Source organism: Epilithonimonas arachidiradicis (assembly GCF_003610695.1).
GTDB classification, from domain to species: domain Bacteria; phylum Bacteroidota; class Bacteroidia; order Flavobacteriales; family Weeksellaceae; genus Epilithonimonas; species Epilithonimonas arachidiradicis.
In genome coordinates this window covers 173015-230685 of the sequence record NZ_RAQH01000001.1, presented here as the reverse complement: position 1 = coordinate 230685, position 57671 = coordinate 173015, and the positions used below count along the sequence as shown (strand labels likewise).

The 57671-nt window shown below is 36.5% G+C and carries 53 protein-coding genes and 1 pseudogene (2 of these 54 running past the window's edge); 34 read left to right on the top strand and 20 right to left on the bottom strand.

Going from position 1 to position 57671, the window contains the following annotated elements; all coding sequences use genetic code 11:
• Nucleotides 1–509: the 3' portion of a peptide chain release factor 1 gene (gene prfA, locus BXY58_RS01120; protein ID WP_120211964.1), read on the top strand. Its footprint begins 580 nt before the window's first position; only the last 509 of its 1089 coding nucleotides appear in the window; its start codon lies beyond the left edge, outside the window; the stop codon is at nucleotides 507–509.
• 49 nt (nucleotides 510–558) lie between these two features.
• On the opposite strand, the pseudogene BXY58_RS17050 reads toward prfA, so the two are convergent.
• The 3 genes and pseudogenes from BXY58_RS17050 to BXY58_RS01110 all read right to left on the bottom strand — a co-directional run.
• Nucleotides 559–837: pseudogene (locus BXY58_RS17050) on the bottom strand (DUF6146 family protein); the annotation flags it as partial.
• Nucleotides 838–852: 15 nt separating this feature from the next.
• Entirely contained in the window at nucleotides 853–984 is a 132-nt protein-coding gene (locus BXY58_RS17120; RefSeq protein ID WP_262891341.1) for a hypothetical protein, read from the bottom strand.
• A 154-nt stretch (nucleotides 985–1138) separates the two neighbouring features.
• Nucleotides 1139–2335 (bottom strand): endonuclease/exonuclease/phosphatase family protein, encoded by a 1197-nt coding sequence (locus BXY58_RS01110; RefSeq protein ID WP_120211963.1) that lies wholly within the window; start codon nucleotides 2333–2335, stop codon nucleotides 1139–1141.
• Nucleotides 2336–2559: 224 nt separating this feature from the next.
• Here BXY58_RS01110 and BXY58_RS01105 point away from each other — a divergent pair, with 224 nt between their 5' ends.
• Both BXY58_RS01105 and BXY58_RS01100 read left to right on the top strand, forming a co-directional pair.
• Complete coding sequence (locus BXY58_RS01105; protein WP_120211962.1) at nucleotides 2560–5400, top strand: carboxypeptidase-like regulatory domain-containing protein; 2841 nt, start codon at nucleotides 2560–2562, stop codon at nucleotides 5398–5400.
• 33 nt (nucleotides 5401–5433) lie between these two features.
• Nucleotides 5434–6828, top strand: coding sequence for a M949_1556 family lipoprotein (locus BXY58_RS01100; protein ID WP_120211961.1), 1395 nt, complete (start codon nucleotides 5434–5436; stop codon nucleotides 6826–6828).
• Nucleotides 6829–6878: 50 nt separating this feature from the next.
• Here BXY58_RS01100 and BXY58_RS01095 read toward each other — a convergent pair whose 3' ends face one another.
• From BXY58_RS01095 to BXY58_RS01080, 4 genes are read right to left on the bottom strand one after another with little or no spacing between them, the layout of a single operon-like run.
• Nucleotides 6879–7472 (bottom strand): DUF4126 domain-containing protein, encoded by a 594-nt coding sequence (locus tag BXY58_RS01095; protein WP_120211960.1) that lies wholly within the window; start codon nucleotides 7470–7472, stop codon nucleotides 6879–6881.
• A gap of 43 nt (nucleotides 7473–7515) precedes the next feature.
• Nucleotides 7516–7887, bottom strand: coding sequence for a ribonuclease P protein component (gene rnpA, locus BXY58_RS01090; RefSeq protein ID WP_120211959.1), 372 nt, complete (start codon nucleotides 7885–7887; stop codon nucleotides 7516–7518).
• 4 nt (nucleotides 7888–7891) lie between these two features.
• Entirely contained in the window at nucleotides 7892–8617 is a 726-nt protein-coding gene (locus tag BXY58_RS01085; protein ID WP_120211958.1) for a tRNA threonylcarbamoyladenosine dehydratase, read from the bottom strand.
• Nucleotides 8610–9233 (bottom strand): TatD family hydrolase, encoded by a 624-nt coding sequence (locus BXY58_RS01080; RefSeq protein WP_120211957.1) that lies wholly within the window; start codon nucleotides 9231–9233, stop codon nucleotides 8610–8612. Before BXY58_RS01080 ends, BXY58_RS01085 begins: the two co-directional genes overlap by 8 nt.
• Before the next feature lie 208 nt (nucleotides 9234–9441).
• On the opposite strand from BXY58_RS01080, the gene BXY58_RS01075 reads away from it, so the two are divergent.
• A complete protein-coding gene (locus BXY58_RS01075) occupies nucleotides 9442–10071 on the top strand; it encodes a TetR/AcrR family transcriptional regulator (RefSeq protein WP_120211956.1) in 630 nt (209 codons plus the stop codon).
• Here the strand turns inward: BXY58_RS01075 and BXY58_RS01070 are convergent.
• Nucleotides 10068–11210 (bottom strand): serine hydrolase domain-containing protein, encoded by a 1143-nt coding sequence (locus tag BXY58_RS01070; protein ID WP_120211955.1) that lies wholly within the window; start codon nucleotides 11208–11210, stop codon nucleotides 10068–10070. The two genes, BXY58_RS01075 and BXY58_RS01070, sit on opposite strands and share 4 nt — an antisense overlap.
• A gap of 83 nt (nucleotides 11211–11293) precedes the next feature.
• On the opposite strand from BXY58_RS01070, the gene BXY58_RS01065 reads away from it, so the two are divergent.
• Nucleotides 11294–12535: a DUF445 domain-containing protein gene (locus BXY58_RS01065; RefSeq protein WP_120211954.1), complete on the top strand. Its 1242-nt coding sequence runs from the start codon at nucleotides 11294–11296 to the stop codon at nucleotides 12533–12535.
• A 123-nt stretch (nucleotides 12536–12658) separates the two neighbouring features.
• Here the strand turns inward: BXY58_RS01065 and BXY58_RS01060 are convergent, their stop codons facing one another.
• Nucleotides 12659–14326 carry a DUF6909 family protein gene (locus BXY58_RS01060; RefSeq protein WP_120211953.1) on the bottom strand — a complete coding sequence of 556 codons (1668 nt, stop codon included), beginning with the start codon at nucleotides 14324–14326 and terminating at the stop codon, nucleotides 12659–12661.
• Between the two features lie 356 nt (nucleotides 14327–14682).
• Between BXY58_RS01060 and BXY58_RS01055 the strand changes: the two genes are divergently transcribed.
• Nucleotides 14683–16881 carry a glutamine synthetase III family protein gene (locus tag BXY58_RS01055; protein ID WP_120211952.1) on the top strand — a complete coding sequence of 733 codons (2199 nt, stop codon included), beginning with the start codon at nucleotides 14683–14685 and terminating at the stop codon, nucleotides 16879–16881.
• Between the two features lie 224 nt (nucleotides 16882–17105).
• Nucleotides 17106–17768 carry a C40 family peptidase gene (locus BXY58_RS01050; protein WP_120211951.1) on the top strand — a complete coding sequence of 221 codons (663 nt, stop codon included), beginning with the start codon at nucleotides 17106–17108 and terminating at the stop codon, nucleotides 17766–17768.
• A gap of 285 nt (nucleotides 17769–18053) precedes the next feature.
• On the opposite strand, the gene BXY58_RS01045 is transcribed toward BXY58_RS01050, so the two are convergent.
• Nucleotides 18054–19070 carry an aminoglycoside phosphotransferase family protein gene (locus tag BXY58_RS01045; protein ID WP_120211950.1) on the bottom strand — a complete coding sequence of 339 codons (1017 nt, stop codon included), beginning with the start codon at nucleotides 19068–19070 and terminating at the stop codon, nucleotides 18054–18056.
• Between the two features lie 140 nt (nucleotides 19071–19210).
• On the opposite strand from BXY58_RS01045, the gene xrtF reads away from it, so the two are divergent.
• Both xrtF and BXY58_RS01035 read left to right on the top strand, forming a co-directional pair.
• On the top strand, nucleotides 19211–19741 hold the full coding sequence (xrtF, locus tag BXY58_RS01040; protein ID WP_120211949.1) for an exosortase family protein XrtF: 531 nt from the start codon (nucleotides 19211–19213) through the stop codon (nucleotides 19739–19741).
• The gene (locus BXY58_RS01035) at nucleotides 19734–20159 is read left to right on the top strand and encodes an exosortase F system-associated membrane protein (RefSeq protein ID WP_120211948.1); all 426 of its coding nucleotides are present in this window, start codon (nucleotides 19734–19736) and stop codon (nucleotides 20157–20159) included. The genes xrtF and BXY58_RS01035 overlap by 8 nt, the downstream gene beginning before the upstream one ends.
• On the opposite strand, the gene BXY58_RS01030 is transcribed toward BXY58_RS01035, so the two are convergent.
• The 8 genes from BXY58_RS01030 to BXY58_RS00995 all read right to left on the bottom strand — a co-directional run bounded on the left by BXY58_RS01030 (nucleotide 20156) and on the right by BXY58_RS00995 (nucleotide 29245).
• Nucleotides 20156–21154 carry a cation diffusion facilitator family transporter gene (locus BXY58_RS01030; RefSeq protein WP_120211947.1) on the bottom strand — a complete coding sequence of 333 codons (999 nt, stop codon included), beginning with the start codon at nucleotides 21152–21154 and terminating at the stop codon, nucleotides 20156–20158. The two genes, BXY58_RS01035 and BXY58_RS01030, sit on opposite strands and share 4 nt — an antisense overlap.
• A gap of 51 nt (nucleotides 21155–21205) precedes the next feature.
• On the bottom strand, nucleotides 21206–22225 hold the full coding sequence (locus tag BXY58_RS01025) for an aspartate-semialdehyde dehydrogenase (protein ID WP_120211946.1): 1020 nt from the start codon (nucleotides 22223–22225) through the stop codon (nucleotides 21206–21208).
• A gap of 30 nt (nucleotides 22226–22255) precedes the next feature.
• Nucleotides 22256–22684 carry a hypothetical protein gene (locus BXY58_RS01020; RefSeq protein WP_120211945.1) on the bottom strand — a complete coding sequence of 143 codons (429 nt, stop codon included), beginning with the start codon at nucleotides 22682–22684 and terminating at the stop codon, nucleotides 22256–22258.
• Between the two features lie 79 nt (nucleotides 22685–22763).
• Nucleotides 22764–25457, bottom strand: a complete 2694-nt coding sequence (locus BXY58_RS01015) for a TonB-dependent receptor (protein WP_120211944.1) — start codon at nucleotides 25455–25457, stop codon at nucleotides 22764–22766.
• Nucleotides 25458–25518: 61 nt separating this feature from the next.
• Nucleotides 25519–26382 carry a carboxylating nicotinate-nucleotide diphosphorylase gene (nadC, locus tag BXY58_RS01010; protein ID WP_120211943.1) on the bottom strand — a complete coding sequence of 288 codons (864 nt, stop codon included), beginning with the start codon at nucleotides 26380–26382 and terminating at the stop codon, nucleotides 25519–25521.
• 6 nt (nucleotides 26383–26388) lie between these two features.
• Entirely contained in the window at nucleotides 26389–26973 is a 585-nt protein-coding gene (locus tag BXY58_RS01005; protein ID WP_120211942.1) for a hypothetical protein, read from the bottom strand.
• Nucleotides 26970–28568 carry an L-aspartate oxidase gene (nadB, locus tag BXY58_RS01000; RefSeq protein WP_120211941.1) on the bottom strand — a complete coding sequence of 533 codons (1599 nt, stop codon included), beginning with the start codon at nucleotides 28566–28568 and terminating at the stop codon, nucleotides 26970–26972. Before nadB ends, BXY58_RS01005 begins: the two co-directional genes overlap by 4 nt.
• Before the next feature lie 50 nt (nucleotides 28569–28618).
• Nucleotides 28619–29245, bottom strand: coding sequence for an NAD(P)H-dependent oxidoreductase (locus BXY58_RS00995; protein ID WP_120211940.1), 627 nt, complete (start codon nucleotides 29243–29245; stop codon nucleotides 28619–28621).
• A gap of 248 nt (nucleotides 29246–29493) precedes the next feature.
• Between BXY58_RS00995 and mraZ the strand changes: the two genes are divergently transcribed.
• From mraZ to BXY58_RS00870, 25 genes are all read left to right on the top strand, one after another.
• A complete protein-coding gene (mraZ, locus tag BXY58_RS00990; protein WP_120211939.1) occupies nucleotides 29494–29961 on the top strand; it encodes a division/cell wall cluster transcriptional repressor MraZ in 468 nt (155 codons plus the stop codon).
• A gap of 80 nt (nucleotides 29962–30041) precedes the next feature.
• Nucleotides 30042–30935, top strand: coding sequence for a 16S rRNA (cytosine(1402)-N(4))-methyltransferase RsmH (gene rsmH / locus BXY58_RS00985; RefSeq protein WP_120211938.1), 894 nt, complete (start codon nucleotides 30042–30044; stop codon nucleotides 30933–30935).
• Between the two features lie 60 nt (nucleotides 30936–30995).
• Nucleotides 30996–31367 carry an FtsL-like putative cell division protein gene (locus BXY58_RS00980; RefSeq protein WP_120211937.1) on the top strand — a complete coding sequence of 124 codons (372 nt, stop codon included), beginning with the start codon at nucleotides 30996–30998 and terminating at the stop codon, nucleotides 31365–31367.
• Nucleotides 31348–33345, top strand: a complete 1998-nt coding sequence (locus tag BXY58_RS00975) for a penicillin-binding transpeptidase domain-containing protein (RefSeq protein WP_120211936.1) — start codon at nucleotides 31348–31350, stop codon at nucleotides 33343–33345. The genes BXY58_RS00980 and BXY58_RS00975 overlap by 20 nt, the downstream gene beginning before the upstream one ends.
• Before the next feature lie 24 nt (nucleotides 33346–33369).
• Nucleotides 33370–34830 (top strand): UDP-N-acetylmuramoyl-L-alanyl-D-glutamate--2,6-diaminopimelate ligase, encoded by a 1461-nt coding sequence (locus tag BXY58_RS00970; protein ID WP_120211935.1) that lies wholly within the window; start codon nucleotides 33370–33372, stop codon nucleotides 34828–34830.
• A 6-nt stretch (nucleotides 34831–34836) separates the two neighbouring features.
• On the top strand, nucleotides 34837–36078 hold the full coding sequence (gene mraY / locus BXY58_RS00965) for a phospho-N-acetylmuramoyl-pentapeptide-transferase (RefSeq protein WP_120211934.1): 1242 nt from the start codon (nucleotides 34837–34839) through the stop codon (nucleotides 36076–36078).
• A gap of 16 nt (nucleotides 36079–36094) precedes the next feature.
• On the top strand, nucleotides 36095–37438 hold the full coding sequence (murD, locus tag BXY58_RS00960; protein WP_120211933.1) for a UDP-N-acetylmuramoyl-L-alanine--D-glutamate ligase: 1344 nt from the start codon (nucleotides 36095–36097) through the stop codon (nucleotides 37436–37438).
• A gap of 44 nt (nucleotides 37439–37482) precedes the next feature.
• Nucleotides 37483–38718 (top strand): FtsW/RodA/SpoVE family cell cycle protein, encoded by a 1236-nt coding sequence (locus tag BXY58_RS00955; RefSeq protein WP_120211932.1) that lies wholly within the window; start codon nucleotides 37483–37485, stop codon nucleotides 38716–38718.
• A gap of 59 nt (nucleotides 38719–38777) precedes the next feature.
• Nucleotides 38778–39872 (top strand): undecaprenyldiphospho-muramoylpentapeptide beta-N-acetylglucosaminyltransferase, encoded by a 1095-nt coding sequence (gene murG / locus BXY58_RS00950; RefSeq protein ID WP_120211931.1) that lies wholly within the window; start codon nucleotides 38778–38780, stop codon nucleotides 39870–39872.
• A 13-nt stretch (nucleotides 39873–39885) separates the two neighbouring features.
• Nucleotides 39886–40347: a hypothetical protein gene (locus BXY58_RS00945; RefSeq protein ID WP_147366782.1), complete on the top strand. Its 462-nt coding sequence runs from the start codon at nucleotides 39886–39888 to the stop codon at nucleotides 40345–40347.
• Nucleotides 40344–41717, top strand: coding sequence for a UDP-N-acetylmuramate--L-alanine ligase (gene murC, locus BXY58_RS00940; RefSeq protein ID WP_120211929.1), 1374 nt, complete (start codon nucleotides 40344–40346; stop codon nucleotides 41715–41717). Before BXY58_RS00945 ends, murC begins: the two co-directional genes overlap by 4 nt.
• Nucleotides 41714–42241, top strand: a complete 528-nt coding sequence (locus BXY58_RS00935; protein WP_120211928.1) for a hypothetical protein — start codon at nucleotides 41714–41716, stop codon at nucleotides 42239–42241. Before murC ends, BXY58_RS00935 begins: the two co-directional genes overlap by 4 nt.
• A 45-nt stretch (nucleotides 42242–42286) precedes the next feature.
• A complete protein-coding gene (locus BXY58_RS00930) occupies nucleotides 42287–43315 on the top strand; it encodes a cell division protein FtsQ/DivIB (protein WP_120211927.1) in 1029 nt (342 codons plus the stop codon).
• Nucleotides 43316–43437: 122 nt separating this feature from the next.
• On the top strand, nucleotides 43438–44823 hold the full coding sequence (gene ftsA, locus BXY58_RS00925) for a cell division protein FtsA (protein ID WP_120211926.1): 1386 nt from the start codon (nucleotides 43438–43440) through the stop codon (nucleotides 44821–44823).
• 38 nt (nucleotides 44824–44861) lie between these two features.
• Entirely contained in the window at nucleotides 44862–46766 is a 1905-nt protein-coding gene (ftsZ, locus tag BXY58_RS00920) for a cell division protein FtsZ (protein WP_120211925.1), read from the top strand.
• Between the two features lie 89 nt (nucleotides 46767–46855).
• Complete coding sequence (locus BXY58_RS00915) at nucleotides 46856–47302, top strand: GatB/YqeY domain-containing protein (protein ID WP_120211924.1); 447 nt, start codon at nucleotides 46856–46858, stop codon at nucleotides 47300–47302.
• 260 nt (nucleotides 47303–47562) lie between these two features.
• Complete coding sequence (locus BXY58_RS00910) at nucleotides 47563–47973, top strand: BrxA/BrxB family bacilliredoxin (protein ID WP_120211923.1); 411 nt, start codon at nucleotides 47563–47565, stop codon at nucleotides 47971–47973.
• 195 nt (nucleotides 47974–48168) lie between these two features.
• Entirely contained in the window at nucleotides 48169–49107 is a 939-nt protein-coding gene (locus tag BXY58_RS00905; RefSeq protein ID WP_120211922.1) for a ribose-phosphate pyrophosphokinase, read from the top strand.
• 45 nt (nucleotides 49108–49152) lie between these two features.
• Nucleotides 49153–49797, top strand: a complete 645-nt coding sequence (locus BXY58_RS00900; RefSeq protein WP_120211921.1) for a 50S ribosomal protein L25/general stress protein Ctc — start codon at nucleotides 49153–49155, stop codon at nucleotides 49795–49797.
• Nucleotides 49798–49880: 83 nt separating this feature from the next.
• Nucleotides 49881–50711 carry a T9SS-dependent choice-of-anchor J family protein gene (locus tag BXY58_RS00895; protein ID WP_120211920.1) on the top strand — a complete coding sequence of 277 codons (831 nt, stop codon included), beginning with the start codon at nucleotides 49881–49883 and terminating at the stop codon, nucleotides 50709–50711.
• A gap of 121 nt (nucleotides 50712–50832) precedes the next feature.
• Nucleotides 50833–51333 carry a M15 family metallopeptidase gene (locus BXY58_RS00890; RefSeq protein WP_120211919.1) on the top strand — a complete coding sequence of 167 codons (501 nt, stop codon included), beginning with the start codon at nucleotides 50833–50835 and terminating at the stop codon, nucleotides 51331–51333.
• Nucleotides 51334–51450: 117 nt separating this feature from the next.
• Complete coding sequence (locus BXY58_RS00885; RefSeq protein ID WP_120211918.1) at nucleotides 51451–52488, top strand: patatin-like phospholipase family protein; 1038 nt, start codon at nucleotides 51451–51453, stop codon at nucleotides 52486–52488.
• 351 nt (nucleotides 52489–52839) lie between these two features.
• Nucleotides 52840–53187 carry a helix-turn-helix domain-containing protein gene (locus tag BXY58_RS00880; RefSeq protein ID WP_120211917.1) on the top strand — a complete coding sequence of 116 codons (348 nt, stop codon included), beginning with the start codon at nucleotides 52840–52842 and terminating at the stop codon, nucleotides 53185–53187.
• A 102-nt stretch (nucleotides 53188–53289) separates the two neighbouring features.
• The gene (locus BXY58_RS00875) at nucleotides 53290–54219 is read left to right on the top strand and encodes a helix-turn-helix transcriptional regulator (RefSeq protein ID WP_120211916.1); all 930 of its coding nucleotides are present in this window, start codon (nucleotides 53290–53292) and stop codon (nucleotides 54217–54219) included.
• 60 nt (nucleotides 54220–54279) lie between these two features.
• Nucleotides 54280–55800: a GH3 auxin-responsive promoter family protein gene (locus tag BXY58_RS00870; RefSeq protein WP_120211915.1), complete on the top strand. Its 1521-nt coding sequence runs from the start codon at nucleotides 54280–54282 to the stop codon at nucleotides 55798–55800.
• A gap of 1 nt (nucleotide 55801) precedes the next feature.
• On the opposite strand, the gene BXY58_RS00865 is transcribed toward BXY58_RS00870, so the two are convergent.
• Nucleotides 55802–57451, bottom strand: coding sequence for a DNA repair protein RecN (locus BXY58_RS00865; RefSeq protein ID WP_120211914.1), 1650 nt, complete (start codon nucleotides 57449–57451; stop codon nucleotides 55802–55804).
• Between the two features lie 38 nt (nucleotides 57452–57489).
• Nucleotides 57490–57671, bottom strand: the 3' portion of a protein-coding gene (gene porD, locus BXY58_RS00860) for a type IX secretion system protein PorD (RefSeq protein WP_120212508.1). It continues 724 nt past the right edge of the window; only the last 182 of its 906 coding nucleotides appear in the window; its start codon lies off the right edge, out of view; its stop codon occupies nucleotides 57490–57492.

The window sequence follows — 57671 nt, the reverse complement described above, 5'->3', positions numbered from 1 at the left end:
CTCAAGGCCGTGTTCACACTTCAGCCATTACTATTGCCGTTTTGCCGGAAGCCGAGGAAGTGGATGTGGAAATCAATCCTGCGGATATCGAGATGCAGACATCGCGTTCCGGAGGTGCTGGTGGACAGAACGTTAACAAGGTTGAAACCAAAGTTCAGCTGACACACAAACCTTCGGGGATTGTTGTAGTTTGTCAGCAGGCACGTTCTCAGCTGGCTAACAGAGAATTAGCAATGGAAATGTTGAGAGCTAAATTGTATGACATCAAACTTCAGGAAGTGGTTGGTGATATTGCAGCACAAAGAAAAACAATGGTTTCTACCGGTGACCGTTCGGCGAAAATCAAAACTTATAATTATCCGCAAGGAAGAGTTACTGATCACAGAATCAACAAATCGATTTACAACCTGGATGCTTATATGAATGGTGATATCCAAGAAATGATGGATGCTGTAATTATGGCTGAAAATGCTGAAAAGCTAAAAGGAGAAGAAGAAGGAATTGCATAAATCCATAATCATTATAAAAAAGATAAAGACTGCAGTTTTGCATTCTTTTTTATTTTGTTTTATCGATTCCTCTTAGTCCATTAAACTTAATTCCGTATTTCCAATTACAATAAGCGAAGAACTGATATAATCTGTATTCGAAGTCGAAACCGTAATTTTCTTTTGGGTCATAATCTATGGCGACTTCATAAAAATTAGGATTGATTCCTGAATAGAATCGACTGTTCCATTCGGTAACAAGAATTTGATTTCGAGATTTTAAGCTACTTTCGGTAAACATTGATTTGGGTTGAGCTCGTGTTGCTACAAAGGTCTCATATTCCGTATCAAAAACTGTGACTTCTCATTCGTCTGCAGAATCAGTCTTTTTCTGGGTGGATAAATTTAGTTTAGAATCTTCTGTTAAGTATTTTGGATTTGATGAACAAGACCAAATGAATCCAGTAATGACAATGATAGCAAATAGATTTTTCATTTTAAATATTCATTTACTGTTAACAAGTAACAATTGTTGAAATCAAATTTAACATTAATCAAACGAAGAACAACCTTAAAACGACTCTTCAAACTTTGAGCATTATTTGAATAAAAAAACCGTTCCAAATCTGAAACGGTTGTTTTGTTATATCTTATGGTTCTTTTTGCAAGACGACGAACGCCGGGAAGTGATCGGAATAACCGCCGGTGAACTTATCTCCTGCCCAAGATCTGAAAGGGTAACCTTTATAATTTCCTTCCTTGGTAATCAAGTAATCAGGAGCGAAAATTTCCGCTTTGAAAACGGTGTAATCTTTTTTTAATTCTTTATTAGGTGAATAAAGATTAGACGAAACGATAATCTGATCGAATAAGTTTGGTGCATCCTGATAAGCCAGAGACGCAACACCTTTCTTATATAAAGGATACATCAAATTAAGGTAAGGAGACGTTTCCGATAAATCTTTTGGATTGCCTACCGCTTTGAAGCCATTTTTCAAACTTGAACTTACAGGATCATCATTAAAATCTCCCATTGCAAATAGTTTTGTAGAAGGGTCTAGAGCTCTGATGCTGTCCATCTGTTGTCTTAGAACCATTGCTGCTGCGTTACGCTTAGGAAGAGATGCTGCCTCACCACCTCTTCTGGATGGCCAGTGATTTAGGAAGAATGCTACTTTCTCATTGTCTAAGAAACCTGTTAACACCAAAATGTCTCTGGTGTATTCTCTTTTTCCACCATCTCCAAAGATTTTAACTTCTTTTTTCCAAGATTTAGATGGCGTGAATCTTCTTTTCTGGTAAATGAATGCTATATCTATACCTCTATAGTCATAAGAGTTATAATGTACAACACCATAGTCATACTTGGCAATAGCTGGTTCTTTTACAAGATCTTCCACTACTTGGCGGTTTTCTACTTCCAAAAGACCAACAACTACCGGAGCCGTACCTGTATAAGCTTTTCCCATTTCGGAAATGACTTTGGCTTCGTTTGCCAATTTTTGCTTATATACACTATAGGTGTAGTTTTTACCACTTTTAGGTGTGAATTCGTCTGAACCACCTTGGATCCTCACCACTTTTTTCCCGATAAGTGCTTCGTCATTCCAAGGGCCGGCGTAATCTTTATCAGTGACTTCAAGATATTTGATAGAGTCCAAAGGCACACTTCTGTGAAAAGCAGGATTGCTTCTGTCTTTGGTTCCGTCAATATAATCAGCGGAACGAATTGTGTCCCAAAGGTTTTCAACGTTTAAGAATCCTACAGTTGCTGCACGAACTTGTCTTTTTTGTGCAAATACTAAGGAAATACCAAGAATAGCGATAACGCTAAATAAATTTTTCATAATAAAAAATGTAAGGCTACAAAAGTAATTTTTTTTGGATAGTTGCAAAATAAAAATTTGATGTTTTTGAAAAAAGAAAATTATGTTTCTAAAAATTGATATTGCGTTAAAATAAAAATAAAATGTTAAAAAGTTTTAATTATCAAAAAATTATTTACATTTGCGTTCCCGTGTATAACGGACTGTATATTAGAAAAGAAGAGCAAACAAAACCTAATTGATTTATGATTAAAAAATTATCATTAATCTCCTTATTTACAATGCTTCCGGCATCATTTTACTTTGCACAGACCACGGTTTTTGCATACCTGAAAGATGCAGACGGGAAACCGGTCGAAAAAGCGCAAGTTAGTCTAAAAGGAGAAGGTAATGATGTTACGGCAGACAAAATTGGTTATTTCCAATTTGTAGATTTGAAGTCCGGACATTATCAAGTTGTGGTATCAAAGCCAAATTTCGAGACCAAAACCTTGGAGTTTGATGTGACCACAGAAAAGAGAAAAGATTTGGGGGTTATTACCCTTTATTCTACATTGACAGGAGCAGATCAAGGTCTTGCAATCCTTGATAATGCTGATGATGAGGGCAGCGGACAAACCTCTACAGTCGGACTTTTACAGTCTTCTCAAGACGTGTTCAACAGAATCGCAAGTTTTGATCTTGGTTTTTATTGGTTCAGACCAAGAGGAATTGATGGTAGAACTTCCGAAAATATGATGAACGGTGTTTCTATGGTCAAGTCAGACAATGGAAATGTAGACTTCTCCAATTGGGGTGGTCTTAATGAGATTGTGAGATATCCGGAAATCTCCGCAAATCATTCTCCTTCCGAATATGCTTTTGGTGGTGCAAGTGGTGTAATTTACAAGAACACTAAGGCTAGCGAGTATAGAAAAGGATTTCAGGCTGTTTACTCAATTACAAATAGAAATTATAGACAAAGAGTTTCCTTAAGATATACATCGGGTATGTCAAAAAGTGGTTGGGCTTTTACACTAATGGGTGCTAAAAGATGGGCAGAAGAAGGAATCCAAGAAGGGACTTTCTATGATGCTTATGGAACTTATCTAGGTGTTGAGAAGAAATTCAATGATAATCATACAATGACTTTCAATGCATTTGCTTCTCCATACAGAAGATCAACATCAAGTCCAAATACGCAAGAGGTTTATGATTATAGAGGTGTACATTATAACTCTTATTGGGGATGGCAAAATGGAGAAAAGAGGAATGAAAGAGTTAGAAAAGGTTTTCAGCCGATTTTCCAATTACAGGATTTCTTAAAAATCAATAAGAATTCAAACTTATGGACATCGGTTTCTTATCAGTTTGGAAAAGATAAAGGATCTCGATTGGATTGGCAGAATGTACCCAATCCTTCACCAACGTATTACAAAAATCTACCAAGTTATGCAGAAAACAGTATTCTGTATAGTATGACTAACATTGGTAACGGGACTACTCCGGTAGATTATGAAGCACTAAGAGCCGAGAGAGATTATCTGACTAATGCTTGGACAACTAATGACCAATCCATAACCCAGCTTAATTGGAATAGACTTTATCAAACTAATTATCAAAGCCCAAACGGGCAGGCACGTTATTTTTTAGTAAACGACGTGAGTGATGATAAAATTTGGAATGGCGCGACTCATTATACTTATAATTTTAATGATAAGACTAAGTTTATCTTTAATGTTTCCTATCAAAATTACAGATCGGAATATTATAGAGAAATTAATGATTTACTTGGGGCTAATTATGTTTTGCATAGAGATCCATTTGCTGAATCAAATAGACCTGGTTCTTCGGGTCTATATAATATGAATGACACGGATTTAGAAAAGACTGTTGGAGATAAAATAACTTACAATTATATTCTAAGAAGACAAGAGGTCAAAATTAATCCGGGACTTAAATTTTCTACGGGCAACTTTGATGTATTTGTAAGCGCTTTGGCTGGTTATTCTACATCTAACAGAGAAGGATTGTTTAAACATTATCTGTATCAGAATACATCATTTGGAAAAAGCAACGATTATAACTATTGGAACTTTGGTCTAAAAGGTCAGGTTGTTTACAGGGTAGATGGTAGAAACTTTTTGGTGTATAACGGAGCATATTTCTCTCAAGCGCCATTCTTGGACGACATATTTATTAATCCTCGTGCCAACAATTATGCTGCTCCAGGTCTTAGAAGTGCTGTTATCAATGCCAATGATATAAGCTATGTTATGTCCACACCATTTATGAAGCTTAGGGCTACGGCTTATTTGGTAGATACGCAGAATGACACTAACGTACAAAGATATTTTGTAGATGGTATCTCACTCGCTGTAAATAATGAAGAGGGCGTATCAGAAGAGAAGGAAGCTACAGCTTTTGTTACGCAAACGATGTCTAATGTAGATAAAAGAAACATGGGTGCGGAATTAGGGTTAGATATAAAAATATTACCTACTTTATCTTTCCAAGGTGTTGCTAACTGGGGAGATTACACTTATAGAAACAATCCAAATGTTTACATTGCATCCGACGTGGTTGCTGCACCATTTACAAATGTAGGAAGAGGTCTGATTAAAGGAATGAAAATAGGAGGGACTCCTCAAAAAGCTTTTTCCGCAGGTCTGAGATATAGTTCTCCAAAATATTGGTGGGTAGGTGCAAACTGGAATTATCTTGATGATAATAATTTAGATCCTAACGCATTGTTAAGAAGCGAACAGTTTATTCAAAATAATTATAGTAGTACACCTTTTATCAATTTAGATGATGAAAAAGTAGCTTATTATATGAGACAAAAGAAATTGCCTTCTGCGCATTTCTTCAATGCTAATATAGGAAAGTCTTGGATTCTCGGAAAATATTATGTCCTTATTTCAGCATCTGTTAATAATATCTTTGATAATACAAGATATATTACAGGTGGATTTGAACAGCTCAGAAATGCTGATGGAGATGTAAACTTTGAAAATGAATACAATAGCAGATATCCAAATTTTGCACCTAAATATTGGTACACACAGGGAAGATCTTATTTTGTGAATCTTCAAGTTAGATTTTAAAAATTAAAAATTTTATCAGAAAACAATCAAAAAATGAATATTAAATCATATTTCAAAATCAGTTTAGGGCTTGTTTCAGTTCTAACAACCCAGATTTCTTGTGTTCACGATGACAATTGGGACGCACCTGAAATTACTTGTACAAATAAGTTTGATGCTGCTACAAAAACAATGGCAGAAGTTGCAGCAATGGCTCCTACTGCAGGTGCTGTGAAAATTGCTCCAGATGGTGCACCAATTATTTTTGATGCATATGTTATTTCCTCGGATGAACAAGGGAATTTTTATAAAACAATTTCTATCCAAGATAAGCCGTCTAATCCAACTGTTGGATTACAAATTGAAATTAACAAGGCTCAAAACTATGCAGATTTTCCGGTGGGAGCTCATATCAGAGTAAAAATGAACGGCTTAGTAATTGGGACGGATGCCGGAGTAAAGAAAATTGGAGCACCAGATCCAAGTTATGCTATCGGTAGAATCCCACAGACAATCTTAGGTAGATATCTAGCGGGAGTTTGTGATGGAAACAAGATAGAAATAGCTAATTTGGTTCCAACAGAAGTAACTTTAAACGACATTAAAGCAGATAAATATGTTAATACCTTAGTAAAGGTAAAAGATGTACAATTTAATGGGGATGAAGTAGGTAAGCCATTAATGAATAAAGATGCATCCGGAGCCTTTATAGATACTAATAGAAACTTGGTTGATAAAATGGGAGGTTCTGCAATCTTGAGAACAGATGGATTCTTCAAACAATCTTCGTATTTGATTCCTGGTAAAAGTGGTGATATCACATTGGTAGCAAGTAAGTATGGAACTGGTTCCAATCCTTGGCAAACAGTTATCAGAAGTGTAAGTGATATAGACTTTACAAAAGACCGCTTCGCTACGGGTATTGTTGGTGGTACTAATATTACTTACTCTGGTTCATTCACAGAAAATTTTGAAAGTTATAATGTAGATTTTGCAGGTTTTGCCAAATATTTCAATTATTCTTATGTTGGTTCCCCAAGCAGATATTGGCAAATAAAAACTTTTAGCAATAACAAGTATATCCAAATGTCTGCTAATGCAGGAAGCGGAAGCTATCAAACTTTCTTTATGGTACCGGTAGACTTTACGGCTGCTAATACCTTAGCTTTTAGAGTGAATGTTGGTTTCTATAATGGTGATGCTTTGAAAGTTTATACGACAACGAATTACACTCCAGGTTCTGATATTTCAACAGCAACATTGACGGATATTACTTCCAACTTCACAATTCCAAAAACGCCAACTAGTGGGTATGGAACTTTAGCACCAGCAGGAACATATAATATTCCAGCATCTGTAACAGGAAACGGATTCATTGTCTTCAAATATGAAGGTGCAAATCCAGGTGTGACGACTACAATTCAAATTGATGATATTGTTGTTAACTAATTAAGAACTTAAGACTAAATAAAAAATCCCGCGACAGCGGGATTTTTTATTTAAAAGATACCAGAATTCTGCGTTTTCATCTTCCGCCAAAGTTTTCTTCCAAAAAACAAAACAAGAATCAATAAAACAATGGCGAGAATAAAAGCAAGTACAGGCAAAAAAATTGAAAGAATGGACATCAATCCGGCTCCGGCAGTCTCTGTAGTAGCAACCACATTATTTCCAATGCCGGCAGTTGTAGCTGTAGAAGCAGCTCTTGTACCGGCAAATCCAGCTGAAATAGTTGCAGCAGTCCCGCCACCAGCAATCAATGCCAAAGCCCATTGAGGAAAAGTTCCCAATTCCATAAACTGGCTTGCAAAAAGAATAGATCCGGCAATGGTTGCTAACGGAATCGAGATCGTGTCAAGAAAATTGTCAACTACAGGAATATAATAAGCCAGAATTTCAATAACTGTAGCAATACCGGTTGTGATAAGAGTTGGCAATCCAGATAGCCATTCGAAGTTATCGTTCATTGGAATCCACCCAAGATAAGATGCAAGACTAACGGCGAACATCGGTAAAAAAACTCTGAATCCCGAAGCCGCAGCCAGGCCAATGCCAATAAAGGTGCTCAAAACGTAAGGTAAAATATCGCTCATTTGTAATTTGTTTGAGAATAAAATTACAAATTAAAAGCTGACGCTATCCTTTTTTCTTTTTACAAAGATTAATAAATTGTTTCTCAACATCAGAAAAATGTTCCGGCAAATCCTTAGAAACCCAGAATAACATAGCTAACGTTTGTTCCCCAAAAGCGTCAAAATAAGTAGCTTTATTAAGTCTGTAAGACTCTCTCAAAAGACGTTTGATACGGTTTCTGTCTACAGCCTTTTTGAAAAATTTCTTAGAAACAGAAACACCTATTTTACAGGATTCTATCGGATGCTTTTCTGATGAACTGAAGTAGATGATTCTCAGATTATCCACAGAAAGCCATTTGCCTTTCTTGAACAGAAGGTCGATCTCTGATTTTTTTTTCAGCTTTTCTCGGGAAGGATAACCGTTGATTTTCAAATTGTTATTTTCTTCCGGTTAAATGATTAATGACTTCGGCTGCAGCATACAAACCAAAAATAGCAGGAATAAAGCTGATCGTTCCATAAAATGAACGTTTGAAGTTGGTTCCATCTGTCATTTTAAGGCTGTTTTCGTCCTGTAATTCTGTAGAGAAAACACATCGGAAACCTTTGTTGATTTTCTCTTTTTTCAGACGTTTTCTTACTTGTCTTGCCAAAAGGCAGTTGTTGGTTTTACTGATATCACGAACCATCACTTTGCTTGGGTCGGTTTTTCCGCCGGCTCCCATCGAGGAAACGAGTTTTATTTTATGTCGTCGGCAAGTTCTGATGAGTGTCAGTTTGGGAGTCAGAGAATCGATGCAGTCAAGAACATAATCGAATTTTTCTGATTTGATTAATTCTTCCATTCTTTCCGGCTCCAGAAACTCATTGATTTTTGTAAGCTCTAATTTTGGATTGATATCCATTAACCGGTCACCAACCAATTCTACCTTATGCTGGCCAATTGTGGAATGGAGTGCGGGCAATTGCCTGTTGATATTGGTTATATCAACCACATCACCGTCTGCGATGATCATTTTTCCAACACCGGCTCTTGCCAGAAATTCTGCAGCAAAAGATCCGACACCACCTAACCCAACGACCAAAACTTTAGCATTTTGCAGTTTTTCAATGCCTTCATCTTTTATAAGCAATTCGGTGCGTTCCAACCAAAATTTATCCATAATTAATTACTTTTTGAAGATTTTCCCACATTTGGTTTTTCAGCTCTTCTAGAGAAATACATTTAATTTCCGAAACCTTTTCGTACAATTCTGCAATATCAAAATCGGCATCATCGGTTTCCAAAAACATCTTCCGAACCGGAAAATCTTCAATCAATTTTTGCAAAGATAAGTTATCTAAAGTTGCTTTTCCAAAACTGAGATAAAAGCCGGCATCCAAAAGCTCTTTTGCCGTGTTTTCTTTCTTGTTGAATCCGTGAATGATTAACGGCACTTTTGCTTTTTTGAAATGGAGAATTTGCGAAAATCTGCGGACACAATGGATGATAATAGGTTTTCTAATTTCTTCTGCCCAGGTAATATGATTTTGGAACACTTCGTTTTGAAGTTTTTCATCGATGTCGATTAATCCATCCAAACCACATTCGCCTAGAGCAAGACAGTTTTTTGAAAGAGAAATTCCTTTGATTTTTTCAAAATCTGATTTCCAGTTTTCTGTAATGTCTTTTGGATGTAGACCTGCAGAAAAATTTCCGGACGGGATTTTTTCATTGAAATCTAAGTTGTAGATCCCGGTCTTATTTTGTTTGTGATGATGAAAATCCAAAAAATCCATAGTCAAAGATATGAATTTAAGGTCTTTTCGGAACACCGAATTGCTTGCAGCAGATCCCTTGACTTTGCTCAGGATAAACTGTGGACGGATAAAGCGGCTCTAATTATTATGCTGATCATAAAAAGTTAAATTTTGTTAAAATCTGTTGTCGAAACTTATTGTCAATGATGAAAAATAGTTTAATTTTACATTAAATCTTTCGTTGCGAATGAGAAAAAAATTTACTGATAAACAGACAAAAATTCTGGATGTAGCAGAAGAACTGATTGCAAAAAAAGGCTTTGAAGGCACGTCTGTGAGAGATATTTGTTCGAAAGCGAATATCAATGTGGCTATGATTTCTTATTACTTTGGTTCTAAGGAAAAGATGATGTCTTACCTTTATCAGTATCGTGTGCAGAGAACAAAAGAAAGCTTTTCTGAGTTTGCACAGACCATAAAGGAAGGAAAACCCGAAATGCAGATGAAAGAGATTGTGAATTATGTGATCTCTTTGCTTTTCAAATACAGCTATTTTCACGGTTTTGTAACGCAGGAGATGCGTTCTCTGGATAATGTGAAGGATGATCTTTTGGAGTTTTATCAGACTTGTGTCGGCAGGCTGGATGAGATTATCAAAAGAGGAATTGTTTCCGGCGTTTTCCATAATGCGCCAAAGTCTGAGGATATCCTGACAATGATTATCGGGTCGACTTTGTTTGTGATCAGGAACAAAAACTTCTATGAGATGTATGTTCCTGCAAACAACGATGCGCAATATATGAAAGAAGCCGAGCAGAAACTGAAGAACAGCACTTTGCTAAGTGTATTCGCTTTGTTGGATTATGACGCGGATTAGTTTTTATCAAACTTCAGGGCTTCGTTAATATAAAACTCGATTTCTTTTGGTCTGTTTTTGAAGTCTTTTTCCGGGGATTCTTCGTTGCCTAATCTCACAATAATCATATCATATTCCGGGACTATAATAACGTATTGACCATTGAATCCATGCATATAATAATGGTGGATTTTTGTATCATAATTAATACGAAGGCCTAAACCATAAGTTCCGTTGGAATGTTCAGTCGGCGTTATCATTTGGTCAACAAAATTTTCGTTGATTAACGGGATATTTTCAAATTTTCCTTTATTCAGTAGTAAATATCCAATCTTTCCAAAATCTCTTGCATTGGAATGGATACAGCAAAACGATTTTTCTATCCCAAGATCATCCGTTGTCCATTCTGCATTTTGCTCCATCCCGAGAGGCTTCCACAATTTTGCAGATGCATAAAAAGACAAAGGCATTTCCACAGCTCTGCCAACTGCAAAACCTAAAAGTTGAGGCGCAGCTGACTGGTATTCGAATTGTTCTCCTGGATTTTGTTTGAATTTGCTTTTGAAAATAATATCGGAAAGAGAAAATCCATAGTATAGTGCTGCATTTTGAGAGAGTGGATTTTTGTAATCGTTCTTCCAGTCCAATCCTGCTTCCATCGAGGCAAGATTCGCTAATGTAAGGTTTTTCCCAAATTTGTCATTTGAAAATTCCTGATAGAATGTAGAAAATGGTTGATTAATGTTTGCTATTCTTCCGTCGTCAATGGCTTTTCCTAATAGCAGCGTTGTTATGGTGTTGGCCATCGAAAATGAATTGCTCGGAGTAGCTTTATTATAATTCTCCCAATAATGTTCCTGCAGGATTTTTCCGTGCTGAATGATTAAAAAAGAAACTGATTTTGTTTCCTTAAGATGCTTTTCCAGTTCCGGAGATAATGCCGTTTTGTTATAATTAATATCGAGTGGCCAGGGTTTGGGGTTTCCTCTTGAAATAGTTTTCGATGGGAAGTCAGTTCCGTCATTTAACATTGGTCCGGTTTCACCTTTTAGATAAGTCAATCTTATTCCGCGGAAAAGATAATTGTAGCCGGTGATATATACCGTTAAAATAATTCCGGCAATCAACAATAAAACTATATTCAGAATTTTCTTCGCCATTCAGAGAGATTTATTTGTAAAAATATTTATTTTAATCAAATATTGATAATTTTGTTTGGAATGATTTTCGATTTTCCTGATTTATGAATGATGAATTGAAAAAACAGCAGCTCAAACGATATAAAACCCTCGCCACAGGATTGTTTATTCTGATGGCCGTTACTTTTGTATCGATGACGATTTTACAAAAAGGAAATCATTTACATTGGATTGGCTATATCAGAGCATTTTCCGAAGCGGCGATGGTTGGTGCTTTGGCGGATTGGTTTGCTGTGACTGCGCTTTTCAATTATCCATTAGGACTTAAAATTCCACACACTAACCTCATCGAAAATTCTAAAGAAAAAATTGGCGATAATCTTGGGAACTTTGTGGTGGATAATTTTCTTTCGCCTCAAAATATCCGTCCTTACATTCAAAAACTAAAAGTTTCGGTTTATGTTGGCGATTGGCTTTCTAAGGATAAAAATCAGAATCTTTTGATTAATGAACTGTCATCAATTCTTAAAGATATTATTAATAAACTCGATGATGAATCTGTTGTGAAATTTATTTCAAATAAAGCGGAGGAAATGACAGATTCTATCCAATTAAATTCGGTCATCGGAAACGGAATCGAATATCTTCTCAATAAAAATGATCATCAAAAAATCATTACCAACCTAAGTTCTCAAATCAAAAAGTATATTCTCGAAAATCAACAAATGATCTCTGAAAGAGTAGGAAAGGAGAGTTTCTTTTTGATTCCCAAATCTGTAGATAATAAAATTGCCGAAAAAATTACAAAAGGTTTAAGCGATTATTTCCTTGAAGTTGAAGAAAATCCTAGTCATCCATTACGATCAGAAATTACCAACAAAATCCTGGATTTTTCAAAAGAACTGAAAGAAGAATCTAAGTGGAAAACGGAGTTTGATTCGATCAAAACGGATTTTCTACAAAGTGATAAGATCAAACAATACGCATCCGATATTTGGCAATCTTTAAAATTATCATTGATGAAAGAATTGTCTGAAGAAGATTCTAAACTAAAATCTTATGTCAAAAAAAACATTGATGAATTTGTTTCTAACCTTCAAAATGATGAAAATTTCCAAAACCGAATTGACAATTGGGTTAGATTGACAGCCTATAAATATATTCTGAAAAACACTCAGAATTTTGGCGAACTCATCAGCACAACTGTCGGAAATTGGGAAGGAAAAGAACTGAGTCGAAAACTGGAATTAGAAGTCGGAAAAGATTTGCAATTTATAAGAATCAACGGAACAATCGTTGGTGGCTTGGTTGGTTTGCTGATTTACACGATTGCAAATTTTATTTAATGAATAAACCACAAAAGTCACAAAAGAATCATCTTAATGATAAACTTAGTTATATAAAATCAAAAAAACTCTTGTGACTTTTGTGGTTCAAAAAAGCCTCCAAAAATTGGAGGCTTTCTATTTTTATTTCTTCTCAAGAATTTTCTCGATGATTTTATGAGTAATCATATAAGTTGGTTTTACACCTGTGAGTCCAAGTCCGCCGGAAGATAATGTACTTCCTGTTTCCAATGGATTATCCGATGCATAATAAGCATACATTACAAACAGATCCGGAGAAATGTGATGACGGATTTTGCTCGCCACCTGAATCGCTTTTTGATAATGTGCGCCTTCCATTTCCAGACCGATGGCTTTCCAGGACGTTGTCATAAAGTAAGATAAAATGTCTTTGTTCTGAAGCGATGTTCCCAAAACAGTGATCATCGGTCCTTCGAAAGATTTGATCTCATCATCTACAAAATCAGTTGCCTTTAGAGCATTTTCGAAGACATAATTATCAGCAGTACCTTCAAAGATGTGAGAAGTCGGGATCATAATATCGCCTTTTCCTCCGGTTAAGATCCCGGCTTTACCCATTATCGAAACCGATTTCACTTTCATCATATAGACTTCGCCTTTCACTTCATAAGGTCTTAGTAATTCGTCCATTACCTCAAAAGCTTGTTCTCCAAAAGCGTAATCAAAAACCAGGATCACATCGTCACCTTTATATTTTTGATTCGCGAAAACGGTATTCTTAAGTTCAGTCTTGGCAAGATCGATGATTTGAACATCAATGTTGCTTCCGCTATTGTCATCAATATAGATCATTCCTTCTTTTAGAGCGTGATCCAGCACTTTTTCCTGAAGTTCTTTTTTGTTACTGATGTCAGCAAATAATTTATAATCAACCTCTTTTGTTCCTTTTTTATTAAGAGCATCATTGGCAAAAACCATATTTTTCACAGAGTGCATATTGGCACTGATGATATGAAGAGGTCTCATATGAAGGTTGTTTTCCACCAAAACCTGTTTGATCTTATTGGCCCATTTTTCCCCGAAAAGGTGATGTCCAACTCTTTCCTGAAGAATGGCTGAGAAATAGATTTCTCTTTCTCTTAATTCTTTCCAGTCTTCCAGGCTAATCTGACCAAGCCAATAAATAATCTTGAACAAGCGGTCGGGATTTTTATCATCTCCGAAGTTGTTATAAGCATTAAGTGTTTCATCAAAAGTTCTTCCTAAGAAAGAAGAAAGATGAATCAATGCGACTTCTTTTTCTTTTCTGCTGTATTTTTTCTCGCCTTTAGCAACTTCTTCGATGATTTTCCAGATGCGTTTCGGGCGACCTTCGTTATCCAGATCGAAACCGATGTTTCTGATTTTGTCTGCTTCCAGATAAAGGAACGTTAAGTGAGTCAGGATGTCATAAATCTCGGAGCGACCCAAAAGAACTTCGATGTTCATCTGGTGTTCATCTATTCTGTAGCAGTTTCTACGTCTTTTCTTCGGAACGATTGGTTCAAAACTTCCTTTATCAAAGCCTTCGTCAGAAGTCAGATGGATAAAAGAACATTCTTCGATACCTTCCGGAAGACGATCAAGAACATAAAGCAAACCGTCCAGTTCTATCTTATTAGGAACGCTCATACTTCCGTAGATCTCCGGATTGATAATCATTAATAATTTTCTTAATGATTCACCCGACACTCCAGATGGTTTGAAAAATCCTCTATAGAATAAGTGTCTCATAGAGACATATAATCTTTCGATAGCTTCTGTGGTTTCTCTTGCTCTTGAATTTGCCATATATTAAAATTTTTGTAAAAGTCTGCAAAGGTATGAAAATTTATTTAAATAAAATAAAATATTTAATTTATTGATTTTCAAAACATTGCGTTTTTTAACTAAGATGCTATTATTTGTATTACAACAGTTTTTAAAGTTAAACTTTCCTGTCTATATTCTAAAATAAATTTTCATTCATATTTTAATAATAAAAATTAAACATATTTCTATTTTAGTTCATATTGATGTTGAAAAATAGAGGGGTTGTTATTGGTTTAAATTTATTTATTTGAAAACAACTATAAATTTTTAGGGGGCAAATTAATTTCGAATTATATTTTTTGTAAATTTGCCTCGTTTAAAATAACACACTTTTTATGTCAACATTAAGATTTAAAGCCTTAGCCGAGCTTCCATTCAGAAATTACAGAAAAGATAATTTCATAGAAGTTCCTGCAAAACTGTCTGAATTGTTTTGTCAAAATGTATTCTCAGAAGAAACAATGAGAGAATATCTGACTAAAGAAGCGTTCCAATCTATTTTGGATGCCATTAAAAAAGGAACAAAAATCCAGAGACACATTGCGGATCAGGTGGCTGTTGCGATGAAGGATTGGGCTATGTCAAAAGGCGTTACCCATTACACGCACTGGTTTCAACCGTTAACAGGTGCAACTGCTGAAAAGCACGATTCTTTCTTTACACCTATAGAAGGTGGAAGAGCTATCGAGAGATTCAGTGGCGGAATGTTGATTCAGCAGGAGCCGGATGCTTCTTCTTTCCCGAATGGTGGAATCAGAAATACATTCGAAGCCAGAGGTTATACCGCTTGGGATCCGACTTCTCCGGCTTTTATTATGGGAACTACACTTTGTATTCCTTCGATTTTCATTTCTTATACGGGTGAAACTTTAGATTATAAAGCACCTTTGTTAAGAGCTTTGAATGCGGTTGATGAGGCAGCGACAGATGTTTGCAAATCTTACTTCGATAAAAATGTAACAAAAGTTTCTCCGACTCTTGGTTGGGAACAAGAATATTTCTTGGTAGATACAGCTTTGTATCAATCAAGACCGGATTTGGTTTTGACAGGGAAAACTTTACTTGGACATTCTCCGGCGAAAGGACAACAGCTTGATGACCATTATTTCGGTTCGATTCCTACAAGAGTAATGAACTATATGAAGGAATTGGAAATCGAATGTATGAAGTTGGGAATTCCTGTAACAACACGTCACAACGAGGTTGCACCTAACCAATTCGAATTGGCACCAATGTTTGAAGAAGCGAATGTTGCTGTTGACCATAATTCATTATTAATGGATATTATGGCAAGAATTGCTCACAAGCATCACTTCCACATTTTATTTCACGAAAAACCATTTGCCGGTGTCAACGGAAGTGGAAAACATAATAACTGGTCTTTGGGAACTGACACGGGCGAAAACCTTTTGAGTCCGGGTAAAAATCCAAAGAAAAACCTTCAGTTCCTGACATTTTTTGTAAATACTTTGAAAGCAGTTCACGATTATGCGGATTTGTTGAGAGCTAGTATTGCATCTGCAAGCAACGATCACAGATTAGGAGCCAACGAAGCGCCACCGGCAATTATTTCCGCATTTATTGGAAGTCAGTTGTTCGGCGTTTTGGAAGAATTGGAAAAAGTGACGGACGGAAAATTATCTCCGGAAGAAAAAACAGAATTAAAACTGAATGTTGTTGGAAAAATTCCTGAAATTCTTTTAGATAACACAGACAGAAACAGAACGTCTCCTTTTGCCTTTACAGGAAACAAATTCGAAATCAGAGCGGTGGGTTCTTCAGCCAACTGTGCGGAAGTAATGACGGTGATGAATGTAATTGCTGCTAAACAATTAAGAACTTTCAAAACTGAAGTGGATGCTTTGATTGGAACTGGTCTTAAAAAAGATGAAGCTATTTTCAATGTATTGAGAGAATACATCAAGCAATCTAAGAGCATTATGTTCGAAGGTGACGGTTATTCTGACGATTGGGCAAAAGAAGCTAAGAAAAGAGGCCTTAACAACTTGAAAACAACGCCGGAAGCTCTTAAAATGGAATTAGATAAAAAATTCGTTGCGCTTTACGAGGAGTTAGGAATTTACTCACACCGTGAGTTCGAAGCCAGAAACGAAATCAAGCTGGAAAAATATTCAACAGTCATTGATATAGAAGCCAGAGTTTTGGCAGATATCGCAAGAAATCACATTATTCCTGCCGCTCTTAATTACCAAAACAGGTTAATTGAGAACGTTAAAGGGTTGAAAGAGATCTTCAGCGAGAAAGAATTCAAGACTTTGGCAAAAGAACAATTGAGTTTGATTTCCGATATTTCCGGCAATGTTTCCCAAATCAAAGTTGGTGTTGACAATCTTTTAGCAGCCAAAGAAAAAGCTAAGAATACATCAGGAAGTCAAAAACAAGCAGAGGAATACTGTAACAAAGTAAAACCTCTTTTTGACAACATCAGAGAGGCGTCAGATGCCCTGGAAATGATGGTAGACGACGAACTTTGGCCGATGACAAAATATAGAGAATTACTCTTCACTAGATAAATATCTACAAAAACGTTAAAGAATCTTAACTAAAAATAAAACCGCAAAGTCTAAATAAAGGCTTTGCGGTTTGTTTTTTTTTAACATTCTTAAAAAGACTGTTAAATTATGTTAAACTCAAGAACGCTCAAATTGATTTGAAATGCCCTTTAATGAGTATTGGCTATTTTTGCTATGCAATCACAAAAAACCAACTCAAGTTTAACACAAATAATTAAATATATATGAAGAAAAGAGTTCTAGTTTATATCTTATTTGTGACCACGTTTTTTTCGCTTCAGTCTTGCGTTTCTAACTATGTGGTTTCTAACAATCAAACATACAAAACTGATGCCAAATTTGCATCATTGGATGTAAACGTAAAACCCGTAACCAACAAATCAACCAACAAAGGACAACAAGTTTTAGCATCTATTGCTAATACCAATGAGGTTATCAAAAGATCTGCAATAGAAAATGCGATCAAATACAGCAACACCATTGACAATATCTTATCCGAAGCTGAAAGTTATCTAGGAACTCCATACAGATTCGGAGGAACTTCCAGAAGCGGAATAGATTGCTCGGCATTCGTGTTATCAGTGTTTGGTGCAGCAGCAGGGATGAACCTGCCAAGAGTTGCAGCTCAACAATCTCAGGAAGGTGATTCTGTGGAAAAAACAGAACTTCAGAAAGGAGATTTGGTATTTTTCTCACACAGAGGCAGCAGAATCTCTCACGTAGGAATCGTGGAAGATGTAACACCGGAAGGCGAAGTGAAGTTCATTCACGCTGCGACATCCAAAGGTGTAATGGTTTCTTCATTAGACGACAGCTATTGGGGGCCAAAATTCAAATTCGCTAAGCGAATCGTTAAGGAAAACACATTAAGTGCATTAAATAATTAGAGAGACTGAAATATTCAGAAAAACCTCAGAAGCAATTCTGAGGTTTTTTTATTTGTACGGATTAAATCTCTCAAACTCTATACTCTACTATTCTCCAACTTATTTTTTTAGGAGCTTAATCCCGCTTTCCGTTGCAATCTTTTTTGCAGACCATTTTCACATCAATAGACCCGAAGTCCACGCAAAAAAGGATTTCCACTGCAATCGGGGCTAGGGATTTTGTCATTAAAACAACGGTGGTCAATTAAAGTATCATAGTATTGTCAGACAGAGACTCCCGAAGCCTTAATCGATAATCAATTCCTCAATCTTAGCCTGCACTTCCTTGCTTTTCAGCCTTAGAATGATAAAATACAATTCCGGAAACTGTAGAGCAATCTCACTCCAGGTTTGATTCAATTCATAAATATTATCAATTCCCTGAAATAGACTTGCCAAAAAATGCGATTTCCTCTGGATCAACCCACGAAATCCGTAAGCGCCTAAAACCTGCAGAAAACGCATCATTTTCATCCATTCAAAAGATTGTTTCAGGGCTTCTTTGTCAGAATTCTTTTCCCAGAAAGATAAATAGTAATCGAGCATTTCTTCTTTAAAATCGTTGGGGAAATTAGCCTTAGCCTGATAAAGAAAAGAAATCACGTCATAAGCTGCAGGACCTTCCATTGCTGATTGATAATCGATAAAGAAAACCTCATCATTCTCATTCACCAAAATATTTCTGGACTGGAAATCCCGAATCATCAAGATCTTTGGCTCCAACTTCTGAATCAACTCAGAGATCGTTTTGAATTCCCTTAATAAAGTCGATTTGTGATATTCAATTTCCAAAACATCAACCAAGAAATTCTTGAAGTAATAGAGGTCATGCGTAATCGGTAGATCATCATAACTTTCGTATTCAAAGCTCTTTTTGAAATCAACCTTTCCTAAAGTTTTGGCCTGTAATTCAAACAACTTCTCCAGACTTTTTTTGACCAGAGTTTTTACCCGGTCAGAATTTCCTTCTTCAGCAATAACTTCTGAAAGTGTTTTGTTCCCCAAAAACTCCTGAACATATAAATCTCTTTCAGAATTGATTTTAAAAATCTTCGGTGTATTAAGTTGTAGACTTTGAAATAACTCGGAAAAATAGAAAAAAGCTTCATTCTCCCGAAGATTCTCGTTGTAAGTGATTACATATTTCTGGTTTTCAAAACGCCCGATATAATTGATCCTGGAAGAGCCGCTTTGTGGAAGCGCAATAAAAGTGTCCGGGTTTTTACCCAAAAATTCTTTGAAAAAATCCTGATGTTCCTGCATAGAACAAAGTTAATTAATAATAGATTTTGATTCGTTAAAAATTGTAATTTTACTCATTGAATTCACAGTTTGAGAATTTTACAAAAAATTAGGAAATAAAATGTGACTTCACTTGATCCTAAAGAAGCAAACATCCACAAATGAAAGATTTTTTACCCGTTTTAAAGATTCTGTTAAGATTTGTTGTCATCTATATCGTTTTGGTATTGATGTATCAATTTTATCTTAACACTTATGAAAACGAGGTGGTTGATCCTTTCACAAGATGGGTCGCGAAACAGGTTGCTTTTCTGCAAAGCGCATTAGGTTTTCCGACGGTTTTGGTTGATAGTATGAAGCTGCATAGTATTTTGTTTCAAACATCCGGAAAGTTCACAACCAGAATGGTGGAAGGGTGTAATGTTTTTTCGGTTGCGATTCTCTTTACGGCTTTTGTTTTTGCATTTTACAAAGGAACTAAAACATATATTTTCGCTTTGGGCGGCATTGTTTTGCTTCATATTCTCAATATTTCGAGAATCGCATTGCTCAATATTATTTACATCAGGTATCCACAGTATGAGAAAATGGCGCACGACTATCTTTTCCCAGCGATTATCTATGGCGGTGTCATTATTTTTTGGTTGATTTGGATCCAGTATTTTGCACTAAAAAAGGAGAATAATGCTTAGATGGATTTTAGTTTTGTTGGGTGTATTAGGATTAATCGGGATCCGGGGATTAGAAGATAAATTGTTCTACGATCCTTTTTTATACTTCTTCAAGACAGCTGATCAGAACGAGATTTTTCCGGATTTTGTTTGGGGAAAATTAATTATCAGCTATCTTTTCAGGTTTGGATTAAATGCCCTTTTCTCACTGTTGATTATCCATTTTCTTTTTCAAAATAGAGAATGGACAAAGCAGGCTTCTATTTTGATTTTGTTGGTTTTCGCAATCGTATTTCCAATTTATCTCTTCTGTATCTATGATAGGTTTGACTTTGGTTATCTTTTCTCATTTTATGTGAGGAGATTTGTGATTCAGCCATTAACGGTAGTTTTACTTGTTCCGATTTTTTACTATCGTAAAAAGATCAGTCAGAATTAATTTTCCAAAGTATGTTTATCCGGTTGAGAAATATTCTCGCCGTTCCACTCGATTTTTTTTGTGAAAACATGTTGACGCACCGGGCATTCAAAAATTTGACAAATAGCACAGGAAGTCGGTTTGCAATCGTCCATATGAAAATTGAATTCCACTTTTCTGTCGGTATTTTTGGCGATCAGTTTGATGACTTCTTCCATCTCATCGTGAGCCGTTCTTAGTTCAAAATACCAAGGTAAAGTGATGTGTGCATCGATGTGAAGCCTGCTTCCGAATTGCTGGATTTTCATATTATGAACATCAATCCATTCCGGTTTTCGGTTTTCATTAAGGAATTTAGCTAATCTTTCCAGCATTTCCGGATCGGCCTCATCCATTATTCCACTCAAGGATTTTCTAATGATTTTGTAACCGATAATGATGATGTAGAAGCCAAAAACCAATGCAACAACAGAATCAATCCAAACAATTTTTGTGAAATAAACCAAGACCAAACTGACTACAACACCCAAAGTTGTAATGGTGTCAGACTGAAGATGTTTCCCAGAAGATATCAAAACAATCGAGTTTTCTCTTTTCCCTTTCTGAATCGAGATATAGCCCAAGATATAATTAATAATGGCAGTTGCAGCGATAATCCAAATCCCTAAATCCAACTTGCTAAGAACTTTTCCGGAAATCAAACTGTTGGTTCCCTCGTAGATAATCATTATCCCGGCAATGCTGATCAGAGAGCCTTCTATAGCTGATGTTACAAATTCGACTTTACCGTGTCCGTAAGGATGATTCTCATCTCTCGGTTTCGAAGCTAAGTATAAAGAATAAAGCCCCAAAAAAGCACTGATGACATTCACGATGCTTTCCATTGCGTCGGAGAAAACAGCATCAGAATTAGTCAATTTCCAGGCAACTAATTTTCCTACGAACAGAATGATGCCAACAACAGCGATCCATTTTTGGAAAGCGATGTTGGAATTTGAGTGTTTACTTGTTTTCATTGCTAAAAAAAGAATCTTCGAAATTTCGAAGATTCTTTAGATTTTGTTAGTTTAAACTAAGTTGTTTGCTACTAAGTATTCTGCAATCTGAACCGCGTTGGTAGCAGCGCCTTTTCGGAGATTGTCTGCCACAATCCATAAATTGAGAGTTTTGGGTTGTGAAAGATCTCGTCTGATTCTTCCTACAAAAACCTCATCTTTCCCTTCCGAATATAAAGGCATTGGATATTCGTTATTTTTAACATTATCCTGAAGCACAACTCCTGGCGTTTCGGAAAGAATTTTTCTTACTTCTTCCAAATCAAATTCGTTTTCAAACTCGATATTCACGCTTTCAGAATGTCCGCCTTGTACTGGAACTCTTACTGCAGTTGCCGTCAAATTGAAAGTATCATCACCCATAATTTTCTTAGGCTCTTTCATCAATTTGATTTCTTCCTTAGTATAATCATCATCCGCAAAGATATCACAATGGGGCAATGCATTTTTGAAGATCTGATAAGGATAAACTTTCTCAGGACTTTCGCCTTTGATTTGGCTCTCTCCGTTCACCGAATATTCTATTTCAGAATTTAGTTGATCAACAGCTGCTTTTCCAGTTCCGGTAACAGACTGATAAGTTGAAACAATGACCCTTTTGATATCATATTTCTGATTCAACGGATGAAGAACCATCACCAACTGGATTGTAGAACAATTGGGATTAGCAATGATTTTGTCTTCTTTTGTCAAAACGTTCGCATTGATCTCCGGAACAACCAATTTCTTAGCCGGATCCATTCTCCAAGCTGATGAGTTATCGATCACTACTGTTCCAACTTCAGCGAATTTTGGAGCAAACTCCAAAGATGTTCCACCGCCTGCTGAAAAAATAGCGATCTCGGGTTTGACTGCAATAGCGTCGTTCATGCTAACGATAGTGAATTCCTTGTCCTTGAATTTGACCTTATTTCCAACAGATCTCTCTGATGCTACGGGAATTAATTCGGTGATTGGAAGATTTCTCTCTTCCAAAACTTTCAGCATAACTTGTCCAACCATTCCGGTTGCGCCTACTACAGCTACTTTCATTGTTTTTTGATTAATTAAATTGTTAAATATTTATCCGAAAACTCTAGCCCAAGGGAATGCAAAAACGAATAACGCAATTGCAACCAATCCTAATGACATAATAGGAATAGTCAGTTTTTCGGTTGTTTTGAATTTTTTATTGATAATCGTCATTAATACTGCTGCGATTAACATAGAGAAAGGATGTTCTACATAAGTGAATCTTAAATCAGCATTTTTCATGACTGCGCCCATATCCAATCCTTTTGTAATGTTGGTAATCAGCATGATGATCCCAATCAAGAATTGAACGTGAAAAAAGATCATTGTAAATAATGTTACTTTTTTTAAAGCCTTTGAAATGTTACCGCTGTAACCAAACATCGTTACAAGTAAAAGGACTAAAAATGCTGCTACCAACAAAAGTTCGAGGTAAGCGAAACCTTTGTGTGCATGCAAAAGAATGTTATAAATTTCCATATCCAGATTTTTGATTGACAAAGATAGAAAAATCCCGACAGATTGCCGGGATTTGAGATATTAATTAAAATAATGAATTTTAGAATCTGTAAGAAAGTGATGCAGACCAAGTTCTTCCAAAACCGAAGAATACAGTATTGTTTTGGTCAATTCCTTTCCAAGTCTTCAATGTACTCAAATAAGCGTCATATTGTTGCTGAGCTGTCTGAGTTGGAGTTGCAGTAAAGTCTGATAGATTTCTGATATGTGTAGATGACTTACCGTCTGAAATGTAAACAGTGTCAAGCAAGTTATAAACATTTCCTGTTATAATTAATCTATGACCATTATTTAATTTGAAAGTATAAGAAGCACCCAAGTCAAATAAGTTATAGCTTGGGTATTCTAATGCACCTTTTTTTGCAGCAGCTGGAACTACACCATCCTTGATGATAAAATTCTGGTCAATATTAAATACACCATAAAGCTTCTCAGCATATCTCCAAGTACTGAATACGCTTAAATCCTTTACCGGTTTTAAGGTAAATCCTAAAGCAGCTGTTGTTTGAGCGGCATCTGATACTTTAACACCATCGAGTGCAAGCTGAACAGAGTTACTGGTTGCATTAGGAACATTCGTTAAAGGAATATTATTGTCGTCAAACAATTCTCCTGTTGGATTGTTTTTATATTTCCAGTCTCCGACAGAAAGCATAGCATTAAATTCCAGATAATCTGTAACTTTCACGGTTCCTTCGAATTCTACTCCCATATGGACCTCCTGAATACCAAGTAAGTTGGCATAAGCTCTTGTATTAGCATTCGGGTCAGCTGGTGTAGGTGTTGGAATATTAATGTTAGTGATTCTTTGGAATCTATCTTTCCAAGTCGTGTAATATAAGTTAACATTAGCTCTTAGAATTGGACTTCTGAATCCGTAGCCTAATTCTGCCGATGCAATTTTTTCGTTCTGAAGATTATCATTCAACACTTGTTGGTTATTAGGGTAGACCGCATAGTTATTTGGCTGCTTAGAATAATATCCAAGGTTTGCAAAAACATTATGTTGCTCGTTGATATTATAATTAATACCTCCTTTAGCATTGTAACCCCATAATCCTTTGAATCCAGTTTTTGTATCTACTTTCTGGCCTTGCTGAACAGTCTGGGGTGTTTTAATGGTTCCATCCGGGTTTAAAATATCGTGATTTAGAATCCAATTATCAATTCTTTGGAATTGTTGGTTGGAAACTGATCCCTGAACGAAAGCCGAAATCTGTTCATTGGAATATTCTAGCTGCCCAAAACTCCCTAACCACATTACTTCTCCATCAAAATTTCTACTCGCAATCTGAGATTTGTCTTTAATTGCTTTTACAAAAGGATTAGCAGAAGGTGTTGGTGCATAAGACTGAGTAACTGCGTAATAAGGCTGCATATTCAGGTTTTGATTTTCACGGTACTCAGAATTACCCCAAAATTCTGACACGACGCCTGGGTGATATCCATAATAATATCTACCGTCCAAACCAACTGAAAAGTTCAGGTTAGAATTAATCTTATGCTGGAAATTGGTAAGAAAACCGTACCAGTCGTGTGAATTGATGTGTGATCTTCTTACAAGACCATTGGTTCTTGTGGCTATTCCAGGTGTTGCGTTAACCTTATTGATTCCTGTATTGTTTGCAACATTTGGATTCCAAATTACATTTTGTCCCTGATTCCAAGCAACGATATCATCAAATCTTATTAAACCGTCTGCTGTTTTTGGTAAACTGTTAATTCCTGTACCATTGATTGAACCCAAAACTCCGGTTCCTCCACCTCTACCCCAAGAAGCATATAGTACAGTAGATAATTTTGACTTCTCTGAGATATTCCAATCCCAGTTGATAGAAGCGACAGGTTTGCTATAAAAATTAACCGATTGTGACATTACACTTCCATTAAGATATCCCCAGTTAGAATTATACCTTCTGTTTGGTTCATCTACACCATTTCCATATTTAATGAAATTAGCAATTGAACTTTGGAAATTTTGATTATGCCATTGTGGCGCACCAGTAAATGTAAACTGGAAATCGTGTTTCCCTTTCTGGTATCCTAATGCAAAATAGTAGTTATAAGATTCAAACTGAGAACCATCAACATAAGTATTTCCAGCTGTTCTGGACATTAAGAATGATGAAGACCAACCTGTTGCAGATTTCCCGGTATTATAAGAAAATAAAGTTTTCAAATAGCCATCATTACCAACACCTACCGTTACATTTCCTTCTCTTTTCTTATCTGCAGCCCTTGTTAGAACATTAATAGTACCACCGATAGATGCAATCGCCAATTTAGATGAACCTAAACCTCTCTGGATTTGCATTGCGGATGTTACATCAGAAAGTCCTGCCCAGTTAGACCAATATACAGCTCCAGACTCCATATCATTTACTGGGACGCCGTTAATCATAACGGCCGTATTATTCATGTCAAAACCACGAACATTAACTCTTCCATCTCCAAAACCACCGCCACCTTTTGTTGCATAGATTGAAGGTGTAGTATTAAGAATCTCCGGAAATTCCTGGTTTCCTAATCGCTCAACAATTTGAGCTTCTTTAATCGTAGAAACAGCAACAGGAGTCTTTCTATCTTTAGCGATATCAGCGACTCCTGTCAGTACTACTTGTTCGATGTCTGTGTCTTTCGATAATGTGTCTTGTGTAGATTGGGCAAAGTAAAAGCTTGCCGTTGTCATAGTCAGCATCAGGGCCAATGCCGGCTTTTTTGATAACATTTTCATTTTCTTTAAGATTTATGCCGCAAAAGTCCTAAAAAAAATGGTAACCCTTGTTAATAAAGTGTTAATTTTTTAATGCCTTGAGACTCAGATCGATATTGCTGGAAGAGTGGGTTATTGCACCCGCTGAGATAAAATCTACACCAGTTTTCGCCACCGAATTTAACACTTCACGGGTGATACCTCCTGACGCTTCGGTTTCTGATTTTTTATTGACAATCTTTACAGCCTGGGTCATTGTCTCGAGATCCATATTGTCAAACATAATTCTGTCTGCGCCGGATTTCACGGCTTCTTCAACTTCCTCAAGGTTACGAGTTTCAACTTCAATTTTTAGTTTAAGCTTGTTCTTTTTGACATAATCCTTCGCCATTTTCACGGCATTAGTAATGCTTCCATTATAATCAATATGATTGTCTTTCAGCATTATCATATCATAAAGTCCATATCTATGGTTGGTTCCGCCGCCGATTGCCACTGCCCATTTTTCACAAACCCGGAAATTCGGTGTTGTTTTTCTGGTGTCCAGAAGTTTTGTTTTGGTGCCAACTAATCTGGAATCCCAATCGTGAGTCATTGTTGCAATGCCGCTCATTCTTTGCATACAGTTCAGAACCAAACGTTCTGTAGAAAGAATCGACCTTGCTTTTCCGGAAACAATAAAAGCAACATCTCCTTTCTTAGCGGATTCTCCATCTTTAATAAAGACTTCAACACTGAGATTTTTATCAAAAGTTTTGAAAATAATTTCTGCCAATTCAACACCTGCCAAAATGCAGTTTTCTTTAACTAGAAGCTGCGCTTTTTGTTCCAAATCTTTCGGAATTGTGGACAATGTAGAATGGTCGCCATTTTGGATATCTTCTTCCAAAGCCAATTTTATAAATTCCTTTAAAACTTTATCGTTAGCGTAAGATGGTCTTTTCATTTTGCGTTAGTTGATATTTTTATATTTGTTGAGAATCAATGAAAGCATTTCATAATCTTTTCCCTGACCAAAATTGTTAGTATTGGCCTTTGTTCCTATGATTTGGTTTCGATTACAGCCGAAACAAATTTTGGCGGCTCCGATAATTCTTTTATTTTTTTTGAAAACTAATATATCTCTAAATATCGGAATACAGGTAAAATATAATCCATCTCTTTCAGTGCTTTCGGAAAATAATTGTGTAATGCTCTGAAAATCTTTGGATTCTATCTCGCTCTTTTTGAAACCGACTTTTATGATGTCATCTGTAAAATTATTGTTGTTGATGTTTTCAGGGGTTTCTCCCACAATCAAATCATATTTTAATTTATCCAATTCTGAGTTATTCTGAAGGTTTAATAGATTCATTGCAATGTTTTCATCAATATCATTTGAATAATAGTCCACTGCATCAAAGTCAAAAAAAGGTTTGCCTGATTTTACATTATCACCCTGTTCCTTTGAAGATTTATCACTTTGGTTTTTTGAAAAATTACAAGATGTATTAATGATAATTATAATCAATAAAAGAAACTTGACAATAGTTTTCATTGTTCAGTGATCAAAAGCGGTTTCGTAGCCAAATCCTTATTATAAAAAGCACCTTTATTTTCCTTCATTTCCAAAGATTGTTTGATAATCAAATAAGAAACATTCACAAGATTTCTCAACTCCGAAAGTTGTGGTGAAAGTATGGAATAATTATAAAGTTCTGTTACGGCTTCGTAGATTTCGCGCTGCTTTTTTTTGGCTAATTCCAATCTTGCATTGCTTCTGACAATCGCAACCAGGTCACTCATCATCTCCTGAAGCTGTTTCCTAAGATATGTTACGAGAACCATTTCGTCCATCATTTTCATTCCTTCTTCGTTCCACTCTGGAACTGCTTTCAAATCATCGAAATTGAAATCATTTTCTTTTAACAATTCAACGGTTTTCATCGCCGCATTATGGCCGAAAACCAAACCTTCCAATAAAGAATTGGATGCCAAACGATTCGCGCCGTGAAGTCCGGAATTGGTACATTCTCCAACTGCAAAAAGATTTTTGATGGAAGATTGCCCATTTTTATCTGTGTCAATCCCGCCCATTAGATAATGACAGGCAGGAACAACCGGAATCAATTCTTTGAAAGGATCAATGCCTTCATCCATACATTTTTGATAAATATTTGGAAAGTGATGCAGGAATTTTTCTCTATCCATCTCCCGGCAATCCAAACCTACATAATCGTCTCCGCTGATTTTTAATTCATTATCAATGGCTCTTGCAACGATGTCTCTGGAAGCTAATTCTTCGCGTTCATCATATTTCTGCATAAACGGCTTTCCATTTTTTGTGCGGAGTTTTGCGCCGTCACCACGAACAGCTTCGGAAATCAGGAACAGCATTCCGTCTCTTTTAGAGTACATTGCTGTTGGATGGAACTGATAATACTGCATATTCGAAACCTTTCCCTGCGCTCTGTGAACAAAGGCAATTCCGTCGCCTGTTGCAATAATCGGGTTGGTCGTATTTTTATAAACGTGACCAGCGCCTCCAGTTGCAACCAAAGTTATTTTCGAAGTGATCTTCTTGATTTTTTTATTTTTCTCATCCAGAATATAAGCACCGTAACAATCGATATTTCCTTTATCAAATTCCTTACCCGGAACGTGATGCTGAGTTATCAAATCAATGACATAATGGTGTGGAAGAATCTCAATATTCGGAGAGTTATTAACTGTTTCCAGAAGCGCTCTTTCAATCTCGAAACCTGTGATATCCTTGTGATGTACAATTCGGTTTTCCGTGTGCCCTCCCTCTCTTCCGAGAGAATACTTTCCTTTTTCCTGGTCAAATTTTGCCCCCCATTCCACAATCTCATTGAAACGATGTGGAGCTTCTTCCACAACCATTTTTACAATATCCGGGTTATTGATGTAATCTCCGGCCCGTAATGTGTCGTCAATATGTTTTTGAAAATTATCCTTGGAAAAATCCGTAACTACAGCCAATCCACCTTGTGCATATTTGGTGTTGCTTTCGTCTTCGTTGGATTTTGTAACAATGATTATTTTGGTTTCTGGTAATTGTTCGGAGATTTTGATAGCGTAAGAAAGGCCTGAAATTCCGGAACCGATTACAAGAACGTCTGTTTTTATCATAAATAAGAATTAATGATTCTCAATATCTGAGAAAATTCAAAAGAATAAAGTTAAATGAATTTGATGAACTTATCCGCAGGTTTTCTGACTTTTTTGAAATTCTGAAAAATATCATCTTCTGCACGATAACCTAAAGCCAAAACAACCGCAACTTTTTCATTCTCCTTATCGATTTTCAAAACTTCTTCCAAGATTTCAGCTTTGAAGCCTTCCATTGGACAAGTGTCGATTTCTTCTTCGGCAGAAGCCAAAATCAATGAGCCAAGAACGATGTAATTTTGTTTCTCGGACCAGCTTTCCAGTTCTTTCTGAGTGTAATTTTCTAAAAATTGATTGATGTTATTTCTAAAAGCTGACAACTGTTCCAAAGTCACACCACGCTCATTAATAATATGACTGAAATAATTATCAACATACTCCTTATTAATATGCGTTTTTGTAACCAAAGCAACCAAATGTGAGCAAGTTGATATCTGAGATGGATTATAAAATGCCGGAATCAATTTCTGAATCGTTTCATCATTCTCAGCCACTAAAAGATGATACGGCTGAAGTCCTAAAGAACTGACGGACAATCTTCCAGCTTCTAAGATATTATTTAACTTCTCTGATGAAATCTTCCTCCCATCAAATTTTTTTACAGAATATCGCCAGTTAAGTGCTTCTAAATAATTCATATAACAAATATACTCATTTATGATTTTGGTTTAGAACCATTTTAAATAATGAAACTTTTCTAACCGAATTTTTTAAATCATTCATTGCAAATGCTTTATGGTAAGGCTTTTCGCAATATTTCATTTTAATTGATTTGTTATCAAATCATTAGCCAACAAAGCTGTGAAAACAAAAAGTTATAAACATTAAGTATAAAAGTGGGTGAAAGTGGTAAAATGTGGTAGATTTTTATATAAATTTGCTCCAAATGAAAAACTTCATTGGAACATACGAGTGTAAAATAGATGACAAAGGGCGCATCAAACTGCCTGCTTCGCTTACGAAGCAGATGGAACATTTTGCAGATGAGCCATTTGTAATCAAGCGGTCGGTATTTCAGAAGTGTCTTGAGGTTTATCCGATGAAGCCTTGGGAGAAACTGATGGCAAAAATAAACGGTCTGAATCGATTTGTGAAAAAAAATGCAGATTTCATCAGGATGTTTACGGCTGGAGTTAAAACTGCAGAGTTGGATAATGTTGGTCGTTTGCAAATCAGTAAGGATTTAACACAATTTGCAAATCTTGGAAAAGATATCGTGATTACAAGCGCTGGTGAATTGTTCGAGATTTGGGATAAAGATTCTTATGAACAGGTTATCTCAGTCAGTGAGTCTGATTTCGCTAGTCTTGCGGAAGATGTAATGGGAAATCTTGATTCCGAAGAATCAAATTAATAACTAAGAAGAATAATTAATAGGTTTTTAAACCCGAATTATTAAATCATTATCAATCATCATTCATCAATAATAAAACAATGTATCACAATCCTGTCTTATTAAAACAAAGTGTCGACGCTCTGGTAACGAATCCGGACGGGATTTATGTGGACTGCACTTTTGGTGGAGGTGGTCACTCAAGAGAGATTTTGAGCAGGCTTTCTGATAAAGGAAAGTTGTTTTCTTTTGATCAAGATTTGGATGCATTGAAAAATACGATTGATGACCCGAGATTTACTTTAGTGAATCAGAATTTCAGGTTTTTGGAAAATTCGATGCTGGCTTATGGTGTTTCTCACGTTGACGGGATTTTAGCAGACTTGGGCGTTTCTTCCCATCAGTTTGATGAAGCGGAAAGAGGATTTTCTACCAGAAGCAACGCACCTCTTGATATGAGAATGAATGTGATGCAAGATCTTGATGCGAAGAAAATCATCAACGATTATGAAGAGGAAGATTTGGCGGACATCTTTTACCATTATGGAGAACTGCGAGAAGCGAGAAAATTGGCGAGAGAAATTGTTCATCATAGAAAATCAAAAAAAATTGAAACAACTGAGGACTTGAAAAATCTCTTCAATTATATTCCTGCATTTAAACAGAATAAATTTTTTGCTCAGGTTTTTCAGGCAATCCGAATTGAAGTCAATCAGGAATTGGAGGTCTTAAAAGAAATGTTGGTTCAATCTTACAAGATTTTAAAAGTTGAAGGAAGATTAGTAGTGATTTCTTACCATTCTTTAGAAGACAGATTGGTAAAGCGTTTCCTGAAAAACGGAATGTTCGAAGGTGAACCTCAGCGAGATATCTACGGAAATTACGCCAAAGCATTCGAATTGTTGCAGACCAAAGCAATCATTCCGGATGATAAAGAAATTGAAGAAAACTCTAGAGCGCGAAGCGCAAAAATGAGAATTGGAATAAAGTTATGATGCTAGAAGATGGAAGCGGGATGAATTTCCATCTTCCATCTTCCAACATCCAGCGTAAAAATGGCAAAGCAGACAACCTATAATAAGCAGAAAAAGAAACTCACTTTTATGGATATCATAAAAGGGAATTTCCTTAACCGTGATGAGGTCAAAGCGCATTACAAATATTTCGTGTTTATTTTCGGATTGTTGATGGTGATGATTTATAGTAACCACTTGGTTAACAAAAAAATAGAGCACGTTAACAAGCTTAAAGAAGAGACGGAAGAATACAAATCCAGAAACGCTTACGCACAAAGTAGGCTAATCAAAATAAGAATGGAATCCGAACTGGGAAAAGAAATGGTTCAGGATTCTTTGGTGAGTTTGGAAAGCCACCCAATGAAATTATTGATAAAAGTAGACAGCACAGATGATAAAGCAGCCAAATAACAATTACGAAAAAAAGCGTTCCAATGCGTTGAAGTGGGGCTACCTTTTTGTTTTGGGAGCTTTCATTTTGTTTGTCATCTTTTTGGGCAGAATTATGATTCTTCAGAATACCAATGTTGAGGAATTCGAAAATAATTACATCAGCAAAAATTACCGAGAAGCAACCTTGAAAGCAGCTCGTGGAAATCTATTTGCTTCCGATGGCTCTATCCTGGCAACAACGGTAATGCGTTACGATATCTATCTGGATTTCAAATCGATGAGAGATACAATCTACTCCAATAATATTGGTGCTTTAACGGATTCTCTCAGCAAAATGTTCGATAAGCCGCGTAGCTACTTTAGGGCTAAGTTAGATGCTCAGAATCAGAGAAATAACCAATATTATCTTTTAGCAAAAGGACTTGATTTTGACGAATATGACAGAATCCGAAATTTTCCAATTTTCAACAGAGGAAAAAATAAAGGTGGTTTCATCGTTGAAAGAAATTTCCGAAGAGAATTGGCGACAACTCAAATTGGAGCCGGAACTATCGGAATGGATAATGGCGAGTCAAAATCCGGACTGGAAGGTGCTTTCAGTAAATTCTTAACCGGAATTGACGGGAAAAGATTAGAACAGAAAATCACTTCTACACAATGGAAACCAATCGATTACTGGAAAGTTCAGGAGCCTGTTGATGGACAAGACGTTTATACAACTTTGGATTTAAGGATTCAGGATATTGCGCATTCGGCATTGGAAAATCAACTCATCAAATTCGATGCAAACCACGGAAGTGTTGTAGTAATGGAAGTTGAAACCGGAAAAATCCGTGCAATGGTTAACCTTAGAAGGACTGAGCCAGGAATCTATGTTGATGCTTACAATTATACTGTGAAAGATGCACAGGAACCAGGTTCTACATTCAAGACGGTTTCTCTTTTGGCAGCTATGGACGATGGCTTCATTGATGAAAATACGAAAGTCAACATCGGAAATGGAGTCTGGACTTACGCAGGACAAAGGATTACAGATGGTCACGGTGGTGGAACTTATGACGTGAGTGATGTGTTGGCGAAATCAAGCAATGTTGGAGCAGCTAAAATAATTACACAACATTATGCAGATAAGCCGGAAGTTTTCATAGACCATCTTAAAAAATGGAAGATGTTTGACAAAATGCAAATCGAATTACCTGGAATTGCAAAACCTTCGATTCAAACACCTCAAAGCAAACGTTGGAACAAAGCGACTTTAGCCTCTTTGGGTTACGGATATTCTTCTCGTTTTCCACTGTTACAATTGGTTGCTTTCTATAACGGGATTGCCAACAAAGGAAAAATGGTAAAACCGCTATTCATTGATAAAATAATGAAAGATGGTAAGGTTCTTTACGAAGCCAATCCTGAAATCATGGTTAAAAAAATGGCTTCGGATAAAGCGATTGAAATGATGACCAGCGCATTAACTAAAGCGGTAGAAAAAGGAACGGCAAAAAGTATCTATACACCTAACCTTAAAATTGCCGGGAAAACCGGAACGGCCAGATTCGAATACTGGAAAGCCGGGCCTATGAAATATCAGGCATCATTTGCGGGATTTTATCCTTCTGATAATCCGAAATATACGTGCATCGTGGTGGTGAATCAGCCGGATGTGTCGAAAGGTTTTTATGGTGGAACTGTGTCTGCGCCGGTATTCAAAGAAATTGCAGGGAAAACTTTCCTCAAAACACCTTTGAATGTTGAAAAAGACCTGTTGGTGGAACATAAAGTTGACCTTAATAAAATGACAACGCCTAACGTAAAGATCAACGTAACCAGAGATTCTATGCCAAATTTGGTTGGAATGATTGGGAAAAATGTGATTCCTCAACTTGAAAATTTGGGTTACAGAGTAGATTACAAAGGTGTTGGGAAAATAATGGGACAATTTCCTGCAGAAGGTGCAACTATCGGGAAGAACCAAAAGATTTATCTGAATCTTCAAAACTAAAAATTAAAGCGAAAGCTTAGATATATGATTTTAAAAGACTTATTGCAAAGAGTCCAGACTCTGGAAACCATCGGAACTCTTGAAAGAGAAGTGTCGGAATTGGTTTTTGACAGCAGAAAAGTTGTTGATAATTCTTTGTATGTAGCATTGAAAGGAACGGTTTCCGACGGCCATTCTTACATCAGTCAAAGCATCGAGAAAGGTGCGAAAGTGATTGTTTGTGAAGAATTACCTTCAGAAATTAATAATGAAGTAACTTATATTAAAGTTGAAAATGCTTCCAGAACTTTAGGGCATTTGGCTTCTAATTTTTACGGAAATCCTTCTGAGAAATTAAATTTAGTCGGCGTTACCGGAACTAACGGAAAAACATCGGTAACGACATTGTTGTTTGATATTTTCAAAAATCTGGGTTATCAATCCGCTTTAATTTCAACTGTTGAATATAGAATTGGAGACGAAATTATTCCTTCAACACACACAACGCCAGACGTGATTCGATTGAATCAAATGTTGGCAAAGGCGGTTGAAATTGGATGCGACTATGCTTTTATGGAAGTAAGTTCTCACGGGATTTCTCAGGACAGAATCGAAGGTTTGCATTTTAAAATTGCTGGTTTTACCAATATTACACACGACCATTTGGATTATCACAAGACTTTCCAGAATTACATTTATGCAAAAAAGAGATTCTTTGACGAGCTGGAAGATTCTGCTATTGCGATTACGAATGCCGATGACAAAAATGGATTGGTAATGTTGCAGAATACCAAAGCGAAAAAGAAAACTTTTGCTTTGAAAACAATGGCAGATTTTCACGGAAAAGTTCTGGAAATTGACTTCAATGGGATGTTGCTGAACTTCAATAACAAAGAATTCTGGACAGCATTGACAGGAAAATTTAATGCTTATAATTTGCTTATAGCTTATGGAATTGCTTTGGAATTAGGAATGGACGAAACAGAAGTTCTTCAGGCGATTTCAGTGCTTCAAAGAGTGAACGGAAGATTCGAAACGATAAAATCAGACAGCGGAATTTTCTTCGTGGTGGATTATTCGCACACGCCGGATGCATTGGAAAATGTGTTGGATAGCATCAACGAAATCAGAACCAAAAACGAAAGATTGATTTGTGTTTTCGGTTGTGGAGGCGACAGAGACAAAACCAAACGTCCGGAAATGGGCGACATCGCTACCAAAAAATCGACTTTGGCAATCATCACTTCTGACAATCCAAGAACGGAAGACCCGATACAGATTATCAAAGAAATAGAAGCTGGTGTTCAACCCCAGAATTTTAGCAAATACACTTCGATTCCTGACAGAAGAGAAGCTATAAAAATGGCCATCAAATTTGCTGAATCAAAAGATATTGTTGTTGTAGCTGGAAAAGGGCATGAGACATATCAGGAAATCAATGGAGTGAAACATCATTTTGATGACAAAGAAACGATTAGAGAATTATTACAATTAATGGGAAAATAGACAAATATGTTATACTATCTCTACGAATATCTTTCCAGCCAAGGGATTCACATTCCAGGAATGAACTTGTTCAAATACATTTCGTTCCGTGCAGCGATGGCAGTTTTGTTTTCGCTGATTATTGCGATGGCTTACGGAAAAAGGATCATCAATTTCCTGAGAAGAAGACAAATGGGAGAATTGGTAAGAGACCTTGGTCTTGAAGGACAGAAGCAAAAAGAAGGAACGCCGACTATGGGAGGTTTGATTATCATTTTGGCAACTATCATTCCGGTTTTGTTATTCACCCGAATCACCAATATCTATATCGTCCTTTTGATTATTTCGGTTTTGTGGATGGGAGCCATTGGGTTTTTAGACGATTATCTCAAAAAAGTTAAGAAAAATAAAGACGGATTAAGTGGGAAATTTAAAGTAATTGGACAAGTTGGTTTAGGTTTAATTGTCGGAGTTACAATGTATTTCCACCCTGATGTTGAGGTTAAGAGAAAATATGCAGACGCAACGGTTATCAACAGAAATAATGTAGAACAGAATTTTATGCCGGACGAAAAAATTCCGGTTTCCACGGTTCCTTTTACAAAAAATAACGAGTTCGATTACAGTGGGATTTTATTCTGGATGGATGATGCAAAAGCGCACGAATGGGCTTGGATTGTTTTCATCCCGATTGTAATTTTCATTGTAACAGCAGTTTCCAACGGTGCAAATATCACTGATGGAATTGACGGATTAGCTGCAGGAACCAGTACAGTGATTCTGCTGACTTTAGCATTTTTTGCTTATGTTTCCGGAAATATGATTTTTGCAGACTATCTGAATATTATGTTTCTTCCGCATATGGGCGAGACGACGATTTTTGCGCTCGCTTTGGTAGGAGCGGTTATCGGATTTTTCTGGTATAACACTTACCCGGCGCAGATTTTTATGGGCGATACGGGAAGTTTGATGTTGGGTGGAGTGATAGCGGTTTTGGCAATTATTCTTAGAAAAGAATTGTTGATTCCAGTGCTGTGTGGCGTGTTCCTCATCGAAAACCTTTCTGTGATTCTGCAGGTAATGGTTTTCAAATACAGAAAAAGAAAATATGGGCTGGAATATGCTCAAAACAATAGATTATTCAAAATGTCTCCATTACATCACCATTATCAGAAAGAAGGGTTTCACGAGAGCAAAATCGTAAACCGAATGATAATCATAGGTGTAATGCTGGCAATTATTTGTTTAATTACTTTAAAAACTAGATAAAAACTAATAATCATAAATGAGAGTAGTAATACTTGGAGGAGGTGAAAGCGGTGTTGGTGCCGCGTATTTGGCAAAAGCCAAAGGCTTTGATGTCTTTCTTTCGGATATGGGAATTATCCGTGAGAATTACAAAAAAGAATTGGACGAGCTTGGGATTGACTATGAAGACGGGACACACACCGAAGAAAAAATTCTGAATGCCGATTGGGTCATCAAAAGTCCTGGAATTCCGAAGAAAGCAGAAATGGTTCAGAAGATTCAGGGGAAAGGAATCAGATTATCTTCTGAAATCGAATTTGCTTCAGAATTTACCAATGCAAAAATCATTGCCATCACAGGAAGTAATGGAAAAACGACAACAACGTCTTTGATTTATTACATCTTAAAGGAAGATGGATTTAATGTTGGATTAGGTGGAAACATCGGAAAGAGCTTTGCAAAACAAGTTGCAGAAGAAAATTTTGATTATTACGTATTGGAAGTGAGTAGTTTTCAATTAGATGATATTCAGAATTTCAGACCCTACATTTCTTTGTTATTGAATTTGTCTAAGGACCATCTTGACCAATACAATTATAATTATGAAGAATATGCATTGGCAAAGTTCAGAATTGCTGAAAATCAGGATGCTAATAATTTTTTTATCTATAACAAAGATGACGAAATGAGCAAATCGATTCTTGAAAAATTGGATTTGAAAGTGACAAAAGTTCCATTCTCATTAGATGAAAAATTGGAAAAAGGTGCTTTCTCTATTGATGAGAATTTTGTAGTCAATATCAATGAAGGATTCACGATGAATATTGACGAACTGTCATTGGTTGGAAAACATAATGTTGCGAACAGCTTAGCAGCGAGTATTGCCGGAAAGTTATTGGAAATCAGCAATGAAAGCATCAGACATTCATTGATGACTTTCCAAGCTGTTGAACATAGATTGGAACCTGTGGCTGAAATCAGAGGTGTGAAGTTCATCAACGATAGCAAAGCAACCAACGTGAACGCCACTTACTTCGCTTTGGAAAGTATGAAACAGCCGGTGGTTTGGATTGTTGGCGGAAAAGACAAGGGAAACGATTATACGGAAATCGAAGAATTAGTCAAGAAAAAAGTAAAAGCAATTGTCTGCTTAGGCGTTGATAATCACAAAATTATTGACTTCTTTAAAGATAAGAAAACAGAGATTTATGACACTTCCAGTATGCAGAAAGCGGTAGAGGTTTCTAAATCGATTGCAGAAAAAGGAGACGTGGTTTTATTGTCGCCTTGTTGTGCAAGTTTTGATTTGTTCAATGGTTACGAAGACCGAGGAAATCAGTTCAAAAAAGAAGTATTAAACGAGTTAATAATTAACAATTAATAGTTAAGAATGTTTATTATTCATTTTTAATTATTCATTATAAGATGGAAAACCAAACTACAGAAAACAAATTCGAGCTACTGAAAGGAGACAAAGTCCTTTGGTCGGTTATCATTTTGATTTCCTTCCTTTCCGTATTTCCGGTTTACTCCGCAAGTTCGAATCTGGAATATATCGTGAACAACGGGACCACAACAGGTCACGTTTTCAAGCATATTGTTTTCGTATTCATTGGTTTGGGAATTATGCGTTTCGTAGGAACAGTTAAGTATGAATACATCGGAAAACTGAGTTCCATTTTGCTTTTGTTCACAATTGGATTATTGCTGATAACAATGTTCACAGGACAAAAGATTGAAGGCGCAAGTGCTTCGCGTTGGTTAAAAATCCCAGGGACACCGATTTCTTTTCAGCCTTCGTCATTCGCTTATTTGATGTTGATTATCTATCTGTGCAGATATTTAACCAAAAAAATCAAAAGAGAAAGAGTTCCGATTGAGAACATCATTTATATATTCGGACCAATTCTGATTGTATTCGGATTAGTAGCAAAAGACAACGGTTCTACAGCTTTGATGATTATGATGGTTTCGATTATCATATTGATTATCGGACAGTTGGCTTGGCAATATGTAGCAGGATTTATCTCGGTTGCCGTAGTTTTCGTTGTGATGTTTTTAGTTATTGCACTAAATACGAATTTAATCGGAGGAAACCGTGTTCATACTTGGATGAGCCGTATCGAAACCTTCACGAGTTCCAAGAAAACAGCCGATGTTGAAGACGAAAGTATCAAAGCCAAAAACTATCAGGTGATGCAGGCGAAAGCAGCGATTGTTCACGGCGGATTCAACGGAATCGGGCCAGGAAAAAGTGCTTTGAAACAGACGTTACCCCAATCGGTTTCAGATTTTATTTTCGCAATCATTGTGGAAGAATACGGCTGGATTGGAGCCTTCGTTCTGATTAGCCTTTATATGATAATGATTATCCGGATTGTAATGATTGCCAGTAAAATGCCTGCTTTTTTCGGGTCGCTGCTGGTTCTTGCGATTGGACTGATGATTTTTGTTCAATTATCGGTGAATATAGCCGTGGCAGTAAATCTGATTCCCGTAACAGGTCAGCCTCTGCCATTAATAAGTTACGGAGGAACATCGATGTTGGTAACCTATATTCAGCTAGGAATTATCCTGAATGTAAGTTCCAGAATTCAGGTTTTTGATGAAGAAGGTCTGGGTAAAAGACAAAGTATTGAAGAAATAAATGATATCGCATAAAATAAATGATGAACGATAATTTATAAATCATCAATTATCTCTTATCAATTATAAAAAATATGAGCAGAAAACTAAAAATATTAATGAGCGGCGGCGGAACAGGTGGACACATCTTTCCGGCGGTTGCTATTGCTCAGGAAATCCAGAAACGATTTCCCGATGCAGAGTTTTTGTTCATTGGCGCCAACGGAAAAATGGAAATGGAAAAAGTTCCTCAAGCCGGATTCAAAATCGAAGGATTGAACATCGCCGGATTTGACAGAGGAAATCTTCTTAACAATATTGGACTTCCTTTCAAAATCATTTCCAGCTTGATGAAAGCTAAGAAAATCATCAAAGATTTCAAACCCGATTTTGCAGTTGGAACTGGCGGTTTTGCGAGCGGACCGGCTTTGTATATTGCGGCGAAAATGGAAATTCCGACTTTTATTCAGGAACAAAATTCTTTGCCTGGAAAGACGAATGTTTTCAATGCAAAAAAAGCGAAAGCCGTTTTCACAGCTTATCCGGATATGGAAAAGTTTTTCTCAGGAACGAAAACTTATTTTCTAGGAAATCCAATCCGTCAGAATATCATCACAGATTTGATTGATAAGGATTTGGCAAAGGAAAAATTAGGCTTAGATAAAAATAAATTAACGATTCTTTCGGTTGGCGGTTCTCTTGGTTCTAGAACTTTGAACAACGGCTGGAAAGAAAATTTAAACAAATTAAAAGATAAAGATTATCAGCTCATCTGGCAAACTGGAAAAACGGATTTTGCTGAAATAACTTCCGGCATTCAACCTCCAGCTTCCATCCAGATCAAAGAATTTATCAGCGATATGGCTTTGGCTTATTCAGCGGCGGATGTGATTGTTTCCAGAGCTGGCGCGATTGCAATTTCAGAATTGGCGGTTACTAAAAAACCGGTTTTACTGATTCCGTTTCCATTTGCGGCGGAAGACCATCAAACCAAAAACGCATTGACGTTGGTGGAGAAAAATGCAGCAAGAATGGTCAAAGATTCTGAGATGAAGGATAAATTCTGGAACACGCTTTCAGAAATTTGTGAGAATGAAAATCTTAGAAAGGAGATGTCAGCTAATCTGGAATTTTTTGCAAAGCCAAAAGCTGCGGAAGGGATTGTGGATGAAATTTTTAAAGTGATATAATTTAATGAAATTGTTGAAATACATATTATTCTTTTTTGGTTTGATAAGTTTATCAGCTTGTCTTAATCGGTATAATAATATGCCGGCTAAAAATAATACGTCAGCAAGACAAACTTTAGCTAAAAGTTTTGCCGAAAATTTCTATGCAAAATGTGCGAAAAAAGACTATTCTGAAATCACAGGTTTTAATATGGATGTGAATATGAAAAATTATTTTTCTCCAGAAAAAATTAAAACGGTGTGTGAAAACAGCGATAAAAAATATGGTAAAATAGAAATTGGAAGCTTGTATGCAGCTAAAACCAATGTTTATCCGACAGATTTCTCTGACCTATTTGTTTTCAATATTAAGACAGAAAAAAACGATAGTATCAAATATTTGAGAATGGGAATGACCAGAGACAAAGACTATTTTCAGGTTTTTTACATATCAACAAAGCCATACAATAAATGGTATAAAAGAAAGAAAAAATGAGTATCTTAAATAAATATCAAAACTTCTATTTCATCGGAATCGGTGGGATTGGGATGAGTGCGCTGGCGAGATATTTTTATGCTAACGGCAAAAATGTTTTGGGTTATGATAAAACACCAACAAAACTTACGGCTCAAATCGGTTTTGAAGGCATAGATATTACGTTTGAAGATGTCATTGATGAAAAAATTGTAGCGTTGGATAAAGAATCAACATTGGTTATTTATACGCCTGCAATTAAGAAACTCGGAATTCTGGATTATTTCGCAAGTGAAAGTTTTGAAATCCTGAAACGTGCAAAAGTTTTGGGACTGATTACTGAAAACACGGATTGCATCGCTGTTGCAGGAACACATGGAAAGACGACCACATCTACTTTAATAGCACATTTATGCAAAGAAGCGAATCTGCCTTCATCCGCATTTTTGGGTGGAATTTCTGAAAATTTCAAATCCAATTTCGACTACAACGGCAATCAGTTTTCCGTAGTCGAAGCAGATGAATACGACAGAAGCTTTCTAAACCTTTCTCCGGACTGGGCAGTTGTAACATCGATTGATGCTGACCATTTGGATATTTATGGAGACAGAGTTCAGATAGAAGATGGTTTCCGACAGTTTGCAGCTTTGGTTCCAAATGACAATCAGTTGTTTGTGAGAAAAGGAATTGCGATTGGAAGAGAACACAAGACTTATGCTGTGAACGAGGAAGCGGATTATTACTCTGATAATCTGAGAATGGACCATGATAAAATCTATTTCGATTTTCATACGCCAACGCAGGAGATTGAAGATTTTGTTTGGGAAATTCCGGGAATTCACAATGTTGAGAATGCAACCGTTGCTTTGGCAATTTTGAGCAATTTAGGTGTTGATTTCAATACTTTGAAAAAAGCAATTGCCAATTTTAAAGGCATCAAAAGAAGATATACGAAACATATTTTCGATAACGGAAAAATCTATATCGACGATTATGCGCATCATCCAACGGAACTGAATGCAGTCATTGGTTCGATAAAAACATTTTATCCAACCAAGAGATTGTTGGTGGTTTTCCAACCTCATCTTTTCAGCAGAACTAAAGATTTTGCAGAAGATTTTGCAAGAAGTCTGGAAAATGGAGATGATTTGTTGTTACTCGATATTTATCCTGCGAGAGAACTTCAGGAAAATTTTGAAGGCATCACATCAACTTGGTTAGCAGAAAAAATTGAAACAGAAAACAAAGAAGTCTGCACATTGCAGGAGACTTTTGAAAAAATAAAAGAAAAAGATTTTGATATTTTATTGACAGTCGGAGCGGGAAATATTGACACCCTTTATGACCCGATTATGGAATGGATGCCGAATATTGAAAAAGTAGAATTATGAAACTGAAAATTTTCTTCTTGCTATTTATTTTGCTTTTCGGATTGGGATTTTCGCAGTCGAAAGCAGATTTGATAGAAGTAGAAAATATCAACAAGTATTCTGAAATCATTGATAAAGATTCGAGGATAACTAAATATCAGTTTCAGGTAAAAGGTAAGAACAAAACGATTCATTACCATTATGAGAAGAAGGGAAACGAGATTGTTAAAATCTCACGGGAATGGAAAGAAAATAGCAATAATTGGTGGGAATTGTACAACGATTATTTTCTATTGAGGAATGGCGAAAGGGTTTTTGCCAGCCAAAGTATAACTTACACAAATATGTCCAATGCAGAAGATATAGTTGGTTGGAGTGTTAGTTTTTGGATTGATAAAAATAAAGTGATTCATATGACTTCCCTTGGACACGGAAAAACCGAAATGGACGATTGGGACTATGAATCAGAATTAAAAGATAATTTCAATTATATGCTGAAGACGGTTAATAATTATGATAAAAATCGAAAAGCAAATAATAAATAAAAGAAAAAATTTGATGCGGATTGCATTGAAAATGAGATATAGAGAATGAAAAATAAGTGGAGAATATTGAAGATATTGGTAACAGTGGTCCTTTTTGGATTTCTGCTCAGTTTCTCGTTGAAGCGTTTCAATAACGCTAAGATGGAGAATGTATCTATCAATATGAACCAGACCAAGACACCGGTTTATTTTGTGGATGAGAAGGACATCAAAGATTTGGTGAAACAATTTAATCCGACTAAGAAAATCGGCGATGTTAAGATTCCGGAATTGGAGAAGAAGATTAATGAGATTCCATTTGTCGATAGTGCTAATGTTTATATGAATCTAAATGGCAATCTGAATGTTGATATCAAACAACGAATTCCGATTTTCCGATTGAATAAAAATGGAAAGGATTTTTATGTGGATGAAAAAGGTGTTGAATTTCCGATTTCAAGAAACTTTTCTTATCCGTGTATGCTCGTAATGGGAGATGTAGAAGCTTCGGAATATCAGGAACTCGGAAAGTTGATTGAGAAAATTGACAAAGATGATTTCAGCAAAAAATATTTCATCGGAATCAAAAAGGAAAAAGACAATTATAATCTTCTGACGAGCGACGGAAATTACAAAGTAGAGATTGGAGATTTAGAAAATATTGATTTCAAGGTTAAAGGATTTAAAACTTTTGTAGAGAAATATCTGGTTTATCAGAATCCGAATAAGTACAAAAAGATTTCGGTTAAATACAATAACCAGATTGTAACAACACTGAACCCTTATTTCAAAGAAAACGACAGTATTCTGAGAAATGCACCAAAAATTGAAATCACAAAACCGGAAGAAAAACCGACGCAATTATTAGCGTCAGTTCCGGTAAAAACAGAAACTAAAAAAGCGGAGCCCAAACCGGAACCGAAAAAAGAAATAAAAAAAACTGAACCTAAAAAATCAGAAGTAAAAAAGGAATCTTCCAAACCTAAAAAAGTAGAGAAGAAACCGGAACCGAAAAAATCTTCGGAAAAGAAAAAGGAAACCACTTCCAAATCGTCTTCTGATAAAAAGAAAAAAGCAAAAGTAGTAGTAGAATAAATTAGATATAAATAAAGTCTTAGCTGAGTAAAAAGCCTTTGCGAGCTTAAAAGCATAATAATGGTAAAACAAAACTTTGCGGACTTTGCGTTAAAAATTAAAAAAATCAAATCGAGCATATAATGGAAAATCAAGAGTATTCAGTAGGTCTGGACATTGGGACAACTAAGATTGTCGCCATTGTCGGAAGACGTAACGCTCACGGGAAAATCGAAATCCTGGGCGTTGGGAAGGCTAAAAGTCTTGGTGTTCACAAAGGAATCGTGAACAACATTTCCCAAACTATCAATTCCATCAAAACTGCAGTTGCAGAAGCGCAATCCAGCGCTGGCGTTCCTATCCACAAGGTAACTGTCGGGATTGCAGGAAAACATATCCGTTCTCTCCAGCATTCGGATTACATCATGAGAGAGCATCCGGATAGATACATCACGGAAGATGATATCGAGAAACTAAAAGACCAGGTGAAGAAATTGGTGATGTTGCCTGGCGAAGAAATCATCCACGTTTTGCCTCAGGAATACAAAGTAGATTCTGAAGGCGAAATCCAAGAACCGGTCGGGATGCACGGCAAAAGATTAGAAGCTAATTTCCACGTTGTTGTGGGACAGATGGGTTCTATCAGAAATATTGCCAGATGTGTTCGCGAAGCTGGTCTGGAAATGGAAGCTTTGACCTTGGAACCTTTGGCATCGTCTGAAGCAGTTCTTACAAAAGAAGAAAAAGAAGCTGGTGTTGCGATTGTTGATATCGGCGGTGGAACTACGGATATCGCAATTTTTAAAGACAACATCATTAGACATACTTGCGTGATTCCTTACGGTGGTGGAATTATCACCGATGATATTAAGGAAGGATGTTCAATCATCGAGAAACATGCAGAACAACTGAAAGTGAAGTTCGGTTCATCTGTTCCGGAATTGGAAAAAGACAGTACTTACGTGACAATCCCAGGATTGCACGGCCGTCCGGACAAAGAGATTTCATTGAAAGTTTTGGCTCAGATTATCAATGCAAGAGTTGAAGAAATTCTTGAAATGGTAAATACTGAATTGAAAGCTTACGGCGCATTCGAACAAAAGAAAAAACTGATTGCAGGAATCGTTTTGACTGGTGGTGGTTCCAACTTGAGAAACCTTCGTCAGTTAGCAAATTACACTACAGGTTTCGACAGCAGAATTGGTTTTGCTAATGAATATGTAGCGAATGACAAAAACCAATATCTGAAAGGACCGGAATTTGCAACGTCGATCGGCTTATTGATGGAAAGTCTTAAAATCAGAGATAAAAAAATCCTTCCAACAGAAGAAGAAGAGATTATCGAAGAAGCTGTAGCAAAAGCAGAACCGGTTGCACCTCAGCCAACTACCGAAGTTGAGAAACCCCAACAGATTCAGCAGATAGAAGAAGTTGCAAAACCAAAAGAAGAAGCTAGAAGAAACAAACCGACTTTTGGTCAGTCGATTTTAGACAAAGTGAAAAAATTCTTCGAGGAAGTTGAAGAATAATTGCTATCAGTCATTTTTAAATTTGAAAAATTAATACAATGGATAATATAAATAATACACAGGGATTCTCATTTGATTTACCAAAAGGCAATTCTTCAATTATTAAAGTAATCGGTGTTGGCGGCGGCGGAAACAACGCTTTGAAGCATATGTACGAGAAAGGAATTTATGGAGTGGACTTCGTGATTTGCAACACCGATGCACAGACACTTGATAACAATCCTGTTGCTAACAAAGTTCAGTTGGGCGTAACAATGACCGAAGGCCTTGGCGCAGGCGCTGACCCGGAAGTTGGCGAAAAAGCGGCTATTGAAAGCATTGATGATATCAAAGCATCAATGGGACAGAACACCAAAATGGTTTTCATCACAGCCGGAATGGGCGGCGGAACCGGAACCGGTGCTGCACCTGTGATTGCAAAAGTGGCTAAGGAAATGGGGATTCTGACTGTTGGAATCGTAACCGTACCTTTTAGTTTTGAAGGAAAAAGAAGATTGGACCAGGCTGAATTAGGTTTGGAAAAATTGAGAAATAATGTTGATTCTTTAATTGTCATTAATAATGATAAATTGAGACAGCAATTCGGAAACCTTGGTTTCAAACAAGGTTTCTCAAAAGCCGATGAAGTTTTGACCAACGCTGCAAAAGGAATGGCAGAAGTGATTACAGGTTATTTTGATGTTAATATTGACTTCCGTGATGCGAAATCTGTATTGGCTAATTCCGGAACTGCATTGATGTCAACTGGAATCGCTAGTGGTGAAAACAAAGCGGAAGAAGCGGTTAAAAAAGCATTGGATTCTCCGTTATTGAATGATAACAAAATCACCGGTGCAAAAAATGTTCTATTGTTAATTAGAAGTGGTGCGACTGAGGTAACAATGGACGAAATCGGAGTGATTATGGACCACATCCAGAAGGAAGCTGGAAACACGGCTGACATTATTTTTGGAGTTGGTTCTGATGAAGAATTAGGCGATGCAGTAAGCGTTTTGGTAATTGCAACTGGTTTTTCAAACGACAACAAAAAACATTCTGGTGTAACTGAAACTATTAAATATTCTTTGGAAGACAGACCAAGTCCTTCCAGACATAGAGAATCTCCGTTCAAAAGCAGAGCTCAGGAAGAAACTAAACATCAGACAGAATCGGGAAAGAATTTTTTTCGTTTAGAAGATGATGACGATTTTGGAACTTCTAATTTCCCAACTAATTCGGTTGCGGAAAGTCTTGTAGAAGAGCCAATGACAGAAATCGAAATCATCGAAAACGAGGAAATCATGGATTTCTCAAATGATTATAATTCTAATAACGGAAAACAAGAATACAACCTTTTCACTTTCGAGGAAGAGAGTTATGAAGAAGTAGATTTGGAAGCGCAATCTTTTTCTTTCGAAGTAGAAGACAAGCCAAAAGCATCTTTCAAAGAAGAGGAAATCGAGAAGCCTGTTGAAGTAACTTTCACAATCAATGAGCCTGCCGTTGAAGAAGAATTTCCGGTAATTGAAAAACAAGTTATTTCTGAAATCAAAGATTCGGTAATTGAAGAAACTCCAGTCAGAGAAGAAATCGTTAACGACATCATCGAAGAAAAAGTTGAAGAACCAACAAGATTTTCTTTCGCTGTAGAAACTAAGGAAGAAATTGTAGAAGAGAAAAAATCTGAACCAGTTCAGGAAACTGAAAGTGGATTTACGTTTTTCAACAAAACTCCGGATTCTTCAAAAGCTATGGAAAGAAGAAACAAGTTGAGAGAGTTCAATTCCCGTTACCAGCAATTGGATAATGAGAATGTTTTTGAAACAGTTCCGGCTTTCAAGAGAAAGAACATCAATATCGATGGTTCTAATGCATCAGACCAGAATATCAACACTTATTTGTCTGATAATAACGGAAGTATGCAACTGAGAGAAAACCGTTTTCTTAATAAAGATGTAGATTAATAATGTGATAATGTGAATATTTGATAATGAGATGATTTTCGAATTGCAATTGTCAAATTAACACATTAACACATTTTAAAATTATTAAAATGAGTTTAGAAACTATAATAAGCGAAGCCATAAAAACGGCGATGAGAGAAAAAAACCGTGTGGCTCTGGATTCTCTTCGTGCAGTGAAAGCGCAGATTCTTTTACTACAAACCGAAGCCAGAGGTGCTGAAGTTTCAGAAGAACAAGAGATTGCGATTTTGCAAAGAATGATCAAACAGAGGAAAGATTCTTATGAGCAATTTATGGCCCAGGGAAGAACAGACCTTGCTGAAGTGGAAGAAGCACAGTCCAAAGTGATTGAGAAATTTCTTCCAAAACAATTGTCTGCAGAAGAATTGGAATCAGAAATCAAGAGAATTATTTCTGAAACCGGAGCAGAATCTCTAAAAGATTTAGGAAAAGTAATGGGCGTTGCTTCTAAAGCATTAGCCGGAAAATCAGACGGAAAGAGCATTTCCGAAATGGTTAAGAAGCTACTTTCCTAAATTGCTGGAAGCGGAAAGTCACATGCGGGAAGTTTTCTTCCGACATCCATCCTCCATCTTCCAAACTAAAAAGGATATACTTAATTTGCATATCGATTTGATTAAAGCCTCGGATTTTCGGATTCGAGGTTTTTATTTTGAAATTTCAGTCAAAATGGCGCAATAGATATTTGGTATAATTTTAATAGAATGATTGATCAGATAATCAAAATATTATTTGATTAAATTTGCAATTCGAATTAACCTAAAATATATTTAATATGTATCCAGCAGATTTAGTATTGCCAATGAAGGCAGAACTTACAGATAAAGGTTTTGAAGACCTTACAACGCCAGCACAAGTTGACGAAGCGCTTAAGCAAAGCGGTACCACTTTATTAGTTATCAACTCTGTTTGCGGATGTGCGGCAGGGGCAGCAAGACCAGGCGTTTTGTACTCTTTGACAGGTGAGAAAAAGCCAGACCATTTGGTGACCGCTTTCGCAGGTTTTGATACAGAAGCCGTTGCAGAAGCCAGAAAATTATTAGCGCCTTTTCCACCAAGTTCGCCAGCTGTGGCACTTTTCAAAGATGGTGAGTTGGTGCATATGTTAGAAAGACACCACATCGAGGGTAATCCTGCAGGCGCAATTGCTGCGAACCTTCAGGCCGCTTTCGATGAGTATTGCTAATCCAAATACACAGAACCAGAACAGAAATGTTCTGGTTTTTTTTATGAAATAATCAGTCGGCTGACGTGAGTTAAAGCCAATGTTAAAGGCAGTTGACGGACATTTGATTAATAACTGCCGAAAAAGAATCGATGAAAAGTTCATAAATTGACTTTCAGGCTTTTCATTATTTTTTAAATTTGCAAAAAAGTAAAAATGTCAGATCAAGCAAGTTATTTGTTTTCTACGAGAACCAGCCACGAGTTGGCAGAAAAAATTGCTCAGTGCTATGGGCAGCCACTGGGAAAAATCAATATTCAGCATTTCAGCGACGGAGAATTTGAGCCGGTTTTGGAACAATCTGTAAGAGGAAGCCGGGTTTTTCTTATCGCATCCACCTTTCCTCCGGCAGACAACCTTTTGGAATTGTTATTAATGATCGATGCGGCTAAAAGAGCATCTGCCAAAAATATCACAGTGGTGATTCCTTATTACGGATTAGCAAGACAAGACAGAAAAGATAAACCGAGAGCACCAATCGGAGCAAAGTTAGTTGCCAATCTTTTAACAGCTGCAGGCGCTACAAGAATTATGACGATGGATCTCCATGCAGATCAGATCCAGGGTTTCTTCGAGATTCCTGTAGATCATCTTTATGCTTCTACTATTTTCGTGGACTATATTCAGTCACTTAATTTGGATAATCTTACCATCGCATCACCGGATATGGGCGGGGCAAAAAGAGCGAAAAACTATGCAGGTCATCTGGGCGCGGATGTCGTGATCTGTTATAAGGAAAGAAAAAAAGCCAATGTGGTTGAAGAGATGTTTCTGATTGGGGATGTTAAGGATAAAAATGTGATTCTTATTGATGATATGATTGACACGGCTGGAACACTTTGTAAAGCAGCGGATATCTTAATGGAAAAAGGAGCGAGATCTGTAAGAGCAATGGCAACACACGGCGTTCTTTCGGGTAAAGCTTATGAAAATATCGAAAATTCTAAATTATTAGAAGTTATAGTAACAGATTCTATCCCTCAAAAAACGGATAAATCCTCCAAAATAAAGGTGCTTTCCTGCGCATCCTTATTTGCTGATGTGATGAATAGCGTACACGAACACAAATCAATTAGTGATAAATTCATTATCTAAGAAAAAAATTATATATTTGCAACCTCAAATTTTAATCATTTTATAATGAAATCAATTACAATTCAAGGTACAAAAAGAGAAAGCGTGGGCAAAAAGTCTACAAAAGCTTTACGTGATGCTGAATTAGTTCCTTGTGTTGTTTACGGAGGCAAAGAGCCGTTGAATTTTTCTACTGAAGAAAAATCTTTCAAAGGTTTGGTATATACTCCTGAAGCACACACGGTATCTATTGAGGTTGACGGACAAACAATTCCTGCTGTTCTTCAGGATATCCAATTTCACCCGATCACAGACAGAATCCTACACGTGGATTTCTATCAATTATCAGACGACAAGCCGGTAATTATGGAAGTTCCTGTAAGAATCACTGGTCGTTCAAGAGGTGTTGTTGCTGGTGGTGTTCTTAGACAAACTTTCAGAAAATTGAAAGTAAAAGCGATTCCTGCAAACTTGCCAGATGAAATCGTTGTTGACGTAACACCGTTGAGAATTGGTAACAAATTCTATGTTGAGGCTCTTAAAAATGATTCTTATACTTTTATGCACCCAGATAATGCAGTTATTGTAGCTGTTAAGATGTCTAGAAATGCAATGAAAGGAGGAGCATCTGCAGCAGATGACGATGATGACGAAGTAGAAGGAACAGAAGGTGCAGCAGAAGCTACGCCAGAAGCAACTTCAGCAGAATAATTAATCAATTATTATTGATATACAAGCCGTAGGAATTTCCTGCGGCTTTTTTTTTATCTTTATATCAATAAATAATTTTAACTATGAAAAAACTTTTATTCTCTATTTTATTCGCTTCACTACTGGCAAGTGGTCAGGCAAGTGTTTCCATTTACAAAGAAAGCTTTGAAGAAATAACTTCTCTACAGGATGCAGGTTGGGTTATGTATAATGATAGCAATACACCATACGGTACCTACGCTACATTGTTTCCAAATGCTTGGAATATTGTGAATTGGGAAGTAGAGAGTGGTAACCACGTCGCTTCTTCTCCATCTTGGTTTACATCTGTAACACAAGCAGATAGATGGTTGATTTCGCCACCAATTACCCTGCCCTCGAATGATGCTGCTATTCTCTCATTTTTTGCAAGATCTCACGACACAAGTCCCTATAATGACGGTTTCAAACTAAAAATTTCTACAACCAATACAGCAAAAGAATCTTTTAATAATATTCAGATCATAGATCACGCTCCTAATGTTTCTATTTCAGAGCAAACTGAGCCATATGGTGTTAATTTATCTAGTTATGCTGGAAAAACTATTTACTTAGCTTGGGTAAATGATTATACAAATGGAAACCTACTTAGTATTGACGATATTGATGTATTTATTACTCCATTGATTGCCGTCAATGAGGTTAACAAAAAAGATTTGATCTTATACCCTAACCCTACAGCAGATTATTTTACAATTAGTGATATAAGTGATATTGTGAGTGTTAATATTTATGATCTATCAGGAAAAATGATAAAATCTAATTTTGAATCTGTAAATAATAAATTCGATGTTTCTAATCTTGAAAAAGGAATTTATACTGTTTCTATCGAAACTAAATCAGGGATCATAAGCAAAAAAATTGTTAAAAAATAGTTTTTTTATTAATGATATACTAAGAATCCCTTTTTAAGGGATTCTTTTTTATTTGAATTAATTTATTACGTCAAGCTTTGGCGTTCCCTAATTTTAGATTTGTTCATAAATATATTAGATTATGGACAATATTACTCAACAAAGAATTCAGAAACTTCACCCATCGGTTCGAGATGAGGTAACTAATATTATCAGAGAATGTGATCTGGCACTTACTGGAAGAGCAAAAATCCGAATTACACAAGGCTTGAGAAGTTTTGAAGAACAGGAAAAACTCTATGCCATCGGAAGAACAAAACCCGGCAAAAAAGTAACCAATGCAAAAGGAGGACAAAGCATTCATAACTATGGATTAGCCGTGGATATCTGTCTTATGATTGATGGTAAAACAGCCAGCTGGGATACCGCAAAAGATTGGGATAATGATAAGATTGCGGATTGGTATGAGTGTGTTAAGATTTTCGCAAAAAATGGCTGGGATTGGGGCGGCAACTGGAAAACATTCAAAGATCTTCCTCATTTTGAAAAGAAACTGCTTAAAACTAAAAAAGGAGAACTGGAAATCAACTGGAGAAATCTCATCAAGCTTCCGAAGGATAAAGCAGGTTATATTATTTTTTAAATTCAATTTTATCACGTCGAGTTCTGTCGCTACCCGCATCTACATTTGTAATATCAAATCGAAGCAAATGGAACGGACAACGTTTCATCTGGCATTTAAAACAATAATATTTTACAGATGAAAAAGATCACAATACTCTCATTAGACGGTGGCGGAATCCGGGGAATTATTTCCTGCATCATTCTCCGCTATCTCGAAGAAATTTTACAACAAAAAGATCATCCGAATGCCAAGCTCGGAGATTATTTTGATATGATTGCGGGAAGCAGTACAGGCGGGATCCTAGCCTCTGTTCTTCTTTATCCGGATGACAATAAAAAAGCCAAATATTCCATCAAAAAAGCATTTGAACTTTATACGGAAAAAGGCGAAGACATCTTCACTGTTTCTTTATGGGAAAATCTTTTTAATCCATTTGGTTTGTTTAGTGAGAAAATTTCGCAGGACAATTTGGAAAGACAATTGAGTGATTTTTTTGGAGATTTGGAACTTAAAGATTTTATAAAACCTTCGCTCATTACCAGCTACGATATCGAGAATAGAAAAGCAAAACTCTTCAATACAATCAATGCTAAGCAAAGCCAGCAGAACTTTCTTGTCAAAGATATTTGCAGAGCTACTTCAGCGGCACCAACATATTTTTCTCCGGCTCAGATCAGGTCTTCTTATGGACAGAATTTTAGTTTGATAGATGGCGGAATGTTTGCCAATAATCCCGCTCTATGTGCTTATGCAGAAGCCAGAAAAATTCCCTTTGCAGATCTATTTGAAAATCGTGAAAAACCCAATTATCCTACAGTGAATGATATGATGATCGTTTCTCTGGGAACTGGTGCCGAAATGAAATCTTATCGCATTAATAAATATAAAAATGCTGGTAAACTAGCCTGGATAGAACCAATCATTGATATTCTACTTTCTGCCAATGCAGAGACCGTGGATTATCAATTGAACCAAATGTTTATGACTTTGGGAAAACGAAACAGGCAGAATTATTACAGAATCAATCCTTCCTTGAAAACCGCTTCGCCTGAGATGGATAATGTCAAGAAGAAAAACATTGAAGCCTTGATACAGGCAGGTTTGTGTTATGTGGAAGAGAACAATGAATTGCTGAATCAAATCGCTGAAAAATTAATTAAAAATAAAATATAAATTTTATCATGACGAGTTTTGGTGCCACTGCAAGATATCTTTGATTTATAGAAAAGTGTAATTTAGGATATGTCTATTTTACATTGTAACGTCTTAGTTTTCATTTATTACAATGTTGTTTTCCATTCTCACATAAATATTTTCCATTCCCTTAACTCTATTATCACTTACATCAACTTTGTTTTACATAATGTCGATATAATTTTATATTGTCTCAATATTATTTTCCATTACATCAATTTAGTTTTCACTTTCATCACTTTTATTTTCATTTGCAATAATGGGATACCAAAAACCAAAACAATGATCAACATATAAAACAATCTTACTATCTTTAAACAAAAACACACAATGCTAAATCTCAACCTCAAACCCATCTTCGAAGCCCGCGGCATAGAAAGACCATATACCTATCTTGTAAAAGCCGGCATTTCCCGCGCAACAGCCCATAACATTCTCAGCAGCAAGACCCGCGTCTTTCGCTTAGACCATATAGAACTGCTTTGCAGGGTCCTCATCTGCGAGCCCAATGATTTACTATCCTACACTCCAGACTCTCAAACGATTCTTTCCGAGACACATCCACTCAATAATCTGAGAAAAGAAGAGACTTCCCAAGCAAGTATAAAAGATTCTTTAGCAAACATTCCATACAAAGAACTCAAAGCGTTGACCGCCCAGTTGTTGGAGAAAAAGTAACACAAAACTTATCCACAAATCCAAAACACGACACCTTTTGTCGCATTTAGAATTTATATTTGTGTAACAAAACTTAAAAACGAAATATCCTTAGAACCATCAATGAAAAAAGATTTCTATTTAACCAGATATGCCCTCATCATCAAGAGACTGGAGCGTTCACCGGCAACCTATCCAGAGATAGAATCCTATCTCCTTAACTCTTTTGAGTTTCAGGATGCCAACATTGTGAGCTATTCCATTCGAACTTTGCAGAGAGATATCAAGGACATCGCAAATCTTTTCAATTTTGATATTCATAACAAGAAAAAAGGCGATAACAGGTATTATATAGAGAGCCGCCCGGTAATGGAAGTCGACGAGTATAATCAGCGTCTGTTAGAATCTTTCCAGATTATGAATGCCGTCAACTCCCAGCCCGATCTTGCACAGTTTGTTTATCCGGAAACACGAACGCCCAGAGGTATTCAGAACTTTTATGACCTGCTTTTTGCTATCAGGAACAAGAGAATTCTGGAGTTCCAACATTTCAAATATAAAGATCAAAGTATCACTTCCAGAAAGGTTCATCCGTATGCTCTCAAAGAATCCAAAGACCGTTGGTATCTCATTGCTCTGGATACCAAAGATGAGAAGTTGAAAGCTTTCGGCTTAGACCGTATTAGTGATTTGGAGGTTAGCAAAGCTGGCTTCAAACTTCAGCAGCGATTTAATTTGAAGGACCACTTCAAAAATGCTTTCGGAATTATGAATCTGGAAGAGGAGCCGGAAAAAGTCGTCATCAAGTCTACCAAAGAGCAGGCAGAATATCTCAAGAGCTCGCCGCTTCATCATTCCCAGCAGATCGAGAAGGAAACGGAAAAATCTGTTTATTTTACCTATGATCTCTATCCGACTTATGATTTTATACAGGAGATTTTATCTTATGGAAATCAGGTTAAAGTGACTCAACCTAAAAGCCTAATAGAGAAGATCAAAGAAACACTGAAGCAGTCAATTCAGCAGTACGACGATTCGGCATCAGATCAATAATTTCTGGTTTCGATTCATCAATCTCTTTTCCATTCTCAAAATTTATTATATTTGTGAAGAATGGCAACGAAAGCACTTTTTAATACGGTCGTCAATTGGTTTATCCTTCAGCGGATGGATCAGATTGAACATTTTATAAAGTATCCTGTGGAAACGCAGGAAGGGCTTTTGTTTTCTCAGCTTTTCCATGCAGAAGAAACCGAATATGGACAGAAGTATGGCTTCAGTACCATTGCCAATTATAAAGATTTTCAGAGAAAAGTTCCTATTGTTTGTTATGAGGATTTCGAACCTTACATAGAAAGAGCTAGACAAGGACACAAAGATGTTTTCTGGCCCGGAGTGATAAAGCAGTTTGCCAAATCTTCCGGAACAACCAATGCCAAAAGCAAATATATCCCGATTACAACAGAGAGTCTTGAGGATTGCCATTACAAGGCTGGGAAAGATATGGTGGCGCTCTATGTGAACAATCATCCGGAAAGTGAACTGTTCCAACACAAAAACCTCAGACTGGGAGGAAGTGCTGAAATCTATCGGGATTTCAATACGAAATTCGGAGATCTGTCGGCGATTCTGATTGAGAATCTTCCTTTCTGGGTAGAGATTATCAATACACCGAGTAAAAAAACGTCGTTGATGTCCGAGTGGGAAAGTAAGATGAAAGCAATCATTAGTGAGGTGAAGAACGAAGATGTGGGAAGCTTAACGGGCGTTCCGAGCTGGATGATGGTACTTTTGCAAAGGACATTGCAAGAGACTGGCAAAAATAACATCGGAGAACTCTGGCCCAATTTAGAAGTCTTTTTCCACGGTGGAATTAGCTTTAAGCCTTATAAAAATCAATATAAAGATATCATTGGGAAAGACATCCGATATTATGAGATCTACAATGCTTCGGAAGGTTTTTTCGGGATACAAGATCAGGCTGGAAGCGATGAGATGTTACTGATGTTAGATTACGGTATTTTCTACGAATTCATTCCAATGGACGAATATTATTCCGGAAGCAGAAACGCTATCCCAATTTCTGAAGTGGAAATCAATAAAAACTACGCAGTTGTCATCACGACTAATGGTGGACTTTGGCGTTATCTGATTGGCGATACGGTTAAGTTCACATCCATCAAACCTTACCGAATTAAAGTTTCCGGCAGAACCAAACATTACATCAACGCTTTTGGAGAAGAATTGATGATTGATAATGTGGAAACTGCACTTAAGATAGCTTGTGAAAACCTCAATGCGAGTATTTCTGATTATACAGGTGCTCCGGTTTTTATGACCAATAATAGTAAGGGTTGTCACGAATGGATTTTCGAATTTACCAAACAACCAAGTTGTATTGATGAATTTACCGAAGTTTTTGACAAAACGCTCAAAACTTTGAATTCCGATTACGAGGCGAAACGTTACAATGATATTACGTTGAGAAAACCAATCATTCATACTGCGAAGCCTAATTTATTTTATGAATGGATGGCAAGCCGAGGAAAATTGGGCGGACAAAACAAAGTTCCGAGATTGAGCAACGATAGAGAATATATCGATCCTTTGTTGGAGCTGAATCAACAACAATAAATTATCCAATCAATTCCTTAGCCTGAGAAATCGCAGCCTCGGTAATTTTTGAACCGGAAATCAGCTGTGCAATTTCATTCAGTTTGTCATCTTCTGAAAGCTCTACAATCGTAGTTTTGGTAATTCCATTTTCATCAAATTTCACCACTTTATAATTCTGGTTTCCTTTGGCTGCAACTTGTGCAAGATGCGTAATCACGATGAGTTGCAGATCCTGCGACATTTCCTTCATCAGTTTTCCCATTTCTTCGGCAATTCTTCCGGAAACACCAGTGTCAATTTCATCAAGGATTAAAGTCGGAAGCGCATTATTCTCAGCCATTATTTTTTTGATGGCCAGCATGACTCTGGAACGTTCTCCTCCGGAAACTGCTCCTTGGATTGGTTTCAAAGGAAAACCGGAATTAGCCTGAAACAAAATCTGAATATTATTTTTCCCGTGAAGATTGTAAGTTGCAGAATCTGACAAATCAATCTTTAAAATGGCCTTTTCCAAACCTAATTGAGCGAAAATTTCTTTGGCTTTATTTTCTAAATTTCCGGAAAATTTAATTCGGTTTTCAGAGAGTTTTTTACTCAAAGAAGCCAATTGAGCTTCTATTAATTTAAGCTGATTTTCTTTCTCTTCAATTTGGATTTCGATCGTTTCGAGAGAACTTTGACTGGAAGATAATTCTTCTTTTATCTTTAATAATCCCTCAATACTATCAACCTGATGTTTCAGAAACAGTGCATTGATTTTATTAATGGATGTCAACAATTGTTGAAGCAAAACCGGATTGATCTCAAGATTGTCAGCCTTGCTTTCTATCTCGGCATTAATGTCCTTAAGTTCAAGATAAGAAGCTTCCAAACGTTGGCTAATTTCTTCATATTCAGAAGATAATTCGGACAATTTCTGCATCTTATTTTTAACATCAAACAAACTGCTTAAAATTCCGAAATCTTCCTGATTAAGTTTTGAAAGGCTTTGAGAAAGCTGTTCACTGATTTGTTCTGCATTTTCCTGAGTATTCAGCTGATTTTGCAATTCCTCAAAATCAATATTTTCAAGTTGGGCTTCTTCCAATTCAGCCAACAAAAAGTTCTTGTAATCAGATTCCTTATTATTCTCAGCCAGCGCAGATTTCAGTTGCTCAATCTCTCGTTTTGTATTTTGATAACCGAAATATTGACTTTGATAATCAGCTAATAACGTTTTATTTTTTGCCAATCCGTCCAGAATTCCAAATTGGAATTGCTCGGTAAAAAGATTAGACGTTTCAAATTGGGAATGGATATCAATCAGTTTTGATGACAATTCTTTCAGAATATCCAGTGTTACGGGAACATCGTTGATAAAAGCCCGGGATTTTCCGTTTGGGAGAATCTCTCTTCGGATGATGGATTGTGCTTCGTAATCCAGATCATTTTCTTCAAAAAAAACTTTGAAGTTTTCAGTGATTTGGAACTCGGTTTCTACGATACTTTTAGCATCAGATTTAGCAAAAGATTTCACGTCGGCTCTTTCTCCCATAATCAAGCGGAGCGCGCCGAGAATAATGGATTTTCCCGCGCCTGTTTCTCCGGTAATGACTTGCAGCCCATTTTTGAGATCGATTTCCAGCCGGTCAATTAAGGCGAAATTCTGTATAAAAATCCTTGACAACATAATGAAAGTAACAATTAATAATTAGGAATTAAAAATTATTATTTCCATTTGTCCCATTTGGTATCAATATCTTTTGGAGCGAAGGTGCTCATCATTGTTCTAAGCTCGCTGATGTTGACAGAAGTGTTGGCGCCTGTATTGAAAATGTTGAAAATCTCCGTGCTTTTGGTATCCAGAAAAACATTGAAAGGATAATTCATCTGGAAATTATTCTCATAGA

Bases quoted from the DNA above. Each gene is read 5' to 3' on its own strand.
- BXY58_RS01070 (WP_120211955.1), bottom strand. From the start codon at position 11,210: ATGGCGAAGAAAATTCTGAATATAGTTTTATTGTTGATTGCCGGAATT.
- BXY58_RS01095 (WP_120211960.1), bottom strand. From the start codon at position 7,472: ATGAGCGATATTTTACCTTACGTTTTGAGCACCTTTATTGGCATTGGC.
- BXY58_RS01065 (WP_120211954.1), top strand. From the start codon at position 11,294: ATGAATGATGAATTGAAAAAACAGCAGCTCAAACGATATAAAACCCTC.
- BXY58_RS00895 (WP_120211920.1), top strand. From the start codon at position 49,881: ATGAAAAAACTTTTATTCTCTATTTTATTCGCTTCACTACTGGCAAGT.
- BXY58_RS00930 (WP_120211927.1), top strand. From the start codon at position 42,287: ATGAAAAATAAGTGGAGAATATTGAAGATATTGGTAACAGTGGTCCTT.
- BXY58_RS01110 (WP_120211963.1), bottom strand. From the start codon at position 2,335: ATGAAAAATTTATTTAGCGTTATCGCTATTCTTGGTATTTCCTTAGTA.
- BXY58_RS01045 (WP_120211950.1), bottom strand. From the start codon at position 19,070: ATGCAGGAACATCAGGATTTTTTCAAAGAATTTTTGGGTAAAAACCCG.
- BXY58_RS00955 (WP_120211932.1), top strand. From the start codon at position 37,483: ATGGAAAACCAAACTACAGAAAACAAATTCGAGCTACTGAAAGGAGAC.
- BXY58_RS01060 (WP_120211953.1), bottom strand. From the start codon at position 14,326: ATGGCAAATTCAAGAGCAAGAGAAACCACAGAAGCTATCGAAAGATTA.
- BXY58_RS01050 (WP_120211951.1), top strand. From the start codon at position 17,106: ATGAAGAAAAGAGTTCTAGTTTATATCTTATTTGTGACCACGTTTTTT.
- BXY58_RS00935 (WP_120211928.1), top strand. From the start codon at position 41,714: ATGAAACTGAAAATTTTCTTCTTGCTATTTATTTTGCTTTTCGGATTG.
- nadC (WP_120211943.1), bottom strand. From the start codon at position 26,382: ATGAAAAGACCATCTTACGCTAACGATAAAGTTTTAAAGGAATTTATA.
- BXY58_RS01105 (WP_120211962.1), top strand. From the start codon at position 2,560: ATGATTAAAAAATTATCATTAATCTCCTTATTTACAATGCTTCCGGCA.
- BXY58_RS00970 (WP_120211935.1), top strand. From the start codon at position 33,370: ATGATTTTAAAAGACTTATTGCAAAGAGTCCAGACTCTGGAAACCATC.
- xrtF (WP_120211949.1), top strand. From the start codon at position 19,211: ATGAAAGATTTTTTACCCGTTTTAAAGATTCTGTTAAGATTTGTTGTC.
- BXY58_RS00980 (WP_120211937.1), top strand. From the start codon at position 30,996: ATGGCAAAGCAGACAACCTATAATAAGCAGAAAAAGAAACTCACTTTT.
- ftsA (WP_120211926.1), top strand. From the start codon at position 43,438: ATGGAAAATCAAGAGTATTCAGTAGGTCTGGACATTGGGACAACTAAG.
- BXY58_RS01015 (WP_120211944.1), bottom strand. From the start codon at position 25,457: ATGAAAATGTTATCAAAAAAGCCGGCATTGGCCCTGATGCTGACTATG.
- BXY58_RS01020 (WP_120211945.1), bottom strand. From the start codon at position 22,684: ATGGAAATTTATAACATTCTTTTGCATGCACACAAAGGTTTCGCTTAC.
- BXY58_RS01075 (WP_120211956.1), top strand. From the start codon at position 9,442: ATGAGAAAAAAATTTACTGATAAACAGACAAAAATTCTGGATGTAGCA.
- BXY58_RS00995 (WP_120211940.1), bottom strand. From the start codon at position 29,245: ATGAATTATTTAGAAGCACTTAACTGGCGATATTCTGTAAAAAAATTT.
- BXY58_RS01085 (WP_120211958.1), bottom strand. From the start codon at position 8,617: ATGGATAAATTTTGGTTGGAACGCACCGAATTGCTTATAAAAGATGAA.
- BXY58_RS00905 (WP_120211922.1), top strand. From the start codon at position 48,169: ATGTCAGATCAAGCAAGTTATTTGTTTTCTACGAGAACCAGCCACGAG.
- BXY58_RS00915 (WP_120211924.1), top strand. From the start codon at position 46,856: ATGAGTTTAGAAACTATAATAAGCGAAGCCATAAAAACGGCGATGAGA.
- BXY58_RS00900 (WP_120211921.1), top strand. From the start codon at position 49,153: ATGAAATCAATTACAATTCAAGGTACAAAAAGAGAAAGCGTGGGCAAA.
- BXY58_RS01055 (WP_120211952.1), top strand. From the start codon at position 14,683: ATGTCAACATTAAGATTTAAAGCCTTAGCCGAGCTTCCATTCAGAAAT.
- BXY58_RS01035 (WP_120211948.1), top strand. From the start codon at position 19,734: ATGCTTAGATGGATTTTAGTTTTGTTGGGTGTATTAGGATTAATCGGG.
- BXY58_RS01025 (WP_120211946.1), bottom strand. From the start codon at position 22,225: ATGAAAGTAGCTGTAGTAGGCGCAACCGGAATGGTTGGACAAGTTATG.
- mraZ (WP_120211939.1), top strand. From the start codon at position 29,494: ATGAAAAACTTCATTGGAACATACGAGTGTAAAATAGATGACAAAGGG.
- BXY58_RS01005 (WP_120211942.1), bottom strand. From the start codon at position 26,973: ATGAAAACTATTGTCAAGTTTCTTTTATTGATTATAATTATCATTAAT.
- BXY58_RS01100 (WP_120211961.1), top strand. From the start codon at position 5,434: ATGAATATTAAATCATATTTCAAAATCAGTTTAGGGCTTGTTTCAGTT.
- BXY58_RS17120 (WP_262891341.1), bottom strand. From the start codon at position 984: ATGAAAAATCTATTTGCTATCATTGTCATTACTGGATTCATTTGGTCT.
- BXY58_RS00885 (WP_120211918.1), top strand. From the start codon at position 51,451: ATGAAAAAGATCACAATACTCTCATTAGACGGTGGCGGAATCCGGGGA.
- BXY58_RS00890 (WP_120211919.1), top strand. From the start codon at position 50,833: ATGGACAATATTACTCAACAAAGAATTCAGAAACTTCACCCATCGGTT.
- murD (WP_120211933.1), top strand. From the start codon at position 36,095: ATGAGAGTAGTAATACTTGGAGGAGGTGAAAGCGGTGTTGGTGCCGCG.
- BXY58_RS00875 (WP_120211916.1), top strand. From the start codon at position 53,290: ATGAAAAAAGATTTCTATTTAACCAGATATGCCCTCATCATCAAGAGA.
- mraY (WP_120211934.1), top strand. From the start codon at position 34,837: ATGTTATACTATCTCTACGAATATCTTTCCAGCCAAGGGATTCACATT.
- BXY58_RS00865 (WP_120211914.1), bottom strand. From the start codon at position 57,451: ATGTTGTCAAGGATTTTTATACAGAATTTCGCCTTAATTGACCGGCTG.
- BXY58_RS00880 (WP_120211917.1), top strand. From the start codon at position 52,840: ATGCTAAATCTCAACCTCAAACCCATCTTCGAAGCCCGCGGCATAGAA.
- BXY58_RS01080 (WP_120211957.1), bottom strand. From the start codon at position 9,233: ATGGATTTTTTGGATTTTCATCATCACAAACAAAATAAGACCGGGATC.
- murG (WP_120211931.1), top strand. From the start codon at position 38,778: ATGAGCAGAAAACTAAAAATATTAATGAGCGGCGGCGGAACAGGTGGA.
- BXY58_RS00910 (WP_120211923.1), top strand. From the start codon at position 47,563: ATGTATCCAGCAGATTTAGTATTGCCAATGAAGGCAGAACTTACAGAT.
- BXY58_RS01030 (WP_120211947.1), bottom strand. From the start codon at position 21,154: ATGAAAACAAGTAAACACTCAAATTCCAACATCGCTTTCCAAAAATGG.
- BXY58_RS00975 (WP_120211936.1), top strand. From the start codon at position 31,348: ATGATAAAGCAGCCAAATAACAATTACGAAAAAAAGCGTTCCAATGCG.
- rsmH (WP_120211938.1), top strand. From the start codon at position 30,042: ATGTATCACAATCCTGTCTTATTAAAACAAAGTGTCGACGCTCTGGTA.
- murC (WP_120211929.1), top strand. From the start codon at position 40,344: ATGAGTATCTTAAATAAATATCAAAACTTCTATTTCATCGGAATCGGT.
- BXY58_RS00870 (WP_120211915.1), top strand. From the start codon at position 54,280: ATGGCAACGAAAGCACTTTTTAATACGGTCGTCAATTGGTTTATCCTT.
- ftsZ (WP_120211925.1), top strand. From the start codon at position 44,862: ATGGATAATATAAATAATACACAGGGATTCTCATTTGATTTACCAAAA.
- nadB (WP_120211941.1), bottom strand. From the start codon at position 28,568: ATGATAAAAACAGACGTTCTTGTAATCGGTTCCGGAATTTCAGGCCTT.